At 66.8% G+C, this 54,815-nt stretch carries 64 protein-coding genes and 1 pseudogene (1 of these 65 running past the window's edge); 16 read left to right on the forward strand and 49 right to left on the reverse strand.

All coding sequences use genetic code 11. The features are described 5' to 3' along the window. On the reverse strand, nt 1-446 hold a 446-nt coding region (locus AC5Y4N_RS05365), incomplete at its 3' end, for a DUF222 domain-containing protein (RefSeq protein ID WP_499912156.1). Nucleotides 447-563: 117 nt separating this feature from the next. On the opposite strand from AC5Y4N_RS05365, the gene AC5Y4N_RS05370 reads away from it, so the two are divergent. The 7 genes from AC5Y4N_RS05370 (at nt 564) to AC5Y4N_RS05400 (ending at nt 7,815) form a co-directional block, all read left to right on the forward strand. Next, the gene (locus AC5Y4N_RS05370) at nt 564-1,406 is read left to right on the forward strand and encodes an LLM class F420-dependent oxidoreductase (protein ID WP_499912158.1); all 843 of its coding nucleotides are present in this window, start codon (nt 564-566) and stop codon (nt 1,404-1,406) included. Between the two features lie 11 nt (nt 1,407-1,417). After that, on the forward strand, nt 1,418-2,272 hold the full coding sequence (locus AC5Y4N_RS05375; RefSeq protein WP_499912161.1) for an LLM class F420-dependent oxidoreductase: 855 nt from the start codon (nt 1,418-1,420) through the stop codon (nt 2,270-2,272). A gap of 19 nt (nt 2,273-2,291) precedes the next feature. Further along, nucleotides 2,292-3,287 carry a dTDP-glucose 4,6-dehydratase gene (gene rfbB, locus AC5Y4N_RS05380; protein ID WP_499912163.1) on the forward strand — a complete coding sequence of 332 codons (996 nt, stop codon included), beginning with the start codon at nt 2,292-2,294 and terminating at the stop codon, nt 3,285-3,287. Then, nucleotides 3,284-3,895: a dTDP-4-dehydrorhamnose 3,5-epimerase gene (gene rfbC, locus AC5Y4N_RS05385; protein ID WP_499912166.1), complete on the forward strand. Its 612-nt coding sequence runs from the start codon at nt 3,284-3,286 to the stop codon at nt 3,893-3,895. The genes rfbB and rfbC overlap by 4 nt, the downstream gene beginning before the upstream one ends. 85 nt (nt 3,896-3,980) lie before the next feature. Beyond that, nucleotides 3,981-4,463 carry a MarR family winged helix-turn-helix transcriptional regulator gene (locus tag AC5Y4N_RS05390; protein ID WP_499912168.1) on the forward strand — a complete coding sequence of 161 codons (483 nt, stop codon included), beginning with the start codon at nt 3,981-3,983 and terminating at the stop codon, nt 4,461-4,463. A gap of 59 nt (nt 4,464-4,522) precedes the next feature. Continuing rightward, nucleotides 4,523-4,936, forward strand: coding sequence for an MmpS family transport accessory protein (locus AC5Y4N_RS05395; protein WP_499912343.1), 414 nt, complete (start codon nt 4,523-4,525; stop codon nt 4,934-4,936). Next, nucleotides 4,933-7,815, forward strand: a complete 2,883-nt coding sequence (locus tag AC5Y4N_RS05400; RefSeq protein WP_499912171.1) for an MMPL/RND family transporter — start codon at nt 4,933-4,935, stop codon at nt 7,813-7,815. Before AC5Y4N_RS05395 ends, AC5Y4N_RS05400 begins: the two co-directional genes overlap by 4 nt. A gap of 17 nt (nt 7,816-7,832) precedes the next feature. Here AC5Y4N_RS05400 and AC5Y4N_RS05405 read toward each other — a convergent pair whose 3' ends face one another. The 3 genes from AC5Y4N_RS05405 to AC5Y4N_RS05415 all read right to left on the reverse strand — a co-directional run bounded on the left by AC5Y4N_RS05405 (nt 7,833) and on the right by AC5Y4N_RS05415 (nt 9,460). Continuing rightward, nucleotides 7,833-8,111, reverse strand: a complete 279-nt coding sequence (locus AC5Y4N_RS05405; RefSeq protein WP_499912174.1) for a hypothetical protein — start codon at nt 8,109-8,111, stop codon at nt 7,833-7,835. 72 nt (nt 8,112-8,183) lie between these two features. Next, a complete protein-coding gene (locus AC5Y4N_RS05410) occupies nt 8,184-8,897 on the reverse strand; it encodes a Rieske (2Fe-2S) protein (RefSeq protein ID WP_499912176.1) in 714 nt (237 codons plus the stop codon). Continuing rightward, nucleotides 8,894-9,460, reverse strand: coding sequence for an RNA polymerase sigma factor (locus AC5Y4N_RS05415; RefSeq protein WP_499912179.1), 567 nt, complete (start codon nt 9,458-9,460; stop codon nt 8,894-8,896). The genes AC5Y4N_RS05410 and AC5Y4N_RS05415 overlap by 4 nt, the downstream gene beginning before the upstream one ends. Nucleotides 9,461-9,720: 260 nt before the next feature. Between AC5Y4N_RS05415 and AC5Y4N_RS05420 the strand changes: the two genes are divergently transcribed. The 4 genes from AC5Y4N_RS05420 (at nt 9,721) to mmsB (ending at nt 13,806) form a co-directional block, all read left to right on the forward strand. Continuing rightward, on the forward strand, nt 9,721-10,095 hold the full coding sequence (locus tag AC5Y4N_RS05420; RefSeq protein ID WP_499912181.1) for a heme-binding protein: 375 nt from the start codon (nt 9,721-9,723) through the stop codon (nt 10,093-10,095). Between the two features lie 141 nt (nt 10,096-10,236). Further along, nucleotides 10,237-11,757 (forward strand): CoA-acylating methylmalonate-semialdehyde dehydrogenase, encoded by a 1,521-nt coding sequence (locus AC5Y4N_RS05425; protein ID WP_499912183.1) that lies wholly within the window; start codon nt 10,237-10,239, stop codon nt 11,755-11,757. 4 nt (nt 11,758-11,761) lie between these two features. Continuing rightward, on the forward strand, nt 11,762-12,922 hold the full coding sequence (locus AC5Y4N_RS05430) for an acyl-CoA dehydrogenase family protein (protein ID WP_499912185.1): 1,161 nt from the start codon (nt 11,762-11,764) through the stop codon (nt 12,920-12,922). Beyond that, entirely contained in the window at nt 12,922-13,806 is an 885-nt protein-coding gene (mmsB, locus tag AC5Y4N_RS05435) for a 3-hydroxyisobutyrate dehydrogenase (RefSeq protein ID WP_499912188.1), read from the forward strand. The genes AC5Y4N_RS05430 and mmsB overlap by 1 nt, the downstream gene beginning before the upstream one ends. A 79-nt stretch (nt 13,807-13,885) precedes the next feature. On the opposite strand, the gene AC5Y4N_RS05440 is transcribed toward mmsB, so the two are convergent. Beyond that, complete coding sequence (locus AC5Y4N_RS05440) at nt 13,886-14,398, reverse strand: HAD family hydrolase (protein WP_499912192.1); 513 nt, start codon at nt 14,396-14,398, stop codon at nt 13,886-13,888. A gap of 92 nt (nt 14,399-14,490) precedes the next feature. On the opposite strand from AC5Y4N_RS05440, the gene AC5Y4N_RS05445 reads away from it, so the two are divergent. Both AC5Y4N_RS05445 and AC5Y4N_RS05450 read left to right on the forward strand, forming a co-directional pair. Further along, nucleotides 14,491-15,165, forward strand: a complete 675-nt coding sequence (locus tag AC5Y4N_RS05445) for a response regulator (protein WP_499912195.1) — start codon at nt 14,491-14,493, stop codon at nt 15,163-15,165. Further along, complete coding sequence (locus AC5Y4N_RS05450; RefSeq protein ID WP_499912198.1) at nt 15,162-16,379, forward strand: GAF domain-containing sensor histidine kinase; 1,218 nt, start codon at nt 15,162-15,164, stop codon at nt 16,377-16,379. The genes AC5Y4N_RS05445 and AC5Y4N_RS05450 overlap by 4 nt, the downstream gene beginning before the upstream one ends. Here AC5Y4N_RS05450 and AC5Y4N_RS05455 read toward each other — a convergent pair. From AC5Y4N_RS05455 to secY, 10 genes are all read right to left on the reverse strand, one after another. Next, nucleotides 16,376-16,873 (reverse strand): MarR family winged helix-turn-helix transcriptional regulator, encoded by a 498-nt coding sequence (locus AC5Y4N_RS05455; protein ID WP_499912200.1) that lies wholly within the window; start codon nt 16,871-16,873, stop codon nt 16,376-16,378. The genes AC5Y4N_RS05450 and AC5Y4N_RS05455 overlap by 4 nt on opposite strands. 66 nt (nt 16,874-16,939) lie before the next feature. Then, entirely contained in the window at nt 16,940-17,983 is a 1,044-nt protein-coding gene (locus tag AC5Y4N_RS05460; RefSeq protein ID WP_499912202.1) for a pyridoxal phosphate-dependent aminotransferase, read from the reverse strand. Beyond that, a complete protein-coding gene (locus tag AC5Y4N_RS05465; protein WP_499912204.1) occupies nt 17,983-19,002 on the reverse strand; it encodes a 3-oxoacyl-ACP synthase III family protein in 1,020 nt (339 codons plus the stop codon). The genes AC5Y4N_RS05460 and AC5Y4N_RS05465 overlap by 1 nt, the downstream gene beginning before the upstream one ends. Nucleotides 19,003-19,009: 7 nt before the next feature. Then, complete coding sequence (locus AC5Y4N_RS05470) at nt 19,010-19,705, reverse strand: SRPBCC family protein (protein WP_499912206.1); 696 nt, start codon at nt 19,703-19,705, stop codon at nt 19,010-19,012. Continuing rightward, on the reverse strand, nt 19,686-21,407 hold the full coding sequence (locus AC5Y4N_RS05475) for a thiamine pyrophosphate-binding protein (RefSeq protein ID WP_499912208.1): 1,722 nt from the start codon (nt 21,405-21,407) through the stop codon (nt 19,686-19,688). Before AC5Y4N_RS05475 ends, AC5Y4N_RS05470 begins: the two co-directional genes overlap by 20 nt. A 74-nt stretch (nt 21,408-21,481) precedes the next feature. After that, nucleotides 21,482-22,216 (reverse strand): anti-sigma factor family protein, encoded by a 735-nt coding sequence (locus AC5Y4N_RS05480; protein WP_499912210.1) that lies wholly within the window; start codon nt 22,214-22,216, stop codon nt 21,482-21,484. Beyond that, the gene (locus AC5Y4N_RS05485) at nt 22,213-22,728 is read right to left on the reverse strand and encodes a sigma-70 family RNA polymerase sigma factor (RefSeq protein ID WP_499912211.1); all 516 of its coding nucleotides are present in this window, start codon (nt 22,726-22,728) and stop codon (nt 22,213-22,215) included. The genes AC5Y4N_RS05480 and AC5Y4N_RS05485 overlap by 4 nt, the downstream gene beginning before the upstream one ends. 147 nt (nt 22,729-22,875) lie before the next feature. Continuing rightward, nucleotides 22,876-23,673, reverse strand: a complete 798-nt coding sequence (map, locus tag AC5Y4N_RS05490; protein WP_499912213.1) for a type I methionyl aminopeptidase — start codon at nt 23,671-23,673, stop codon at nt 22,876-22,878. Nucleotide 23,674: 1 nt separating this feature from the next. Further along, a complete protein-coding gene (locus AC5Y4N_RS05495) occupies nt 23,675-24,220 on the reverse strand; it encodes an adenylate kinase (protein WP_499912215.1) in 546 nt (181 codons plus the stop codon). Continuing rightward, on the reverse strand, nt 24,217-25,548 hold the full coding sequence (gene secY / locus AC5Y4N_RS05500) for a preprotein translocase subunit SecY (protein ID WP_499912217.1): 1,332 nt from the start codon (nt 25,546-25,548) through the stop codon (nt 24,217-24,219). Before secY ends, AC5Y4N_RS05495 begins: the two co-directional genes overlap by 4 nt. Before the next feature lie 229 nt (nt 25,549-25,777). On the opposite strand from secY, the gene AC5Y4N_RS05505 reads away from it, so the two are divergent. From AC5Y4N_RS05505 to AC5Y4N_RS05515, 3 genes are read left to right on the forward strand one after another with little or no spacing between them, the layout of a single operon-like run. Beyond that, on the forward strand, nt 25,778-26,695 hold the full coding sequence (locus AC5Y4N_RS05505; protein WP_499912219.1) for an SAM-dependent methyltransferase: 918 nt from the start codon (nt 25,778-25,780) through the stop codon (nt 26,693-26,695). Nucleotides 26,696-26,705: 10 nt separating this feature from the next. Further along, a complete protein-coding gene (locus AC5Y4N_RS05510) occupies nt 26,706-27,644 on the forward strand; it encodes an SAM-dependent methyltransferase (RefSeq protein ID WP_499912221.1) in 939 nt (312 codons plus the stop codon). A gap of 10 nt (nt 27,645-27,654) precedes the next feature. After that, complete coding sequence (locus AC5Y4N_RS05515; protein WP_499912223.1) at nt 27,655-28,554, forward strand: class I SAM-dependent methyltransferase; 900 nt, start codon at nt 27,655-27,657, stop codon at nt 28,552-28,554. 8 nt (nt 28,555-28,562) lie between these two features. On the opposite strand, the gene sppA is transcribed toward AC5Y4N_RS05515, so the two are convergent. The 34 genes and pseudogenes from sppA to AC5Y4N_RS05685 all read right to left on the reverse strand — a co-directional run. Continuing rightward, a complete protein-coding gene (sppA, locus tag AC5Y4N_RS05520; protein WP_499912224.1) occupies nt 28,563-30,332 on the reverse strand; it encodes a signal peptide peptidase SppA in 1,770 nt (589 codons plus the stop codon). A 41-nt stretch (nt 30,333-30,373) separates the two neighbouring features. Then, nucleotides 30,374-30,580, reverse strand: coding sequence for a hypothetical protein (locus tag AC5Y4N_RS05525; protein WP_499912227.1), 207 nt, complete (start codon nt 30,578-30,580; stop codon nt 30,374-30,376). Between the two features lie 119 nt (nt 30,581-30,699). Beyond that, complete coding sequence (gene rplO / locus AC5Y4N_RS05530) at nt 30,700-31,143, reverse strand: 50S ribosomal protein L15 (protein WP_499912230.1); 444 nt, start codon at nt 31,141-31,143, stop codon at nt 30,700-30,702. After that, nucleotides 31,140-31,331 carry a 50S ribosomal protein L30 gene (gene rpmD, locus AC5Y4N_RS05535; protein ID WP_499912232.1) on the reverse strand — a complete coding sequence of 64 codons (192 nt, stop codon included), beginning with the start codon at nt 31,329-31,331 and terminating at the stop codon, nt 31,140-31,142. Before rpmD ends, rplO begins: the two co-directional genes overlap by 4 nt. A 2-nt stretch (nt 31,332-31,333) precedes the next feature. Further along, nucleotides 31,334-32,002 carry a 30S ribosomal protein S5 gene (rpsE, locus tag AC5Y4N_RS05540; RefSeq protein ID WP_499912234.1) on the reverse strand — a complete coding sequence of 223 codons (669 nt, stop codon included), beginning with the start codon at nt 32,000-32,002 and terminating at the stop codon, nt 31,334-31,336. 31 nt (nt 32,003-32,033) lie between these two features. Continuing rightward, a complete protein-coding gene (rplR, locus tag AC5Y4N_RS05545; protein WP_499912236.1) occupies nt 32,034-32,432 on the reverse strand; it encodes a 50S ribosomal protein L18 in 399 nt (132 codons plus the stop codon). Continuing rightward, nucleotides 32,433-32,972 carry a 50S ribosomal protein L6 gene (gene rplF / locus AC5Y4N_RS05550; RefSeq protein WP_499912239.1) on the reverse strand — a complete coding sequence of 180 codons (540 nt, stop codon included), beginning with the start codon at nt 32,970-32,972 and terminating at the stop codon, nt 32,433-32,435. A 15-nt stretch (nt 32,973-32,987) separates the two neighbouring features. Continuing rightward, complete coding sequence (gene rpsH / locus AC5Y4N_RS05555) at nt 32,988-33,386, reverse strand: 30S ribosomal protein S8 (RefSeq protein ID WP_499912241.1); 399 nt, start codon at nt 33,384-33,386, stop codon at nt 32,988-32,990. 40 nt (nt 33,387-33,426) lie between these two features. Beyond that, nucleotides 33,427-33,612, reverse strand: coding sequence for a type Z 30S ribosomal protein S14 (locus AC5Y4N_RS05560; RefSeq protein ID WP_499912243.1), 186 nt, complete (start codon nt 33,610-33,612; stop codon nt 33,427-33,429). After that, a complete protein-coding gene (gene rplE, locus AC5Y4N_RS05565; protein WP_499912245.1) occupies nt 33,612-34,175 on the reverse strand; it encodes a 50S ribosomal protein L5 in 564 nt (187 codons plus the stop codon). Before rplE ends, AC5Y4N_RS05560 begins: the two co-directional genes overlap by 1 nt. Next, entirely contained in the window at nt 34,172-34,492 is a 321-nt protein-coding gene (rplX, locus tag AC5Y4N_RS05570) for a 50S ribosomal protein L24 (protein WP_499912247.1), read from the reverse strand. The genes rplE and rplX overlap by 4 nt, the downstream gene beginning before the upstream one ends. Beyond that, nucleotides 34,493-34,861 (reverse strand): 50S ribosomal protein L14, encoded by a 369-nt coding sequence (gene rplN / locus AC5Y4N_RS05575; RefSeq protein WP_499912249.1) that lies wholly within the window; start codon nt 34,859-34,861, stop codon nt 34,493-34,495. 242 nt (nt 34,862-35,103) lie between these two features. After that, the gene (locus AC5Y4N_RS05580) at nt 35,104-35,529 is read right to left on the reverse strand and encodes a DUF7144 family membrane protein (protein WP_499912251.1); all 426 of its coding nucleotides are present in this window, start codon (nt 35,527-35,529) and stop codon (nt 35,104-35,106) included. Nucleotides 35,530-35,567: 38 nt separating this feature from the next. Further along, a complete protein-coding gene (locus AC5Y4N_RS05585) occupies nt 35,568-36,446 on the reverse strand; it encodes a formylglycine-generating enzyme family protein (RefSeq protein ID WP_499912253.1) in 879 nt (292 codons plus the stop codon). A 117-nt stretch (nt 36,447-36,563) separates the two neighbouring features. Next, a pseudogene (locus AC5Y4N_RS05590) lies at nt 36,564-36,645 on the reverse strand (ribbon-helix-helix protein, CopG family); the annotation flags it as partial. 27 nt (nt 36,646-36,672) lie between these two features. Next, the gene (locus AC5Y4N_RS05595; RefSeq protein WP_499912255.1) at nt 36,673-39,024 is read right to left on the reverse strand and encodes an arylsulfatase; all 2,352 of its coding nucleotides are present in this window, start codon (nt 39,022-39,024) and stop codon (nt 36,673-36,675) included. A gap of 140 nt (nt 39,025-39,164) precedes the next feature. Beyond that, complete coding sequence (locus AC5Y4N_RS05600) at nt 39,165-40,850, reverse strand: glycosyltransferase family protein (protein WP_499912257.1); 1,686 nt, start codon at nt 40,848-40,850, stop codon at nt 39,165-39,167. Beyond that, nucleotides 40,847-42,319, reverse strand: coding sequence for a glycosyltransferase (locus tag AC5Y4N_RS05605; protein ID WP_499912259.1), 1,473 nt, complete (start codon nt 42,317-42,319; stop codon nt 40,847-40,849). Before AC5Y4N_RS05605 ends, AC5Y4N_RS05600 begins: the two co-directional genes overlap by 4 nt. Further along, on the reverse strand, nt 42,316-43,830 hold the full coding sequence (locus tag AC5Y4N_RS05610; protein ID WP_499912262.1) for a hypothetical protein: 1,515 nt from the start codon (nt 43,828-43,830) through the stop codon (nt 42,316-42,318). Before AC5Y4N_RS05610 ends, AC5Y4N_RS05605 begins: the two co-directional genes overlap by 4 nt. A gap of 1 nt (nt 43,831) precedes the next feature. Then, a complete protein-coding gene (locus AC5Y4N_RS05615; protein ID WP_499912265.1) occupies nt 43,832-45,772 on the reverse strand; it encodes a hypothetical protein in 1,941 nt (646 codons plus the stop codon). Nucleotides 45,773-45,897: 125 nt separating this feature from the next. Continuing rightward, entirely contained in the window at nt 45,898-47,253 is a 1,356-nt protein-coding gene (locus tag AC5Y4N_RS05620; RefSeq protein WP_499912270.1) for an alpha/beta hydrolase, read from the reverse strand. Nucleotides 47,254-47,308: 55 nt separating this feature from the next. Continuing rightward, entirely contained in the window at nt 47,309-48,517 is a 1,209-nt protein-coding gene (locus tag AC5Y4N_RS05625) for a lipase family protein (RefSeq protein ID WP_499912272.1), read from the reverse strand. Nucleotides 48,518-48,617: 100 nt separating this feature from the next. After that, on the reverse strand, nt 48,618-48,950 hold the full coding sequence (gene rpsQ / locus AC5Y4N_RS05630) for a 30S ribosomal protein S17 (RefSeq protein ID WP_499912276.1): 333 nt from the start codon (nt 48,948-48,950) through the stop codon (nt 48,618-48,620). Further along, a complete protein-coding gene (gene rpmC / locus AC5Y4N_RS05635) occupies nt 48,950-49,183 on the reverse strand; it encodes a 50S ribosomal protein L29 (RefSeq protein ID WP_499912278.1) in 234 nt (77 codons plus the stop codon). The genes rpsQ and rpmC overlap by 1 nt, the downstream gene beginning before the upstream one ends. After that, a complete protein-coding gene (gene rplP, locus AC5Y4N_RS05640) occupies nt 49,183-49,599 on the reverse strand; it encodes a 50S ribosomal protein L16 (RefSeq protein ID WP_499912280.1) in 417 nt (138 codons plus the stop codon). The genes rpmC and rplP overlap by 1 nt, the downstream gene beginning before the upstream one ends. Nucleotides 49,600-49,602: 3 nt before the next feature. Then, the gene (gene rpsC / locus AC5Y4N_RS05645; protein WP_499912282.1) at nt 49,603-50,463 is read right to left on the reverse strand and encodes a 30S ribosomal protein S3; all 861 of its coding nucleotides are present in this window, start codon (nt 50,461-50,463) and stop codon (nt 49,603-49,605) included. Further along, nucleotides 50,463-51,005 (reverse strand): 50S ribosomal protein L22, encoded by a 543-nt coding sequence (rplV, locus tag AC5Y4N_RS05650; protein ID WP_499912284.1) that lies wholly within the window; start codon nt 51,003-51,005, stop codon nt 50,463-50,465. Before rplV ends, rpsC begins: the two co-directional genes overlap by 1 nt. Continuing rightward, complete coding sequence (rpsS, locus tag AC5Y4N_RS05655) at nt 51,002-51,283, reverse strand: 30S ribosomal protein S19 (RefSeq protein WP_003925848.1); 282 nt, start codon at nt 51,281-51,283, stop codon at nt 51,002-51,004. The genes rplV and rpsS overlap by 4 nt, the downstream gene beginning before the upstream one ends. 12 nt (nt 51,284-51,295) lie before the next feature. Beyond that, nucleotides 51,296-52,138, reverse strand: a complete 843-nt coding sequence (gene rplB / locus AC5Y4N_RS05660) for a 50S ribosomal protein L2 (RefSeq protein ID WP_499912287.1) — start codon at nt 52,136-52,138, stop codon at nt 51,296-51,298. Between the two features lie 18 nt (nt 52,139-52,156). Beyond that, on the reverse strand, nt 52,157-52,459 hold the full coding sequence (gene rplW, locus AC5Y4N_RS05665) for a 50S ribosomal protein L23 (protein ID WP_499912291.1): 303 nt from the start codon (nt 52,457-52,459) through the stop codon (nt 52,157-52,159). Next, nucleotides 52,459-53,115 (reverse strand): 50S ribosomal protein L4, encoded by a 657-nt coding sequence (gene rplD / locus AC5Y4N_RS05670; protein WP_499912293.1) that lies wholly within the window; start codon nt 53,113-53,115, stop codon nt 52,459-52,461. Before rplD ends, rplW begins: the two co-directional genes overlap by 1 nt. Further along, on the reverse strand, nt 53,115-53,768 hold the full coding sequence (rplC, locus tag AC5Y4N_RS05675; protein ID WP_499912297.1) for a 50S ribosomal protein L3: 654 nt from the start codon (nt 53,766-53,768) through the stop codon (nt 53,115-53,117). The genes rplD and rplC overlap by 1 nt, the downstream gene beginning before the upstream one ends. Before the next feature lie 15 nt (nt 53,769-53,783). Beyond that, nucleotides 53,784-54,089 (reverse strand): 30S ribosomal protein S10, encoded by a 306-nt coding sequence (rpsJ, locus tag AC5Y4N_RS05680; protein WP_003883485.1) that lies wholly within the window; start codon nt 54,087-54,089, stop codon nt 53,784-53,786. A 362-nt stretch (nt 54,090-54,451) separates the two neighbouring features. Next, on the reverse strand, nt 54,452-54,815 hold the end of the coding sequence (locus AC5Y4N_RS05685; RefSeq protein WP_499912346.1) for a carboxylesterase/lipase family protein. The gene runs 1,151 nt beyond the window's last position; only the last 364 of its 1,515 coding nucleotides appear in the window; its start codon lies off the right edge, out of view; the stop codon is at nt 54,452-54,454.

A 54,815-nucleotide genomic window follows, 5' to 3' on the forward strand; every position in this document is an offset into this window, starting at 1 on the left:
GCAGGCTGCAGCTCGCGTTCGGGTCGCGGTTCGAGCTTGACCGCGGTACGTAACTGGTTGACCGTGGCCACGCTGGCCAGCTGCGCATAGTGCTCATCAGAGCCCTCGGCTGCGTGTGCGGCGATCACCCCGACCTGATCCAGCGACAGCCGGCCCTCGGCCAGACCCTGCACACACCGCGGAAACTGCTCACGCCGGCCCGCCACCGTGGTGATCGTGTGCGCATTGGCCGACGACACCCCCAGCTTCCAGGCCACCAACGCTGGCACCGACCGCGCACCCGTCGCGCCCCACAGCCCGTCGCGATCGATCTCAGCGACGATCTCCACGATGCGCCCATCAATCGCATTACGCTGACCGCTCAGCTCCGCCAACTCCTCGAACAGCGCCTCAAGACGCTGCGCAGGGCTCACCGCAACAGCGCCACCAGAAGCGGAAGAAGACATGACGCCAGCATCGCACCCACCACCGACAAAGTTCCGGCACCAATTTTCTGCCGGCGCCCCGGACCAGCCAAATGTCGACGTGGAATAGCGGCCGACCGAACCGGGGTTGGAGGTGTCATGACTGAGCTGAACCTTGGCAAGTTCGGATCGTTCGGACGCGGAGTGACCCCCGAACAAGCAGCGCAGATCGAGAAACTCGGCTATGGCGCCGTCTGGGTCGGCGGCTCTCCCCCGGCCGAGCTCGAGTGGGTGGAGCCGATCCTCGAGAAGACCACCACGCTGAAGGTGGCCACCGGAATCGTCAACATCTGGACCGCCGCGCCCGGGCCCGTCGCCGAATCGTTCCACCGCATCGAAAAGGCCTATCCCGGAAGGTTTTTGCTCGGCATCGGCGTCGGACACCCCGAGGCGCACACCGAGTACCGCAAACCCATCGACGCGCTCACCGAGTACCTGGACAAGCTCGACGAGTACGGCGTGCCCAAGCAGCGCCGAGTCATCGCCGCACTCGGCCCGAAGGTCCTGAAGCTGTCTGCCGAGCGCAGCGCCGGCGCCCATCCGTACCTCACGACGCCGGAACACACCGCCAAGGCGCGTGATCTGATCGGCCCACAGGCGTTCCTGGCGCCCGAGCACAAGGTGGTTCTGACCACCGACGCCGAGAAGGCGCGTGCCATCGGCCGCAAGGCCCTCGACATCTACCTCAACCTGACGAACTACGTGAGTAACTGGAAGCGGCTGGGCTTCACCGACGACGACGTGCGCCGCCCGCCCAGCGACAGACTCGTCGACGCGCTGGTTGCGTACGGAACGCCCGACGCGATCGCCAGGCGGCTGACACAACATCTCGACGCCGGCGCCAACCATGTGCCGATCCAAATTCTGGGTAACCAAGACCGACTGATTCCGACGCTTGCCGAACTGGCCGGTCCGCTCGGACTGACCACGCGAAGCACCTAGAAAGGGACGCCATGACCGAGCCATCACTGCTCAAGCCCGACGTCGGCCGCTACGGCGTCTGGACCGGCGGACCGGTGAAGCCTGAGCAGGCGGCCGAGATCGAAAAGCTCGGCTACGGCGCGATCTGGGTGGGCGGGTCACCGGCCGCCGAGCTGAAGTTCGCCGAACCGATCCTGGATGCTACGGAGTCGATCACGCTCGCGACGGGCATTGTCAACATCTGGTCGGCGCCCGCGGACGAGGTCGCGGAGTCGTATCACCGCATCGAGAAGGCTTACCCCGGGCGGTTTTTGCTCGGCATCGGCGTCGGGCATCCCGAACACAGTCAGGACTACAGCAAGCCCTACGACGCTTTGGTGGCCTACCTCGATCGCCTCGATGCGGCCGGCGTCCCGACCAGCCGACGGGTACTTGCGGCGCTAGGCCCGAAGGTGCTCGAGCTGGCCGCCCGTCGCAGCGCCGGCGCACACCCGTACCTGACCACCCCCGAGCACACCGCCCAAGCCCACGATCTCGTCGGACCGTCGGTGTTCTTGGCGCCCGAACACAAGGTGGTGCTGACGACGGACGCTGACGAGGCGCGCGAGATCGGCCGCAAGACGGTGGAGTTCTACCTTGGCCTGAGCAACTACGTGAGCAACTGGAAGCGGCTCGGCTTCACCGACTCCGACGTCACCAAACCGGGCAGCGACAAGCTGATCGACGCCGTCGTGGCCTACGGCACGCCGGAGCAGATCGCCGCACGGCTGGGCGAACACTTGCGAGCCGGGGCGGATCACGTCGCGATCCAGGTGTTGGGCGGCTCCGAGCGGCTGATCCCCACGCTCACCGAGCTCGCCGGACCGCTGGAGCTGAAAGGCGACTGACGACCGTTACTGTTTGCCCATGCGGGTGTTGGTGACGGGCGGCGCAGGCTTCATCGGCGCCAATTTCGTCCGCGCCACCGTGCGCGAACGCCCGGACGTGTCGCTGACGGTGCTGGACGCATTCACGTATGCGGGCAGCCGCGAGTCGCTGGCCGGCGTGGAGCACGCGGTCAAGGTGGTCGAGGGCGACGTCACCGACACCGGCCTGATCTCTGCGTTGGTCGCCGACGCCGACGTGGTGGTGCACTTCGCCGCCGAGACGCACGTCGACAACGCACTGGCCGACCCGGAGCCGTTCTTGCGCAGCAACGTCATTGGCACGTTCGCGGTGCTGGAAGCGGTGCGCCGGCATGGGGTCCGGCTGCACCACGTCTCCACCGACGAGGTGTACGGCGAGCTCGCACTGGACGATCCGCATCGGTTCACCGCCGACACGCCCTACAATCCGTCGAGCCCATATTCGTCGACCAAGGCGGCCGCCGACATGCTGGTACGGGCGTGGGTGCGCTCGTACGGCGTGCGAGCCACAATCTCCAACTGCTCCAACAACTATGGGCCGTATCAGCATGTGGAGAAGTTCATTCCGCGCCAAATCACCAACGTGCTGACGGGCCGACGTCCGAAGCTCTACGGCAACGGCGCCAACGTGCGGGACTGGATCCATGTCGACGACCACAACGCTGCGGTCTGGCGGATCCTCGAGGACGGTAGCATCGGGCGGACCTACCTGATCGGCGCCGACGGCGAACGCGACAACCTGTCAGTCATGCGGTTGATCCTGACCGAAATGGGCTGCGAGCCGGACGATTTCGACTACGTGCCGGATCGTGCCGGCCACGACCTGCGCTATGCGATCGATCCGACGCCACTGCGCTCTGAATTGGGTTGGACCCCAATACATGCCGACTTCACCGAAGGTCTGCGCACCACGATCGACTGGTATCGCGACAACGAGTCGTGGTGGCGGCCACTGAAGGACGGTGTCGAGGCGCGATACGCCGAGCGCGGCCAATGACGGCGCGCGAGTTGGCGATTGCGGGCGCGTGGGAAATCAGCCACCCGTTGTATCCCGACGACCGCGGGCTGTTCTTCGAATGGTTCACGCAGCGAGAGTTCAGTGGTTTTGCGGGGCACCGCTTCGATTTCCACCAGGCCAACTGTTCGGTGTCGGCGGCCGGCGTGCTGCGCGGTCTGCACTTTGCCCAGCTGCCGCCCAGTCAAGCGAAATACGTGACGTGCGTGCGGGGGGCGGTGTTCGACGTGATCGCCGACATCCGGGTCGGCTCACCGACTTTCGGCAAGTGGGATTCCGTACTGCTCGACGACCGGGATCGCCGATCGGTGTATCTGTCGGAAGGGCTGGCGCACGGATTCCTTGCCCTGCAAGATGATTCGACGGTCATGTATCTGTGCTCGGCGCCGTACAACCCCAGCCGTGAGCACACGATCTCGGCGACGGACCCCCAGCTCGCGATCGACTGGCCTGCGGTCGACGGTGCGCAGCCGCGAATGTCGGGACGCGACGCGGCGGCGCCCAGCCTCCAGGAGGTCCGAGATGCGGGTCTGCTGCCCACTTGGGACGACACTCGTGCCTTCGTCGAGCAGCTGCGGCGACTGCATTAGGCCCGTGATGCTTCCCACCCAGAATGGCAGGCCCGCTGCACCTATCCGTTGTCGATAAATAGGCACCGTGATATAAGTTCTGCTCGTGAATCCGTCGTCCCTGCCCCGGCACGGTAGCGACACCGTCGGGGAGGTGCTCGATCAGGCAACGGATCTGACGGTGCGGTACCTGAGCGACCGGTCGGGCTTGAGCGTGTCGGCCGGGTTCCTGCTCAACAGGGTGAGCCGCGACGGTCCGACCCGGCTCACCACACTGGCTGCCAAAGAGGGAGTCAGCCAGCCGTCGATGACTCAGCTGATCCAGCGGCTCGAACGCCACGGCATCGTGACCAGGCAGCCCGACCCCGACGACGGCCGCGTGTGCCTGGTCGCGATCACCGAAGCGGGCCAGGCGCTCCTCGATCAACGCACAGCCACCCGGCGCGACCGGCTGGCCGCATTGCTGACCACATTGTCTACCGAAGAGCAGTTCGCGCTGTGGCTTTCGGCGCAGGTGGCGCTGCCGCTGCTGAATCGACTCGTCGAGAACGCCCAGTCGCTGGATCTCAAATGCGGTAAGGAGGCCTGAGCTCACAGGTGAAGGGTCGGGAGCGGGTGCGGGCGGCGGCGAGAGCGGTCGGCCGCCTGATGAAGCGTGCGTGGATACCGTTGGTTCTCGTCGTGGTGCTTGCCGTCTCGGGATTGGTGGTGTCCCGGCTGCACAAGGTCTTCGCCTCACAAGACCTCAACGCGAACGCCAACGCCGGCATCGAGATCGTGCAGTTCCATCCAAAGATCTTGGTGTACGACGTATTCGGCGCCTCGGGCAGCACCGCCAAGGTCAACTACTTCGACGCCGAGGCCAACATCCACGAACTCGATGTGACGCTGCCGTGGTCGACGACGATATCCACCACCCTTCCGGCGGTCAGCGGCAACATCATCGCCCAGAGCGACGGCGGTGAAGTCGGTTGCCGGATCACTGTGGACGGCGTGGTACGCGACGAAAGGCACACAGATGGCGTCAACCCGCAAACCTTCTGCCTGGTGAAGTCCGCATGACAGACACCAAGCACGCAGCGCCGCAACCCAAGCGGCCGTTCTTCCCACACGCCATCCGCCTGCTGGCGGTCCCGATCATCCTGTTCTGGCTGGCGATCACCATCGCGCTGAACGTGTTCGTCCCGTCCTTGGAGAAGGTCGGCGAGGCGCACTCCGCGCCCATGGCGCCCAACGACGCGCCGTCGATGGTGGCGATGAAGCTGATGGGGCACAACTTCGACGAGTTCAGGTCGAACAGCACCGTGATGATCGTGCTCGAAGGCCAGGACAAGCTCGGCGACGACGCACATCATTACTACGACAACATCATTCATCAGCTGAACCAGGATCCGGCGCACATCCAGCACATCCAGGACTTCTGGGGAGATCCGCTGACCGCGGCGGGCGCGCAGAGTTCGGATGCGAAAGCCGCCTATGTGATGGTCTATCTCGCCGGTGACCAAGGCACCACGGAAGCCAACAACTCCGTGGAGGCGGTGCGCAAGGTCATCGACCACACCCAGCCGCCGCCGGGGGTGAAGGCCTACGTCACCGGGCCGGCGGCGCTGACCGACGATCTGCACGTCATCGGCAACGCGAGCCTCGCCAAGATCACGCTGTTCACGCTGGGTGTGATCGCGATCATGCTGCTGATCGTCTACCGCTCGATCGTCACCACGCTGGTTCAGCTGTTTCTGACGTTTATCGGGCTGGCCTCCGCACGCGGCGTGGTGGCACTCATGGGCAGCCTCAACGCTTTTGGGCTGACCACGTTCGCCTCCAACATCCTCACAATGCTCGGCATCGCGGCCGCCACCGACTACGGCATCTTCATGTTCGGCCGCTACAGCGAAGCCCGCGCCGCCGGCGAGGACCGAGAAGAGGCGTACTACACCACATTCCGGTCCGTCACACCCGTGATCGTGGGCTCGGGCTTGACCATCGCCGGGGCCACCTACTGCCTGAGTTTTGCTCGGCTGCCGTACTTTTCGACGATGGGCGTGCCGGTCGCAATCGGGATGCTGGTGGTAGTGGCGGCCGCCGTGACGCTCGGGCCGGCAGTGCTCTTCCTCGGCGGACTTGCGGGCCGCTTCGAATCCAAGCGCGCTCAAGGCAAACTGTGGCGGCGCGTGGGCACGGCCGTGGTGCGCTGGCCCGCACCGATCCTGGCTGCCAGTGCCGCTGCGGTACTGATTGGCATGGTCGCTGTGCCCGGCTACCACCCCTACTACAACGACCGGTTCTACCTGCCCACCAGTGCGCCGGCCAATCTGGGCTATGCGGCTTCGGACCGGCACTTCTCGCAGGCCCGGATGAACCCGGACATCCTCATGGTGGAGGCGGACCACGACATGCGCAATCCCGCCGACATGCTCGTGTTGGACCGCGTGGCGCGCAATGTGCTCAACATCCCGGGCATCGCGATGGTGCAGGACATCACCCGCCCGCTGGGCATTCCGATCCAGCACAGCTCGATTCCGTTCCTCAGCAGCATGCAGGGTCAGACCACCATGCAGCAGTATCCGTTTCAGCAGATCAACATCGCGAACATGCGCAAGATGGCCGACGACATGGGCGTCATGGCCGACACCATGGAGCACATGTATCACGTCATGCTGCAGGTCGTCGACGCCACACACGCCACCACCGCCGACACCAAGCAGCTGCAGGCCGACGTCGACGTATTGCGCGGCCACATAGCGGACTTCGACGACTTCTGGCGTCCGATCCGCAACTACTTCTACTGGGAACCGCACTGTTACGACATCCCGATCTGCTGGTCTCTGAGGTCGCTGTTCGACACGGTCGACGGGGTCGATGCCCTCACCGACGACACCGGCAAGCTCACCGCCGACATCGAGCGCCTCGACACGCTGATGCCGCAGATGGCCGCGCTGCTGCCGCCGACGATCGCCACCATGCGCATGACCCGCGGACTGATGTTGTCGACGTACAGCACCATGTCGGCGCTGCAGGCCCAGATGGCGGCGATGAACGACACCGCGATCGTCATGGGACAGAGCTTCGACGCCGCCAAGAACGGCGACCTGTTCTACCTGCCGCCCGAAGCGTTCCAGAACCCGGAGTTCCAGCGCGGACTCAAGATGTTCCTCTCCCCCGACGGCAAGTCGGCGCGCTATTTCATTACCCATCAAGGTGATCCGATGACCCCGGAGGGCATCGACCGGGTCAACGCGGAACGCACCGCCGCTCAGGAGGGGCTCAAGCAGTCGTCGCTGTCCAGCGCCAAGGTGTATCTGGGCGGCACGGCCGCCACCTACCGGGACATGGCCGACGGCGCCAAGTACGACCTGATGATCGCGGTCGTCTCCGCGCTCACGCTGATCTTCATGATCATGCTGATCATCACCCGCAGCTTGGTGGCGGCGCTGGTGATCGTCGGGACCGCAGCCAGCTCCATCGCGGCGTCGTTCGGGCTTTCGGTGCTGATCTGGCAAGACCTTCTGGGCATCCGCGTGCACTGGATCGTCATGTTGATGTGCGTGATCATCCTGCTGGCCGTCGGTTCCGACTACAACCTGCTGCTGGTCTCCCGGTTCAAAGAAGAAATCCAGGCGGGACTCAAAACCGGCTATCTGCGCGCGATGGCGGGTTCCGGTGGGGTGGTGACCGCGGCCGGGTTGGTGTTCGCGTTCACCATGGCCGCGATGCTGGGCAGCGAGCTACGGGTGCTCGCCCAGATGGGCTCGACGATCGCGATCGGCCTGTTGCTCGACACGTTGATCGTGCGATCGCTGCTCATGCCGTCGATAGCCACGCTGCTGGGGCGGTGGTTCTGGTGGCCGCAAGTCATCCATCCGCGCGGCGATTACGGGTTGCGTCGGATCAGGACGCCGGCTCCCGACACCGATACCGACGCGATCCCGGTACGGCCGTAACTCCAAGCGCCGCAGCGTCATTCGTCGTCCGGACAGTCGACGTCGACGTACACGGTGGTCAGCGGGGCGGGCCGGGCGGTGATGGGCAGCCCGTGCACGCCGGTCACCACACAGCGCGATAGTGGCACTTGGGCCGAACCGTTCACCTGGACGCTGTAGCCGGCGTCACCGAGTTGCTGGACCACGTCGGCGGCCGACCCGCCGACGTCGGTGGATGCAGCAGCGGCTGGGTTGGCAGCAAGCATCGAGGCGGCGGCCGCAAATGCGAGTTGTGCGGTGATTCTCGTGGTGATCATGAAAACTCCAGTGCCACTTACTGATTGAGGCGTATGCCTCACCAACAGATAGCGACTGGGGTTACAGGATCCTCAGGCCGGCTGTGCCGGCGGCGCCAACACTTCGACGAGGCCGTCGCGCTCCCTGACCTCCAGCTGCGGCAGCGGCTTCGGAGCGATCGGCAGCGCGTGGGTGATCACCTGGCCCGCCGGCGAGAACGACGTGGAATGGCACGGGCAACGTAAGCGGTCGGCGCCCTGGTCGAACCACAGTTTGCAGCCTTGGTGTGTGCACACCCCCGACACCGCTTGAACCACACCGTTGCGCCGATGCACAAATCCGTTGACCGATCCCAGGCTGAAGGGGTGAACCGACCCTTCGGGCACATCGGCGCTGTCCGCGACCACCTGCCAGGTGCCGTCACTGGGCACCAATCGCGAGGCGGTGTCGGCTTGACCGGGCGGCTGGTCTCGGGTGCCCAAGACCAGCCGATCGACCGACACCGCTGCCACCGCGGCGGTCGCCGCCGCCGCGCCGCCGACCATCACCTGTCGGCGCGTCGCGCTCACAGCTGGCGGCGGCGCAGACGTCCCGGCCTCCGGTGCCGGCCCTGACATCTGTTGTGCCAGGCGATGTTTCAACGTATCGACAAACTCGGCGCGCGGCTCGTCGTTGCCTGGCCGCGCGGCGCGCAGATCGATGGCGGTGCGGATCTGTGCGGCCTCGAAATCGTCGGGCGTGAACGGCTTCGGGCGCCGGCCGGCCAGCAGGTCGTCGAGGTACCGGCGCAGTTCCCGGCGGGTCATCGGGCACCTCCCTCGCTGCTCTGAGCCTCGTTCGTCTGGCTGTCATTCATCTGTGCGGCCAATCGCAGCGCGCGATGCTGCAACACCTTCGCGTTCGCGATGCTGACACCGAGGTCGCCGGCCGCGTCGCGCACCGACTTGCCTTGCAGGAAGCGCAACTCCAGAATCCGCCGGTATTGGACGGGCAGCCGGTCCAGCACCGCTGCCGCTCGCTGCGGGGCGGTGCTGGGTTGCGCGTCAGATGCGGTCTCGGGGGCCGCGACGTCGTCGAGCGTGGTGATTTCGCGCCCCATCGTGGCTCGCCAGTGTGCCGCCAGCACGGTACGCGCGGTGGCGCGCAGATACGCGCGCACCTCGGGCACACTGGCCGTCAACCGCAACGGCCGCATCGCGGTCAAGAACACCTCGGAGGTGAGGTCCTCGGCATCGGCGCGGTTGCCGACTCGCCCGAAGATGCTGCGGTACACCCACGTCACGTTGTCTTCGTAGACCGCTTCCCAGTTCGGGTAGCAGGCGGTGGAGACCAGCCGCAGATCCCGGCCCGACTCATGTGGCACCGGCACCGCGAATCTCCCTCACTCTGGCCGGACCACCGCCTGCGATGGCGGCGCTGTCCTCGAGGAGATAGGTCACCGGGTTACACGGCGGTCGTCCGCGCGAAGTTCTTCGACTGTAGCCCCGGCTCGGTGCGCAGACAGCCCAAAGGCACCGACATCCCCAGCGATCACCCAGGTCAAACCCGCCTCGACACCCAGCGCTGCGCGTTACGGTGAAAAGCCCTGTGCTCAGCGGTATGGAACCAACGCACGACGAAGGAGTCGCCATGAAGTCATCCACCTCCGGGCGCCACGCTGTCGCCGTCTCAGTCAGCGGGGCCGCCCTCGCCGCGACCATGCTGTGGAGTGCCGCGCCGGCGGTCGCAGATCCTCCGCCGGGCTGTAGTGCAGCCGACCGCGCGCAGGTGATGTCCGACGTCTCGTCGGCGACCGCCAACTATCTCCGCACCCACCCCGACGTCAACGCGTTCTTTTCTGGCCTGGCCGGCCAGCCGCACGACGCCATGCGCAACCAGATCCACGACTACATGAACGCCAACCCCACCGTGGCGTCCGACCTTCGCGGGATCCGGCAGCCCATGAAAGACATGAAGAACCGTTGCGGCCCGTTCTTCACCAAGCCGCAGGGCGCCCAGGGCTGAGTCTTCGAGCGTGGATCAGACGACGCGCGTTTCGCGCGTCGCCTAGCTGAGCGCGCCGTCGCCGACCCGGTATTGAAGCCGAGGCCTGCCGCTTACTAGGATGTCCTAGTAATCATCTTCGCCGATTCCACGGGGCATCTCATGACGACTCAGATTCCGCATTTCATCGACGGCCGGCGCACGCTGGGTCAGTCGCAGCGCATGGCCGACGTCTACAACCCCAATACGGGACAGGTGCAGGCCCAGGTGCCGATGGGAACGGCGGCCGATGTCGACGCTGCGGTCGCCATCGCGGTCGAGGCGCAGAAACAGTGGGCGGCGTGGAACCCTCAGCGCCGGGCCCGCGTGATGATGAAGTTCATCGACTTGGTCAACCAGAACGTCGACGAGCTCGCCGAGATCCTGTCGCTCGAGCACGGCAAGACGCTCGCCGACTCGCGCGGTGACATCCAGCGCGGCATCGAGGTCATTGAATTCACCGTCGGCATCCCGCATTTGCTGAAGGGCGAGTACACCGAGGGGGCGGGCACCGGCATCGACGTGTACTCGATCCGTCAGCCACTCGGCGTCGTCGCCGGCATCACCCCGTTCAACTTCCCTGCGATGATCCCGCTGTGGAAGGCGGGGCCGGCCCTGGCATGCGGAAATGCGTTCATTCTCAAGCCATCTGAGCGTGACCCCTCGGTGCCGGTGCGGCTCGCCGAGCTGTTCGAGCAAGCCGGCCTGCCCAAGGGCGTCTTCCAGGTGGTGCAGGGCGACAAGGAGGCCGTCGACGCGATCCTCGACCATCCCGACATCAAAGCCGTCGGGTTCGTCGGCAGCTCCGACATCGCGCAGTACATCTACGCCGGTGCAGCAGCACACGGCAAGCGCGCGCAGTGCTTCGGCGGCGCCAAGAACCACATGATCGTGATGCCCGACGCCGATCTCGACCAGGCCGTCGACGCGCTGATCGGCGCCGGCTACGGCAGTGCCGGCGAGCGGTGCATGGCGATCTCGGTCGCGGTGCCGGTGGGTGAGCAGACCGCAGCACGGTTGCGCGCCAGGCTGATCGACCGGATCAACAACCTGCGCGTGGGCCACAGCCTGGACCCCAAGGCCGACTACGGACCACTGGTGACCGAGGCCGCGCTCAATCGCGTGAAGGACTACATCCAGCAGGGGGTCGACGCGGGCGCCGAAGCGGTGATCGACGGCCGTGAACGCGCCAGCGACGACCTGCAATTCGGCGACGCGAACCTCGAGGGTGGCTACTTCATCGGGCCCACGCTGTTCGACCACGTCACCCCGGACATGTCGATCTACACCGACGAGATCTTCGGACCGGTGCTGTGCATCGTGCGCGCGCATGACTACGAGGAGGCACTGCGGCTGCCGAGCGAGCATGAATACGGCAACGGTGTCGCGGTTTTCACCCGCGACGGCGACACCGCGCGCGACTTCGTGTCCCGCGTGCAGGTGGGCATGGTGGGGGTCAACGTGCCGATCCCTGTTCCGGTGGCCTACCACACGTTCGGCGGCTGGAAGCGTTCAGGTTTCGGCGACCTGAACCAGCACGGTCCGGCGTCGATCCAGTTCTACACCAAGGTCAAGACCGTCACGTCGCGCTGGCCGTCGGGGATCAAGGACGGTGCCGAGTTCGTCATCCCCACCATGAAATAGCGCCGTGTTCCGCCTCGAGGACGACGAGCGCGTCATCATCCAGACGGCCGCGGCGTTCGCCGCCAAACGCCTTGCGCCGCATGCGCTGGAGTGGGACGCCACCGACCACTTCCCGCTCGCTGAACTGCGCGAAGCCGCCGAGCTGGGGATGGCGGCAATCTACTGCAGCGAGGACGTCGGCGGCAGCGCACTGCGCCGGCTGGACACGGTGCGGATCTTCGAACAACTGGCCATGGCCGACCCCACCACCGCTGCATTCCTGTCGATCCACAACATGTGCGCGTGGATGATCGACCGCTACGGCACTCGCGAACAACGCAAGACGTGGGTGCCGCGGCTGGCGTCGATGGAGGCCGTCGCCAGCTACTGCCTCACCGAGCCGTCGGCCGGGTCCGACGCCGCGGCGCTGCGCACCAAAGCCCGCCGCGACGGATCGGACTACGTTCTCGACGGCGTCAAGCAGTTCATCTCCGGAGGCGGCAGATCCGACGTCTACGTGGTGATGGCCCGCACCGGAGGTGAAGGCCCGCGCGGCATCTCGGCGTTCATCGTCGAAAACGGCACGCCCGGACTGAGTTTCGGTGCCCAGGAGCACAAGATGGGCTGGCACGCACAGCCGACGGCGCAAGTGATCATGGACGGAGTGCGGGTGCCGGCGGACGCGATGCTCGGCGGCGCCGACGGCGAGGGCACCGGCTTCGGGATCGCGATGAACGGGCTCAACGGTGGCCGGATCAACATCGCAGCGTGCTCGTTGGGCGGCGCGCAGGCCGCCTACGACAAGGCCGCCGCCTACGTGCGCGACCGCGAGGCGTTCGGCATCAGCCTGCTCGACGAGCCCACCATCCGGTTCACGCTGGCCGACATGGCCACTGCCCTGGAGTCGTCGCGAATGTTGTTGTGGCGTGCGGCAGCAGCGCTCGACGACGACGAGCCGGACAAGGTGGCACTGTGCGCGATGGCCAAGCGCTACGTCACCGACGCGTGCTACGAGGTGGCCGACCAGGCACTGCAACTGCACGGCGGGTACGGCTACCTGCGCGAGTACGGTCTCGAGAAGATCGTCCGCGACCTGCGTGTGCACCGCATCCTCGAAGGCACCAACGAAATCATGCGAGTGGTCATCGGGCGCGCTGAGGCCGCTCGGGTAAAGGGGCAGAACTGATGACGACGATTGCGTTCCTCGGCCTGGGCAACATGGGCGGCCCGATGGCGGCGAATCTGGTGGCGGCCGGGCATACCGTGCACGGCTTCGACCCGGTGCCCGCGCTGAAATCTGCCGCCGCCGACAAGGGCGCGCAGGTGTTCGACAACGGCGCCTCTGCCGTCGCCGACGCCGAGGTGGTGATCACCTCGCTGCCCAACGGTGAGGTCGTAAAGGCTTGCTACGCAGAGGTTCTTCCCGCCGCGAAGCCGGGTGCGCTGTTGATCGACACGTCGACGATCTCGGTCGACGACGCCCGCACGATTCATGCGCAAGCCGTCGAGCGCGGGTTCGCGCAACTGGACGCCCCGGTTTCGGGCGGGGTCAAGGGCGCGACGGCGGGCACGCTGGCGTTCATGGTCGGCGGCGAGGACGACGCTGTGGCACGCGCCCGGCCGGTGCTAGAGCCGTTGGCGGGCAAGATCATTCACTGCGGACCGTCCGGCACGGGCCAGGCCGCCAAGTTGTGCAACAACATGGTCCTGGCGGTGCAGCAAATCGCGATCGGCGAGGCGTTTGTGCTCGCAGAGAAGCTGGGGCTGTCGGCGCAGTCGCTGTTCGACGTGATCACCGGTGCCACCGGGAACTGCTGGGCGGTGCATACGAATTGCCCTGTGCCAGGCCCGGTTCCGACGTCGCCGGCCAACAACGACTTCAAGCCCGGATTCGCCACCGCGCTGATGAACAAGGACTTGGGTTTGGCGATGGCCGCGGTGCGCTCGACCGGCGCGTCTGCGCCGCTGGGTAGCCATGCCGCCGAGATCTACGCCGAGTTCATCAGGTCCGCCGAGTCCAACGCCGCCAAGGACTTCAGTGCGGTGATCGAAATGCTGCGGGGCACCTAGCCCCTCGCCGAGTGTGCAGTCTCGCACGCGACACGCCGATCAACGCGTACGAGGACGCACAGTCGCGGAGGCTGCCGAGTCAGGCGGCTCGCTTTTGCGTGGTCCAGCTGCGGCGGTGAACCCGTTTGCAAGCGGCCGCACTGTCGAGCTCGTCGAAATCCGTCGACACCGCGGCGAGGCCGGCGTCGGCGGCGGCGGCGCGGCCCGATGGAGCGACCACAGCCAGCGCACTTCCGGCCTCGATGCCGAACTCCCACAGCGCCGATGCGTAGAGAGCCGATTCGACGTCGTCCGCACTGGAGTCGATGTCGTCGATCGTGACGATCGTCTCGACGAGCCCGTCCCCGATCAGATCACGCACCAGCGGCTCCACCTCGGCCCGACGCTTCATGCTGACAACTCCGACCCACACGCCCGCGACGAACAGACTCATCACCAAGTCGATCAGACCAGGACGCGGCGCCAGTTCGCCGTCTGCACCGAGTTCGGCCATCGCATCGAGGTCGAAGATCACCGCGGCCAACGGATCCACGTCGACGTCGGTGGATCGGTCCCACCAAAACGACCTCGCTGCAAGAGTCTGGCCCGGCATGTCATCAGAATCTGACGGCCGGGCCGCCGCGACATCCCCCGCAAGGGGGATTGTGCAGGCGGTTGCCACTCCCCCGGCTCTATTGTTTTCGCATGCGTGACGGCACAGAGCCTTCGGGACCGGTGCGCATCGTCCTGGTCGACGATCACGAGATGGTGATCGAGGGCCTCAAGGCGATGCTGGCCGCGTTCGCCGACCGCGTCGCAGTCGTCGGCCAGGCCGTGGGCGCCGAGCGTGCGCTGCCCGTGATCGAAGAGCTCGGCCCGGATATCGTGCTGTGCGACGTGCGCATGCAGGGCTCCAGCGGGCTGGACCTGTGCCAGACGCTGCGTGCCAAGGACCCGGATCGTAAGGTCGTGATGCTGTCGGTCTATGACGACGAGCAATACCTCTTCCAGGCGCTGCGGGTTGGGGCGTCGGGTTACCTGCTGAAGAGCATCAGCAGCGACGAGCTCGTCCGCCAACTCGAATTCGTCCACAGAGGCGAAACCGCGATCGACCCCGGCATGGCCGCGCGCGCCGTCGACACCGCCGCACGCATGCAGCGTGACGAATTCTGGCCCGGCGCGCGCCACGGCTTGACCCAGCGTGAAAGCGAGATCCTGTCGTACGTCGTCAGCGGGTTGTCCAACCGCGGCATCGCCAACAAGCTGGTGATCGGTGACGAGACCGTCAAAAGTCATCTGCGGTCGATCTACCGCAAGCTCGGCGTCAGCGACCGCACCGGCGCGGTGGCGACCGCACTGCGCGAGGGCATCTACCAATGACGCGGCCCCGGGCGGTCCGCGACCTCGGCCAGTACAAGTTAGGGGCCGACCGTGAACTGGCTCTGCTGCGGGAATTGATCCAGGCGGCATCCAGCGGCCCGGGTGTGGAACCGCTGGCTGCGGCCGCGGCCCGGATGATCACCGCCGCCACCGGCACCGACGTGTGCTTCGTGCACGTGCTCGACGACACCAACCAGTCGTTGACGCTGACCGGCGCGACGCCGCCGTTCGACAGCCAGGTCGGCAAGATCAGGCTGCCGCTGGGCTCCGGTATCTCCGGATGGGTGGCCAGCCATCGCGAACCGGTGGTGATCACCGAGAACAAAGAATCCGATCCGCGCTACCTGCCGTTCCAGTCGCTGCGCGGCCGCGACTTCACGTCGATGGTCTCGGTGCCCATGGAGACCGACCCCGGCGGGCTGGTCGGCGTGTTGAACGTGCACACGGTCGCGCGGCGTGAGTTCACCGACCGCGACGTGCAGCTGCTGCTGGTGATCGGCCGGCTCATCGCGGGCGCGCTGCACCAGGCGCGGCTGCACCGCCAGCTGGTGGCCCGCGAACGCGCGCACGAGAACTTCGTCGAGCAGGTGATCGAGGCGCAGGAGCTGGAGCGTCGCCGGCTGGCCGCGGACATCCACGACGGAATCAGCCAGCGGCTGATCACGCTGTCGTACCGCCTCGACGCCGCGCAGCGCGCCGTCGGCAACGACGCCGACGCGGTCGCCGAGCAGCTGGAGAAGGCGCGGGAGCTCGCCGATCTGACGCTGCAGGAGGCCCGAGCGGCGATCGGAGGTCTGCGACCGCCGGTGCTCGACGATCTCGGGCTGGCCGGCGGGCTGGCCAGCCTGGCCCGGTCGATCCCTCAGATCGACCTCGACGTGCACCTGGACAACACCCGGCTGCCCGACCACATCGAGCTGGCGTTGTACCGCATCGCGCAGGAGTGCCTGCAGAACGTGGTCAAGCATGCCAAGGCCAGCACCGCCAGGCTGACGTTCGCCGTGGAGGACGGGATCGCGCGGCTGGAGATCGTCGACGACGGCGTCGGGTTCGACACGTTCGAGAATCCGCTGGGCAGCGACGAGATGGGCGGCTACGGGCTGCTGTCGATGGCCGAACGGGCCGAGATCGTCGGCGGCCGGCTCAACATCCGGTCACGGCCCGGCGCCGGAACCGCAGTCACCGCGACGATCCCGCTCCCGACACCCGCCTAGAAGTCGCCGGCGTGGCGGCGCAGCGTCTCGATCGACGCGGACAGCGCCTGCGACTCCGCAGGTGACATCCCGATGTCGGCGAACACCTCTTTGTTGAGCGTGACCGTCGCCTCCTCGACGGTCGAACGGCCCAGCGCAGTGATCTGGACCAGCGTGGTGCGCCCGTCGGTGGGATGCGGGACCCGCTCGACCAGCCCGGCTGCCTCCAGCCGCCGGATCGCATGGGTCACGCTGGTGACGTGCACCTGCAGCAGGTCTGATGCCTTGCCGATCGGCAGTGCGCCGGTGCGGCTGAACGCCAGCAGACGCAGCAGCTCGAACCGCGAGAAGCTCAGATCGTAGGGGCGCAACGCGTTCTCGACACGTGCCAGCAGAATCTGGTGCGCCCGCATCACCGACGTGACGGCCACCATCCCGTCGGCGACGTCACCCCACCCGGCGCGCTGCCAGTTGGCGCGCGCCTGGGCGATCGGGTCGCGCTTCTGCGAAGGCACGCCTCTTCATACCGCACACCGGCGGTCGTCGACACGTAGCCACGGTCGCTCTGCTCGTGCGTCGCGTCACGCGACGACGGCGGACACCGCGGCCAGCACCGCGCGCGTCGACGCACGCCCCCCGACCGTCACCCGCACTCCCCCGTCGGCGTAATGCCGGGCCCGCACGCCGGCCGGTTCGAACACCTCGCGCCAGCTGCGTCCGACGCGGGCGGGCAGGAATACGAAGTTCGCATGCGCGTCATAGCTGTAGACACCCAGCGCCCGAAGCCGCCGCTGCAGATAGCACCGCTCGGCGGAGATGAACCGGATGCGTTGGCACAGTTGATTTTCCGCATCATAGGACGCTGCCACCGCGACCGCGCTGGTGATGCCGACGCCGAACGGCAGCTGTAGCGTCCACAGCCGCTTGGCCAGCTCGGGTGCGCCGAACCCGTATCCGATGCGCAGTCCGGCGAGTCCATACGCCTTCGAAAAGGTCCGCAGCACAAACACATTCGGAAACCGCCGCACGAGCGCCGGTGCGTCGAGGCGGTGTTCGGGTGCGACGAACTCGACGTAGGCCTCGTCGAGCACTACCAGGGTGTCCGACGGCACGCGCCGCAGAAACCTCACCACGTCGGCTGCCGGCTCCAGGGTCCCCGACGGGTTGTGTGGCCGGCACAGCACGACCACCTTCGCGGTGCGCGCCGCGTCGGCGAGCGCGTCGAGGTCATGATGCCCGTGCGAATCCAGCGGCACGGTCACCGACACCAGCCCCGCGATCTGCGCGAAGATCGGGTAGCCGTCGAACGTCGGTGACGTCATCACGATCTTTTCACCGGGCCGCGTCACCGCCTGCAGCAGCTGCAACACCACGCCCGTCGCCCCCGCACCGAGCACTACCTGGTCCTCCCGGACGTGCACCCGGCCCGCGATCAGGCTGCGCAGCTGCAGCGGCAGAAACTCCGGATAGCGGTTCGCAACGTCGATTGCCTTCACGAGAGCGGCACGCACGGCGGGTAGCGGCGGGAACGGATTTTCGTTGAGCGACAACGCATATGGATCGACGGCGTCCGGCAGCGCCCCGACGACCTCGGCGACGGTGGTCTCGTGCTGGGGAAACGCCATCAGTGCCGGCCGCCCCACCGCACTGCCGCAGCGCCGGCGAAGTCACCGGCGTGCGCAAACCCCGACATCATCACCACGTCGCCTTTCGCGAGCCGGCCGTCAGAGATCGCCCGGTCCAGGTTCAGCGGAATCCCGGCACCGAAGAGGTTGCCGCACTGATCAAACGTGTCCACGTGCCGTTCTCGCGGCAGCTCGAGCGCTTCGCGCCAGTTGCGCAGGAACGCCCGGTTGGGCTGGTTCGTCACCAGCACGTCGATCTCTCTGGGCTGCAAGCCGATTCGGTCGCAGACGGCGTAGGACACCTCGGGCACCAGCCGGTTGCCCCGCGCCAGCACCTTGGTGATCTTGCCTTCCGTGAAGCCGACGCTGCCCTGTCCCGGACCGGCTTCCCACCACCGGCGCGGCACGTCGAAGGAGATCGTCATGTCGGCCGAATACTCGCCGTACGTGCGGCACTCGACGTCGAGCACGGGCGACGAATCCGACACCGTCACCAACGCGACCGCCGCGCCGTCTCCGGGAACCGCTGCCTGCGCCTTCGTGCGGACCCTGTCTTGGTCGAACACCTTTCCGGCCGAATTCTGCGCGATGCACAGCAGCGCGGATCGTCCTGCGCCCGAGGTCAGCAGCTGACGCGCGAGCTTGATCATCAGCACGAACACCGCACATCCGCCGTTGTGCAGGTCGAGGACCCACTCCGGGCGCATACCGAGGCGATCGGCGACGCCGCTGCCGCAGCCGAAGACGGGGATGTCGGGCAGCTGGGTGTGCGTCAGCAAGACGTCGGCGCCGGTGACTGCGTCTTCGCCGTGGCGGGCGATCAGTCCGGCGGCGGCCCGCTCGATCATGTCGGTCGCGGTCTCGTCCTTGCCGACGTGATGACGGAACTTGGGCGCCCGGAACATCACATTGTCGCGCAAGTCGTCCGATTCGGCGAACTGCGCGTAGTAGTCGGCGGGTATCGGCGCCCCGGGAAGGTACGTCGACACGTCGACCAGGCTGACGGGAATACTGCTCATCGAATCCTCATCTCATCCAGTCCGGGGTCACCGGCAGGCCGTTGTGATGGCGATATTCGGCAATCGCCTTGAGGTTCTTGAGCTCGAGCAAATGCCCGGGGCCGAACATGTCCCAGAAATCGCCCACCCACACCGGCCGCTTCGGCGGCGCGGTCTCCGGATAGGGATTCTTGTCGTAGAACGGGTGATGGCAGTTGGTCCACAACACCACCGAGCCTGGTTTGTCGAACACCAGCTGCGCGTCGACAATGCGCATAAGGTAGATCATCCACAGGTGCTTGCCCTGGTCCCACGCGCAGTGATAGTCGACGGTGCGCGCTTGCGCGTTGGCCACGGTGCGAGTGAAAATCGCACTGCCAGGCTGTGATTCGGTGCCCGCTCCGAGTTTGTCGTGCGCGATCCACAGGCCCGGTTCCTCCGTCGGGGCGAAGCCGCGCAAGCTGTAGGTCCACTCTTCGAGGCTGCGGGTGTCGGCCATGTAGTCGAACAACTCGCCGGGCGGGCAGTCGATGTAGTCGTTGACGGTGCAGTATTGGCCGAACACCACGTCGTGCGGGTAGACCGACCGCATCTGTTCCATGATCAGCGGGGTGGCCTTCTCTTTGGGAGTGGTCTCGATCCGGATCAGGCCCTCGATCGGGCCAGCGGCACCGGTTTCGGCAAGGTGATGGGAGGTGATGTCCTCAAGTGCTGGCAACGACATCGCGTGGGTTCTCCTTCGGAATCGAATGATTGTTGACGCCTTGGGTTTTGGATGCGGCGGCGGTGAGGAACGGCGCGAACGGCGGCATCTCGTCGGCGGCGCATTCCACGCTCACCACCGACGGCCCGTCGACGCTCAGCGCGGCGCGCACAGCATCGGCGAAGTGGGCGGTGTCGGCCACGTCGACGGAAGGCAACTCGGGAAACATCGCGGCCAGCCCGGCGCCGAGGTTGGCCGGCCGAAACCTGTTGTAGCTGTAGAGGTCGTCGTAGAACAGCTGTTCGCGGGTCACGCACATCGCGTGCGCATTGTTGTTGAACAACACCAGCGTCACCGGCAGCCCGTATTGCAGGGCGGTGTGAATCTCCATGCCGTGCATGAAGAACGAGCCGTCGCCGGCGATCACCACGGTCCGGCGGCGTCGAGCGAACGCCATGCCGATACCCGCGCCGAAGCTGTAGCCCATGCCGCCCATGCCCAGCGCCACCAGGAACCGGCCGTCGCGACGGACCGGCAGATAGTGGATCGCCGCCGCACCGGTGTTGCCGGCGTCGACGACCACGTCGACGCCGGCAGGCAATGCCTTGTCCAGGACGGCCATCGCGTCGCGGTACCGAATACCGGGTCCGTCATATGGGGGCGGCGAGAGTTGGCTGCGCCCAACGGAATCGGGCACGCGGATTCCCACCGGCCTGCCGGAGCCGGCGAGCGCCAAGGTGAGCAGCGTCAGCGAGCCGCGCAAGTCGTCGGTGTGCACGTGCGTGCACGGCAGGTATGGCGGCGCCGAGCCCAGCGAGACCGTGGGAACCGACGCCAGCACGTCGTCGAGTCCCGCGCGGGAGGTGACCGACAGCCTGGTGCCCACCAGCAGGCACAGCCCGCTGCGCGCCACCGCGTCGGCGACACCCGGATGCCCCATCACGCCGGTCACCCCGAGAGCTGACGACGAGCCGAGCCCGGGAACGCCCGCCGTGTCTTTGGCGTCGGGCACCGTGGCGACCCGCGCGCGCAGCACCGCGCGCAGCTGTTCGAGTTCGGCGCGGGCGTCGTCGCGGGCCACCTGCTCGCCGGCGATGATCGTCACCGGCCCGACCGCACGGCGCAACGCGCGCGCGATCGGATGCGGATCGCCGATCTGGTGCTGCGAGCCCGGGTCGCCCGGCGGTGTGCAGTTGATCTTGGCCTGCTGAATGTCTTTGGGCAGCAACAGAACTGCCGGGCCGCCGGTGCGGGCTGCGGCGATCGCACGGGTCAACGCGGGCATGATGGCCGCGGGCGTGGTGACCCGTTCGCAGTACACCGACACCGCCGAGAACAGAGCGTGTGCGTCCAAGGCGCCGTTGCGGCCGCTGGTGTCCTGGAAGCTGCCGCGGCCGTCGAGCGCCGTGGGCGGCTGGCCGATCAGGGCCAGCACAGGAACCCGGCTGGCCAGCGCCTCTCCCAGGCCGGGCACCACGTTCAGCGAGCCGCCGCCGGAGGTGGCCGCCACCACGCCCAAGCCTGCGCCGCTGCGGCTGTAGCCGTCGGCCATGGTGGCTGCCGAGAACTCGTGCTTGGCCAGCACCGCGGTGATGTCCGGCCGGAAATGCGCGGCGTCGTAGAGGTCTTCGATGTTCGCGCCGTCGACGCCGAAGAGGTGGGTGAGCCCGATGGCGGCGAGATGTTCGACGATGTGGTCGACCACCCGGTACTGCCTTGCCATGAACCCACCTGCCTTGCGTAGCGCCTGACAAGTACACGACCCGTCATGGCGATGGGTTCACGCAGTGAACGGGATCACAGCCGGCTTTCGAGTAGAACGCGATCGTTGTCGGCCGAAACCAGTTGCACCGCAGCGATTTCGTCCTTCGGCAGCGGAGTGTTGGCACTCGGCAGCGCCGTCGCGCCGGAGAGCCCGAGCCATGTCGCGACCTGTGTGCGACTGCCGTCGCGGCCCACGACGACCATCCCCAGAGTCTGCGGCTGGGTGCTGCCGCTGTTGCCCCAGTCGCCGTAGGAGCAGGCCATGTCGATGCGGGTGCCCCAGCTGAACGAGGTCATCGTGATGCTGGCGTTGATCGTCGTGTCGGACACATGCTTCATCTCCAGGCCCTGGGCGGTGGTCTGCGGAGAGTCGTTCTGCGATCCCACCGTTTCGGGCCGGATCGCGATCATCACCGCCACCGCGAGCAGCGCGGCCGCCAGCCCCACCGCCGCGGAGGTGAGCCAGCGCGAACGCCTGCGCCGCCAGCGCACCTTGTCCAGCACCGAGTCGAGGACCTCGGGCCGCAGCGGCGGCTCGGGCTGCGCGTCGTCGAGCGCGCGGACGTCTTCGAGATCCAGCTTGGCCAGCAGAGCCGGAATGCCGCTGATTTCCGCGACGGCGGCGCGACAGCGCGCGCAGGTTTCCAGGTGCGCCTCGTATTCACGACGGTCGTTGCTGGACAGCGAACCAAGGACGTAGGCGGCATCCCACGTCACGTAGCGGTCGCCGTCGGCTACGTCGCCCTGAGGAAAACCGAATTGCGTCACCGTGTCACCCCCATTTCCTGCAGACTGAGCCGCAACGCCCGCACGGCGTAGTGAAGGCGGGATTTCACGGTGCCCTCCGCTATCTGTAAGTCCGTTGCGATCTGGGCAGTGCTCCAGCCCTGGTAATAGGCCCGCCGGATCACCGCGCGATGTTCGTCGGTGAGCTGACTCAACGCGGTGGCCAAAAGCAGCCGGTCCAGCGCGGAGTCCACCTCGTCGGGCCCGGCACGGTCGGGCAGGTTCTGGATGTCGGGGCTGCTCGACTCGCTGCGGTACCGCGCGCTGCGCCGCTCGTCGATGACGAGATTGCGCGCGACCGTGAACAGCCATGCCCGCGCCGATCGCTCGGCGTCTCCCGTCACCTCGGGATGACGCCACGCGCGCAGCAGCGTCTCTTGCACCACATCCTCCGCACGAGCCCTGTCCCCAGTAAGCCGCAAGGCGTAACGCCACAGCGCCGCGGCGTGCTCGTCGTAGAGCGCCCGCATCATGGCGGCTTCTGGGTCGTCCATTACCAACCTCCGTCTGTGACACGACGTTGGCGGTATTCCGGTTCATTCTCAGGCCCACGAACGCGCAGCTCGTAGGGTTTTCAGCGATTCGGCTCGGGGCAGCTGGTGGACGCTGCTACAGCGTGCTACAGCGCTGCTACAGCGCTGCTACAGCGTCAGGATCCGCGGCCCGTCGTCGGTGGCGGCCACGGTGTGCTCCCAGTGCGCCGCACGCGAGCCGTCGGCGGTCACGACGGTCCACTGGTCGTCGAGGATGACGGTCTTCGTGGTGCCCAGAGTCAGCATCGGCTCGATCGCCAGCACCGACCCGGACGCCAGGTACGGCCCGCGGCCGGGTGCGCCCTCGTTGGGCAGGAACGGATCCATGTGCATGCGCCGCCCGATGCCGTGGCCGCCGTACCCCTCGACGATGCCGAACGCGCGGTCGTAGCGCGCCTCGGCGGCGTGGGTGGCCTGCTCGACGGCATGCGACACGTCGGTGAGCCGGTTGCCGGGCACCATCGCGGCGATCCCCGCTTCCAGCGACTCCCGGGTGGCCTGTGAGAGCGCGGCGTCGACGGCAGTCAGCTCGCCCACGCCGAACGTCACGGCGGCGTCGCCGTGCCAGCCGTCGACGATCGCACCGCAGTCGATCGAGACCAGGTCGCCCGCGGCCAGGATCTCGGTCGGCGACGGAATGCCGTGCACCACGCGGTCGTTCACCGACGAGCAGATGGTGGCCGGATAGCCGTGGTAGCCGAGGAACGACGGGATGCCGCCGCCGTCGCGGATCACCGCTTCGGCGACCTGGTCGAGGTCGTGCGTCGACACTCCCGGCTCGGCGGCCGCCTGCACGGCACGAAGTGCGGCAGCCACCAGCGACCCGGCAGCGGCCATCGCGTCGAGTTCACCCGCGCTGCGGTGCGGGACGACCTTGCGGTTGCGCAGTCCCGGCAGCGCGATCACGTCACTTACCGAGGGCGCGCAACGCCCTGGCGAAGACCTCGTCCATGGTGCCGACCGCGTCGACGGCCTTCACGGTTCCGTCGTAGTACTCCAGCAGCGGTGCGGTCTCGTCGCGGTACACCTTCATCCGGTTGTGGATGATCTCTTCGGTGTCGTCGGCGCGGCCGCGGTCCTTGAGCCGCTTGAGCAGCTCCTCCTCGCAGACCCGGAATTCCAGCACCGCGTCCAGCTTGGTGCCGCGGTCGGCCAGCATCCGGGTGAGCGCCTCCGCCTGCTCGACGGAGCGCGGGTAGCCGTCCAGGATGAACCCCTCGGCGGCGTCGGGTTCGTCGATGCGCTTTTCCACGAGGGCGTTGGTCAGCTCCGAGGGCACCAAGTCGCCGGCGTCGAGGTACCGTTTGGCCTCCAGCCCGAGCTCGGTGCCCTCGCTGATGTTGCTGCGGAACAGGTCGCCCGTGGAGATCTGCGGGATCCCGAACTTCTCGGCCAGCTTGGCCGCCTGCGTCCCTTTACCGGCGCCCGGCGGGCCGAGCAGAACGAGTCTCACTTCAGGAATCCTTCGTAGTTGCGCTGCATCAGTTGGCTTTCGATCTGTTTGACCGTATCCAACCCGACGCCGATCAAGATCAGAACCGCAGTCCCGCCGAACGGCAGGTTCTGCGCGCCGCCGCTGTTGCCGATCTCCAGGAACAGATTGGGCAGGACCGCGATGACGCCCAGGTAGATCGATCCGGGCAGCGTGATCCGGTTGAGCACGTAGCGCAGGTAATCGGCGGTCGGACGGCCGGGTCGGATGCCGGGGATGAAGCCGCCGAACTTCTTCATCTCGTCGGCTCGCTCATCCGGGTTGAACGTGATCGACACGTAGAAGTACGTGAAGAACACGATCAGGCCGAAGTAGATCGCGATGTAGGCGGGGTTGCTGGGGTCGGCGAGATAGCTGCCGACGAACTTCTCCCACCAGCTGGTGCCCGGTGTGGCGCTGCGACTGCGCACGATCTGGGTGACCAGGTGCGGGATGTAGATCAGCGACGACGCGAAGATCACCGGGATGACGCCGGCCTGGTTGACCTTCAGCGGCAGATAGGTGGAGGTGCCGCCGTACATGCGCCGCCCGACCATGCGCTTGGCGTACTGCACCGGGATGCGGCGCTGGCCCTGCTCGACGAACACCACGCCGATGATGATCACCAGCGCGGCCACGCACACCGCGGCGAAGATGCCGGGCCCGCGCGAGTCGAGGATGCTCTTGCCTTCGGCCGGGATGCGCGCCGCGATGCCGGCGAAGATCAGCAGCGACATGCCGTTGCCGATGCCACGTTCGGTGATCAGCTCGCCCATCCACATCACCAGCGCGGCGCCGGCCGTGATCACCAGCGTGATCACCACCAGCGTGAAGATCGACTGGTCGGCGATGATCTCGTGGCCCACCGAGCAGCCTTGCAGCAGGTTGCCGCTGCCCGCGAAGGCGACGATGCCACCGGCCTGGAGCATGGCCAGCGCGATCGCCAGGTAGCGCGTGTACTGCGTCATCTTCGTCTGGCCGGACTGGCCCTCTTTGCGCAGCTCCTCGAACCGCGGAATCACCACGGTGAGCAGCTGCACGATGATGCTGGCGGTGATGTAAGGCATCACGCCCACCGCGAACACCGACAGCTGCAGCAGCGCACCGCCGGAGAACAGGTTGATCAGCGAGTAGATCTGGGCGTTGTCGCCGCCGGCCAGCTCGTTGATGCACTTGTCGACGTTTTGGTAGTTGACTCCCGGCGACGGCAGCGACGCGCCGAGCCGGTAGAGCAGCAAGATTCCCAGCGTGAACAGGATCTTGTTTCGCAGGTCGGCTGTCCGCAGTGACGAGATGAAAGCCGAAAGCACTCTTCCTCCTGCGCAGCCGAGCGTCGGCGGCATGCAATGAGCTGGTGGTCACCAGCGTCGGGTTGGTCGGGTCTGTCAGGTTTTGCGGGTCGCGCCGATTCCCACCCCAGGCGGATACCAGGCGACAAACAGTCTACGAGACTAACAGTTGCGCACTGCCTTCAGTGCGCTGAAGAGGGCGCTCAGAAAAGCGGCGTACAGTTACATCAGCTAAGTAATGAGGAGCCCGATGCCACGCACCGAGAACGACACTTGGGACCTTGCGTCCAGCGTGGGCGTCACCGCCACGATGGTCGCCGCGGCCCGTGCCGCGGCGGGCCGGGCCGAGCACCCGCTGATCAGCGACCCGTTTGCGGAGCCGTTGGTGTCCGCAGTCGGCGTCGACGTCTTCACCAAGCTGGCCACCGGCGAGGTCACATTCGCCGAGGTCGACGACGACGCGGAGACGGGCGCGCGGCGCTTCGTCGAAGGGATCGCGGTGCGCACCAAGTTCTTCGACGATTTCTTCCTTCAGGCCGGCGACGCCGGCATCCGCCAGGCCGTCATCCTCGCCTCCGGTCTGGACTCGCGCGCCTACCGGCTGCCGTGGCCGGCGGCCACCGTCGTGTTCGAGATCGACCAGCCCGCAGTCGTCGACTTCAAGACCCGCACGCTCGCCGGGCTCGGCGCCGAGCCGACGGCCGATCGCCGCGCCCTCGCGGTCGACCTGCGCAGCGACTGGCCGGGCGCGCTGCGCGACGCCGGGTTCGACCCGGACCGGCCGGCGGCCTGGATCGCCGAGGGACTGCTGGGCTACCTACCACCCGACGCGCAGAACCGGCTGCTCGACGACGTCACCGCACTCAGCGCTTCAGGCAGCCGGTTCGCCACCGAGACGGCGGCCAACCCCGGCGCCCTGGACCGAGCCGAGATCGAGGAGCGGATGCGAACGGCGTCGGAACGTTGGCAGCGGCACGGCTTCGACATCAACCTGGCCGATCTGGTGTACATCGGCGAGCGCACCCCGGCGCCGGCGTATCTGGCCGCACACGGCTGGGAGACGACGGCCGCGACCGCCTCGGAGCTGTTCGTGCGCTACGGGCTGCCGCCCAACGACTATGTACCGAGTTTTGGTGAACTGCTCTACGTCGACGCCACCCTGAAGTAGAGGACACGCAATGGCACGCACCGACAACGACACCTGGGACCTGGCGTCCAGCGTGGGCGCGACCGCGACGATGGTCGCCGCGGCGCGGGCGATGGCGAGCCGGGCGCCCGATCCGCTGATCACCGACCCGTTCGCCGAGCCGCTGGTGCGGGCGGTCGGCATCGATTTCTTCGTCAAGGCCCTCGACGGCGAGATCTCGTTGGCCGACGACCCGGATGAGCCGCAGGACACCCTGCCGATCATCGAGATGATGGCGGTGCGAACGAAGTTCTTCGACGACTTCTTCGTCGGAGCCGTTTCGGCGGCGACATCACGCCCCGACTCCGGCGACGCCGGCATCCGGCAGGCCGTGATCCTGGCCTCCGGTCTGGATTCCCGCGCCTACCGGCTGCCGTGGCCGGCTGGCACCGTCGTGTTCGAAATCGACCAGCCCGCGGTCATCGACTTCAAGACCCGCACACTGGCCGACCTGGGCGCCGAGCCGCCCATCGAGCACCGGCCCGTCGCCGTCGACCTGCGCGACGACTGGCCGGCGGCATTGCGGGCCAACGGTTTTGACCAAAATCGCCCGACGGCGTGGAGCGCCGAGGGGTTGCTGGCCTACCTGCCGCCTGACGCGCAGGACCGGCTGTTCGACAACATCACCGCGTTGAGCGCCGCAGGTAGCCGGCTGGCCACCGAGTACCACCCGGACGGCCCGTCGGCGATCGCCGAGCGGCAGAAGGAGATGGCGCGCAGATTTCGCGAGCGCGGCTTCGACCTCGACCTCTCGGAGCTGATGTATCACGAGGACCGCACCCCGGCCACCGACTACCTCGCCGGGCTGGGCTGGCGGGTGTCGACCGAAACGCGGGCCGAGGTGTTCGCCAAGTACGGCCGCCAGATGTCCACCGACGACTCGACCGCGCCTATGCGAAACAGCGTTGCCGTCACGGCGATTCGCGACTGAAGGAGCAGCCATGGCCAGAACGGACAACGACACGTGGGATTTGACCACGAGCGTGGGCGCGACCGCGACGATGGTCGCGACGCAGCGTGCGCTGGGCACCCGTGAGCGCCTGATCGACGACCCGTTCGCCGAGCCGCTGGTGCGGGCGGTCGGCCATCGCTACTTCAACCAGGTGCTCGACGGCGAGATCGACCTGTCGGAAGTGGACCCGCAGTTCAGCGTCCGGCGCTCCGCCGAGGGTATCGCCGTGCGCACGCGATTCTTCGACAACGTGTTCATGGACGCCGGCGCCGCGGGTGTGCGCCAGGCCGTGATCCTGGCCGCCGGGCTGGATGCGCGTGCATACCGGCTGCCGTGGCCGGACGGCACGGTGGTCTACGAGGTGGACCAGCCAGAGGTCATCGACTTCAAGACCAGGACGCTGGCGCAATTGGGCGCCCAGCCCACGGCCGGCCACCGCCCCGTCGCCATCGACCTGCGAGACGACTGGCGAAAAGCGTTGCTGGACAATGGCTTCGACGCCGGCACACCCACGGCGTGGAGCGCAGAGGGTCTGCTGATCTACCTGCCGCCGGACGCGCAGGACAAACTGTTCGACACGATCACCGAGCTGAGCGTGCCGGGCAGTCGGGTGGCCACCGAGCACATCCCGGACACCAACGTGTTCTCCGACGAACGCTCGCAGCGCATCAAGGAGCGGATGAAGAAGTACGGCCCGGACTTCGACTTCTCCGAGCTGATCTACGACGGCGAACGCAGCCACGTCATCGAATACCTCACGTCGCTGGGGTGGCAGGTGTCCGCCCAGACGATGCGAGAAGCCTACGCGGCCAATGGGTTCGAGTTCCCCGAAGACGAGGCGATGACGCCGTTCGCGGATCTGAGCTACGTCAGCGCGGTGCTGACGTAGCCCAACGCTCAGAAGCGGTGCTCCCCCAGCCACAGCACCTGGGCGCCGCTGACGGCGCGCCCGGCCTGGTCGACCAGCCCGGCGACCGATCGGCCCAGCACCACGGCTACGGCTTCGGGTAGCGACGCGGCGGCCGGCTGCGACGACGGCCGGGGCCGCATGAAGTCCAGCCACGAAGCGCCGGGATAACTGACGATGTGGACGTCTTCGTCGGCGTCCAAGCCGGCCAGGATCTTCGCACGCCGGATCGCTGTGCGCAGGCCGCCGAGTTCGTCGACCAGGCCGCGGTCGAGGGCATCTGCGCCTGTCCACTCCCGGCCGCGAGCCACCTTGTCGACGTCGTCGACAGAAAGGTTGCGACCGTCGGCGACTCGCTTGACGAAGTCCTCGTAAATAAGGTCGGCCTCTGCTTCGACCTGGGCGCGCTGCTCGTCGGTGAAAGGGGCGTCGATGGACCAGGCGTTGGCATTTGCGTTGGTGTGCACGGCATCTGAGCGCACCCCGAGCTTGTCGTTGAGCTCGCGGGCGACGAATTTGCCGGTGACCACACCGATCGAGCCGGTGATGGTGCCCGGGTTGGCGACGATCACGTCGGCGGCCATCGACACGTAGTACCCACCGGAGGCAGCGACCGAGCCCATCGACGCGACCACCGGCTTGCCTTGGCCGCGAAGGCGGTTGACCTCACGCCAGATGGTCTCCGAGCCGGTGACCGACCCACCCGGGCTGTCGACGCGCAGCACCACCGCGGCGACGTCGTCGGCGGCACCGGCCTCACGCAGGCCCGCGCCGATGGTGTCGCCGCCAGCGCTGTTCGATCCGAACGGCAGTGCCCGCGGGCCGCCGCGGCCACTGACGATTGCACCTGCCACCGTGACGACGGCGATGGACGGCTTGCCTTTGCGCCCAGGCACTTTCGGCGTGGGCAAGCTCGGGCGCTGCGTCCGGGCGTAGCGGGCGAGATACAGCCGCGGCGGTTCCTTCTCGGGATCGGTGGTGTCGGCGCCGACCAGCTCGGCGATGCGGGCGTATGCCTCGTCGCGGAAGCCGATCCGGTCCACCAGCCCGCCGGCGAGCGCGTCGTCACGCAGCAGGGGCGCACGGTCGGCGAGCGCGTCGACGTCGGCGACATCGAGCTTGCGCGACTCTGCGATCGCTTGCCACACCTGGCTGTGCAGGCTCTCCACCAGCCGGGTGTCGGCTTCGCGGTGCGCGTCGGTGTAGCTGTCTTCGGTGAAAAGGTTTGCCGCAGACTTGTATTCGCCGCGCGCGACGAATTGCGCGTCGATGCCGGCCTTGTCCAGTGCGCCCTTGAGGAACAGCGCGTGGGCGGCGAATCCCACCAGCCCGACGGTGCCTGAGGGCTGCATCCACACCTCGCGAAACGCCGACGCGAGGTAGTAAGCCAGTGTGCCGGGGTACGTTTCGGCCCAGGCCAGCGACGGTTTGGCCGCGCTGAACGCCGCGATCGCGTCGCGCAGTTCCTGTATCGGCCCCGCAGGTGCGGCCGGGATCTGCACGCGCGCGATCAGCCCGCTGACCCGGTTGTCCTCTGCGGCCCGATGAATAGCTGCGACGGCCTCTCGCAACAGCAACGGGCGTCCGCCGGCGGTGATCACCGCCAACGGATCGAAGCCTCCGGTCTCCGGCGGTACCGCCTGCAGATCGAGTTCCAGCACGCAGCCCTTCGGGATGCCGTGATGACGGGCCGTGTCGACCTTGCGGCTCAGGGATCTCAGGTCGTCGAGGTCGGGTACGCCGGGCAGGAAGCTGAACATACCGTCACCCTATGCGCTGGCGAGCAGGCGCAACGGGGTGGCTAGCCGCCGTACGGTGTGGCCTTCACGGCAGGCGCGGCCGACGGGGTCTCCGGAACGCTCGGCGGCGTCGACTGGGTGATCGTTGTGCCGGCGCCGCCGAACTTGTTGTCGGCGCGCGCTTGATGGCCGCTGCCGAACACGACGGTCAGAACCGTCATCGCCGCAATCCCTGCCGTGCCGAGTGCCACCAGGACCGTTTTCGTCACAGTTGCTCACCTCGCTTTCGCATCGGCAGGCACGCTAACTTCTGCAGATTGCCGTGAGGAAACGCTTCGTTACCACGACGTTTCGTCACCGCCGCGCGGGCATGCTCGGCGCGATGGGGCTAGGACAGCTCGGTGACGGATCCGCCTGCGGCGGTGATCTTCTCGCGTGCGCTGCCACTGAACTTGTGCGCGCTCACCGCAACCTTCACCGAGATCTTGCCGTCGCCCAGAACCTTCACCAGCGTGTTCTTGCGCACCGCACCCTTGGCCACCAGCTCGTCGACGCCGACGTCGCCGCCCTCGGGGAACAGCCGGTTGATGTCGCCGACGTTGACGACGGCGTACTCGGTGCGGAAGCGGTTACGGAAGCCCTTGAGCTTCGGCAGCCGCATGTGGATCGGCATCTGGCCACCCTCGAACGTCACCGGCACGTTCTTGCGTGCCTTGGTGCCCTTGGTGCCGCGGCCGGCGGTCTTGCCCTTCGAGCCTTCACCGCGGCCGACGCGGGTGCGCTTGGTTTTCGACCCGGGTGCGGGCTTGAGGTCGTGCAGCTTGATCGTCATTTGTTCGCCTCGACTGCTTCTACTTCCACGAGGTGGCGCACTACCGCGATCAGGCCACGGGTCTGCGGATTGTCCTCACGCACCACGGAATGACGGATGCGCCGCAGGCCCAATGTCCGCAGGCTCTCCCGCTGCTTCCAGCGGGCGCCGATGGTGCTGCGCACCTGGGTGATTCGAACGTCTGCCATGGTCACGCCGTTCCTTCACGCGCCGCCGACGCCGCCAGCGCTGCGTTCTCGCGCCGAGCGCGCAACATGCCGGCCGGCGCGACATCCTCGATCGGCAGGCCGCGGCGGGCCGCCACTTCCTCCGGACGCTGCAGCAGCTTCAGCGCGGCCACCGTCGCATGCACCACGTTGATCGCGTTGTCGCTGCCCAGCGACTTGGCCAAAATGTCATGCACGCCAGCACATTCCAGCACCGCCCGCGCGGCGCCGCCGGCGATCACGCCGGTACCCGGGCTGGCCGGGCGCAGCAGCACCACGCCTGCGGCGGCTTCACCCTGCACGGGATGGGTGATCGTGCCGCCGATCAGCGGCACCCGGAAGAAGTTCTTGCGCGCTTCCTCCACGCCCTTGGCGATCGCGGCCGGCACCTCTTTGGCCTTGCCGTAGCCGACACCGACCATCCCGTTGCCGTCGCCGACGATCACCAGCGCGGTGAAGCTGAACCGGCGGCCACCCTTGACCACCTTGGACACGCGGTTGATCGCGACGACGCGTTCGAGGTAGTTGCTCTTCTCGCCGCCGTCGCGGCCACGGCCCTCGCGGCGGCCGCGCCCCTCGCGGGGTCCGTCGCGCTGGTCGCGAGTTTCGGTGCGGCCCTCGGATACCGGCGGGCCACCCGCCTGCTCGGCCATCATGCTGTCCCTTCGTCGAAAGTCAAAGTCATCAGAACTTCAGCCCGCCTTCTCGTGCCGCATCGGCCAGCGCGGCGATCCGTCCGCCATAGGTGTAGCCGCCGCGGTCGAACACCACGGTGTCGATGCCAGCAGCCTTGGCGCGCTCGGCGATCAACTGCCCCACCCGCACGCTGTGGGCCTTCTTGTCGCCCTGCACTGCCCGGACATCGGCCTCGATGGACGACGCGGCGGCCAGCGTGGTGCCGGTGAGGTCGTTCACCAGCTGCACGTGAATGTGCCGCGACGACCGGTGCACCACCAAGCGGGGACGTTCGGCCGTTCCCGACAGCTTCTTGCGCAGCCTGGCGTGGCGGCGCAGCCGCCCGGCACGCCGCACAGCGGACACACTCTGGCCGACCGGCTTGTGCTTGTTTTCGGTACTCGTCATTTACTTGCCCGTCTTTCCGACCTTGCGGCGGATCTGCTCGCCCTCGTAGCGCACGCCCTTGCCCTTGTACGGGTCGGGACGGCGCAACCGGCGGATGTTCGCCGAAACCTGGCCGACCTTCTGCTTGTCGATGCCCGAGATCGAGAACTTCGTCGGGCTCTCCACCGCGAACGTGATGCCCTCAGGCGCCTCGATCACCACGGGATGGCTGTAGCCGAGCGCGAATTCGAGGTTGTTGCCCTTCAGCTGCACGCGGTAGCCGACGCCGTGGATCTCCATCTTTGTGGTGTAGCCCTGCGTCACACCGGTGACCAGGTTGCTCACCAGCGTGCGCGACAGCCCGTGCAGCGAGCGGTTGCGCCGCTCGTCGTTCGGCCGGCTGACGATGATCTCCCCGTTGTCGTTGCGTGACACGGTGATCGGCTCGGCAACCTGCAACGCGAGCTCGCCCTTGGGTCCCTTCACCGAGACGTTCTGGCCGTCGATCGTGACGTCGACGCCCGCCGGAACGGGAATCGGCTGCTTACCAATACGCGACATCTGTTCCGTTCCCCCTCACCACACGTACGCGAGGACTTCGCCACCGACGCCCTCGCGGGCCGCCTGACGGTCGGTCTTCAGACCCGACGAGGTGGAGATGATGGCCACACCGAGGCCGCCGAGCACCCGCGGCAGGTTGGTGGACTTGGCGTACACCCGCAAACCTGGCTTCGACACGCGGCGCAGTCCCGCGATGCTTCGTTCCCGGCTGGGGCCGTACTTCAGTTGCACCACAAGCGATTTGCCGACGCGGGCATCTTCGGTGCGGTAGTCCGCGATGTAGCCCTCGTTCTTGAGAATCTCGGCGATGTTGGCCTTGATCTTGCTGTGCGGCAACCGAACTTCGTCGTGGTACGCCGAATTGGCGTTGCGCAGACGCGTCAGAAAGTCTGCGATGGGATCCGTCATCGTCATCGGGCTACCTCAATGCTCTTCGCGCAAGCGCTCATCGACCTCACCAACTAGCCTTCTGCACGCCCGGCAACTGGCCGGCGTGCGCCAATTCCCGCAGGCAGATTCGGCACAACCCGAACTTGCGATACACCGCGTGCGGACGGCCACACCGGCTGCACCGCGTGTACGCGCGCACCTTGAACTTCGGCTTGCGCTGTTGCTTGTTGACCAAGGCCTTCTTCGCCATCAGTTCTCCTTGAACGGAAAGCCGAGTGCCCGCAACAGCGCCCGTCCTTCCTCGTCGGTCGTCGCCGAGGTGACGACGGTGATGTCCATGCCGCGCGGCCGGTCGATCTTGTCCACGTCGATCTCGTGGAACACCGACTGCTCGGTGAGCCCGAAGGTGTAGTTGCCGGTGCCGTCGAACTGTTTGGGGCTCAACCCGCGGAAGTCGCGGATACGCGGCAGCGCGATCGTGATCAACCGGTCCAAGAACTCCCACATCCGGTCGCCGCGCAGCGTCACTCGCGCACCGATCGGCATGCCTTCGCGCAGCTTGAACTGCGCGATCGACTTGCGGGCCCGCCGGATCTCGGGCTTCTGGCCGGTGATCAGCGCCAGGTCGTTGACTGCGCCGTTGATGAGCTTGCCGTCGCGGGCGGCGTCGCCGACGCCCATGTTGACGACGACCTTGACGATGCCCGGGATCTGCATCACGTTCGCGTAGCCGAACTGCTGCTGCAGCGCGCCACGGATCTCTTCGCGATAGCGAAGTTTGAGGCGGGGCTGGATCTTTTCGACCGTCGTCATGGGATGTCCTTGCCGTTGCGCTTGGAGACGCGGACCTTCTTGCCGGTCTCTTCGTCGATGCGGTAGCCGACGCGGGTGGGCTTGCCGTCGGAGTCGACGATCATCACGTTGCTCACGTGAATCGGCGCTTCCTGCGTGACGATGCCGCCCGAGCGGGCGCCGCGCTGGTTGGTGGAGACGGCGGTGTGCTTCTTGATCCGGTTGACGCCCTCGACGAGCACTTTGTTGTCTTTCGGGAACGCCTTGAGCACCTTGCCTTTGGCGCCCTTGTCTTTACCGGAGATGACGAGCACGGTGTCGCCCTTGTGGATTTTCATCTACAACACCTCCGGGGCCAGCGAGACGATCTTCATGAACCGCTTTTCGCGCAGCTCGCGGCCGACGGGCCCGAAGATGCGCGTGCCGCGCGGATCGTTGTCGGCCTTGATGATCACGGCCGCGTTCTCGTCGAACTTGATGTAGCTGCCGTCCGCACGCCTGCGCTCCTTGGCGGTGCGCACCACCACGGCGCGCACCACGTCACCGCGCTTGACGTTGGCGCCAGGGATGGCCTCCTTCACGGTCGCGACGATCACGTCGCCGATGCCGGCGTAGCGTCGCGACGAGCCGCCGAGCACCCGGATGCACAAGATCTCCTTGGCGCCCGTGTTGTCGGCGACCTTGAGCCGCGATTCCTGCTGGATCACAAGATCTCCTCGACAGTGGTATGTGCACGCCGAGGGAAAGCCCGAACGTGCGCGGTCTTGGCGTCACCGAAGGGCACGCGGGGCCAACCAGCGCGAACGCGGCCAGCCGAGGTCTGCCCAAGGCAACCCCTAGATTCTAGGGGACGACCCGCGAGCAGCCAAATTGCCCGCCTCACCCCGCGAGCGGGCGTGTTTGCACAGCGACACGCCGCCTCCACCCGGACGACGGCGCACGCTCGCGCTCATCTGAGCGTGCTGTCCACGCCCCTGTCCCACGTCGCGACAGCCCAGATCACGATCACGTCCAGTGCGATCACCACCAGCGACCACACCGGGTAGTAGGGCAGCCACAAGAACATCACCACGATCGACACCGACGCGATCACGATGGCCCCGACGCGCGCCCAGTCCCGGCCGGTGATGAGGCCGATGGCGATCGCCGACAGCACGACGCCCAGCACGATGTGGATCCAGCCCCACACCGTGGTGTTGAACTTGTACACGTAGTCGGCGGTGACCACCAGCAACTCGTCGTTGACCACCGCCGAGACGCCCTGGAAGAAGGTCAGCAGTCCGGTGACCAAGAGTAATGCGCCGGCGGCGATCGACGTTCCGGCTGCGACGACGTTGCGGACACGGTGGTTCTCTGTGGGGTTGCTGTGCGTCATGTGCACTTCTTTGCCCGTTGGCGGAATCGGCTAAACGGTCAGCCTGCGACGCACCGAAATCCGATGTGCGTGGTGGCGGTGTCGCGCGCCTGCGGAGACCGGGCGGCGGGGCGGTACCGGTGGCAGTACTCGGGTGCGCACAGATGCGAGCCGCCTTTCAGCGTCTGGTTGACGCTCGGATCCGCCGACGGGATGGTGTTCGACGGTGCACAGCACGCGCCGCCGACGCGGTGGTGCGGCGAGTATTCGGTGGTGGTCCACTCCCAGACATTGCCGATCATGTCGACGAGCCCGAAGCCGTTGGGGGCAAACGTGCCGACCGGTGACGTCCCCACCCAGCCGTCGGCGCCGTCGTTGCGGTAGGGGAAGCGGCCCTGCCACGTGTTGGCCATCAGCCGGCCACCGGGACGCGGCTCGTCCCCCCAGGGATATACCGACGTCGAGCCGGCCCGGGCTGCGTACTCCCACTCGGCCTCGGTGGGCAGTCGCCGGCCCGCCCATTGCGCGTACGCCCACGCGTCCGGGTAGGCGATCTGTACGACGGGGTGGTCGGGCTTGTCGACGACGTCGCTGTCGGGCCCGAACGGGTGGCGCCAGCTCGCCCCGGGCGCCCAGTCCCACCACTGCCGCCAGTCGCGCAGATCGACGGGGCCGGCGCTGGGTTTGAACACCATTGCGCCGGGCACCAGGTCGGTGACGGCCGCCCCCGGATACAGCGCAGGATCAAGCGGCTGCTCGGCGACCGTCAAATGCCCTGTGGCGCAGACGAATTCGGCGAACTGCTGATTCGTCACCGGATGCCGCTCGATCGCGAATCCCGCGACAGTGGCGGTGTGGACGGGCGCCTCTTCGGGGTAGAAGCTCGTCGACCCCATGCGGAACGACCCGCCGGGCAATTCGACCAGCTCCGTCAGCATGTGCCCAGAGTAAGGCGTGCATCCGCCGCTGACGCCCGACGCTCACGCCATCGTGAACGGTGGATGTAGTTCGGCCAACACCGGAAATGCCGGACGTTCAACGTCGCCCGCTCGAGGCCGTGAGACCCCTTCTTGTTCGGCGAGCCGGTCCAGCGTTGCTGTTCGCTCTCGCGTCGAGATAGATGTTGGTGCGCTTCATACACACAAATAGATCGCCGACAGTTTTCTAGTCCTTCGCGAACGCCAGCGCCAACTCCTTCTCGAGGTCCTCGTAGGGCTGCCCGGAGATGTCGACGACCACCTGGTCGATCGTTCCGCCTGTAAACGCATACGGCGCCTTATAGGCAGCCGAGACCGCCGACCCGCTGTTACGCCCGACCGACAGGCTCGCTCCCGCCAGGCCGAAGGTGCCCGGGTGGGCCTTGACTTCCGCCCGGGCCGCCACCGCCTGCTCGTCGACGTAAAGCGTGGCTTCTCCTACAGGTGTGTGACTGCCCTCGACGATGCCCGCTCGGCCATAGCGGACACCGAAGACGTGCCTGCCCAGCGGCACCGGGCCCGGTGCCGAGACCTTCTGTTCTTCGTCGCCCATGAAGTTGTAGACGTAGTGCAGCCTGCCGTCCTGAATGAACAGCACATGCCCGCCGTGCGCACCGCCCTGCTTGAACAGCACACCTTCGGCGCCGGTGGTGTCGACGGACACTTCGGCCAGCACGGAAAACGACTGCCCCCGAATCTCCACCGCCGCACCGATTCCCACTTCGGCGGTGTCGGGGTAGTACGTGAAGCTTTTCCTGTCGCCGGCGAGATACGGCCGCCACCGGGTCATGGTTTCAAGAAGGTTCAAGTCGGCCAACGGCAGTCCGTTGTACTTGGCCGCTTCGGCGAACCAAAGCTGTTTCATCTCCTCGAGCTTGTCCGGCTCCCGCGACGCCAAGTCGTGGCATTGGCTGCGGTCGACGTCGATGTGAAACAGCTCCCAGCGGTCCTGCTCGAAGTGCGACCAGCCCGACGGCGTGGCAGCGTGCACGGTGTCGGCGAACCAGCCTCGATGCCAAATGCCGCGGGTGCCCAGCATCGTGTAGAACTGCGTGTCCTTACCGGTGTTTGCAGACGGATCGTCAAGGGCCGCTTTGAAACTGATGCCGTCGAGTGGCTTCTGCGCAATACCTTTGACGGTGTCCGGCGGCGTGACGCCTAGAAGGTCGTACACCGTAGGTGTGATGTCGCAGACGTTGATGTAGTTGTCCCGCACCTCGCCACGCGCCCGAATACCCCTGGGCCAGCTGATGATTGCGGTATCGGCGATACCGCCCTCGTGGGAGGCGTAGCGCTTGAACAGCTTGTACGGCGTGTTGAACGCCATCGCCCACCCGATCGGATAGTGGTTGTAGGTGTCCGGCCCGCCGAGGTTGTCGTAGAACCGCAGGCTTTCCTCGACCGTGTCGATGTACCCGTTGAAGAACTTCACCTCGTTCACCGAACCGTTCGGGCCGCCCTCGCCACTGGCGCCGTTGTCGGAGATCACCACGATGATCGTGTTGTCGAGCTGGCCGGACTCTTCGAGGTAGTCCAGGATGCGGCCGAGCTGGGCGTCGGTGTATGACAGGAAACCGGCGAACACCTCCGCCATCCGGCAGAACAGCTTCTTTTCTTCGTCGGCCAGGCTGTCCCAGGGCCGCACGGTGTCCTGCAGCGGCCACGGTTCGCCGTTGGGCCCCTTGACATCTGAGTACGGGTTGAGCGGCGACAGCTCGGTGTCGGGCGGGACGATGCCCAGCCTTTTCTGGTTTTCCAGGACGATGTCGCGATAACGCTCGTAACCCATATCGAAGGTGCCCGCGTACTTGTCGGCCCATTCCTTGAACACGTGGTGCGGCGCATGACCGGCGCCCGGGCAGACGTAGGAGAACCATGGCTTGTCCACAGCGATCGTCTTCGCGTCGCGGATGAACTCGATTGTCTTGTCGGCCAGGTCTTTCGACAGGTGGTAGCCCTCCTCGGGCGTGGCCGGCGGGGCGACGGGATGGTTGTCGTAGACGAGGTCGGGATACCACTGGTCGGTTTCCCCGCCCATGAAACCGTAGAACCGCTCGAAGCCGCGTGACAACGGCCAGTGGCGTTTGGTGGCAGCCAGGTTCGATTCCTCGAGCGGGGTCAGGTGCCACTTGCCCAGACAGTAGGTGTTCCAGCCGCGCTCGGCGAGCACCTCGGAGATCAGTGCGGTGTCGAACGGAATGCGTCCGTTGCTATTCGGGAATCCGTCGGTGAACTCCTCGATGGTTGCCATGCCGACGGTGGTCGCGTTGCGTCCGGTCAACAGTGACGCACGCGTCGGCGAACACAGTGCCGTGGTGTGAAACTGCGAAAGCCGCACGCCCTGTGCGGCGATACGGCTCATGGTGGGCATCTCGACGAGTCCGCCGAAACAGTCCCACGTGGCGATGCCGTTGTCGTCCCAGACGATGTAGAGAATGTTGGGTGCCCCCGCAGGGGCGGTCGGCGCCGCGTACGGCCCCCAGTCCGGCTCGGAATCTCGAATATCCAGCTCGATCTTGCCCGCAAACTCAGCCGCCATCATCGGCTCCGTCCTGCTGTTTCTGATCCCGACGTGGCCCGGACACTACACCGGCAACGTCGACGTCAGCTGAGAAATCGACGAGCCGCCCACCGACGGCATCGGAGTTCCAGACCACCCGAAACAGGCTGCGGTGAGCCTCAACTCGCGGGCACAGGCTTGTTCACCCGGTAGAGCCGCCAGGTCGGCTGGCTGTCGCCGTTGTTGGGAACCTCCAGTTCCAGCGTGGCGACGTCGGCGCCGGTGTCGTACAGCGTCGGGTAACGCAGGTTCAACGCATCCGAGGCGCCGCGGCCGGTCGGCGGAACGACCAGCATGTACTGGATATTGCCGCCGACCGGATCGTTGAGCAGCGCGACGAAGTCGGGATCGGACGGCACGACGAAGGTCTTGGGCCGCTGCGATGCGGCGACGATCGCGAATCCGTAGACGGTGTCGGTGAGAATCGAGCTGTCCGGCAGGTTGAGCCGGTCCAGGTATGCCGCGATCTGGCGCTCGGTGGAGAACGACGCGGCGATGCGATGCTCGATGGCTTTGCGGGTCGTCACGCTGTCCGGTTGTGGAGACAGCACAGCGCCCAGCGCGTATTCCTGCGGCGCGTATCTCGGTTGGCTCATCCCCCATGCGGTCACCGGGATGCTGACGGCCAAGGCCGCCACCACGCCGGCTGACGCCCACCGCAACCGCCGGGTGACTGGCACGGGCGGCGGCTGGGCCGGTGCATACCGCCCACGCCGCTTCGCGGGCATCACCACACCTTCGGGTGCGGCCAGCAGTGCCAGTGTGGCCGCGAACGGCACCGCCACGATGTAGAACCGCAGGAATCCGAACGTGGAGCCGGTCGCGTAGCTCAGCGCCTGAAAGCTCAGCGCCGCACCGTACATCACCAGCGGCACCAGCAACACCGGCCAGTTGCGCCACCGCCATCGCGCGACGCCGGCCCAGACCGCGATCGGCACCAAGGTCGGCGCCAGCAGCGCGGTGCAGACAAGCGCGAACCGCAGTCCACCGGTCACATCATCCGTCGCACCGCCCGACTGCTGCAGAATCGCGGAATTGCCGTATTGCGAACTGAATTGGGCGAACGCCTGGCCGGTGATCAGCCAGCTGGTCACCGCCCATCCGACGAATGCGGCGAAGCCGGGTCCGCTGACCAGGATCGTGTCCAGCAAGGCACGGCGAATTCGCGGCGCAGGGCGCGCACGCAGATACGTGGTGACACCCACCAGCAGACCGGTCGCAGCGATGCACGCGACCGCGTCGTAGCGGGTGAGGTAAGCCAGTCCCATCGCGACACCGCCGGCGGCAACGAGGTGGTGCACGTCGTCGTCGGTCATCCACATGATCAACCGGCGCACCGCCCACACCAGGAAGAAAAGGAACGGGGCTTCGCTCATGCCGTTGGACCCGTAGAAGACGATCATCGGGTTGAGCGCAAACAGCGCAGCGATGGCCAGCGAGTACCGTCGCGGTAGGCCGCGGTCCAGCCCGATCGACAGGATCTGAATCACGGCACCCGCCATGAAGATCGACGACATGATCGTCCCCGAGAAGGCCCGTTCGGTCATCGCCGGCCACAACGGGCTGAGCAAGATTGCGGGCAGCTGCACCATCGCAGTCAGCGGCGTGAAGATGAAGCCGATCGCCGCCAAGTGCGGTTCACGGCTGAAGAGCACGCTCTGCGCCGCCGAGACCCGCGACAGCGCGTCGCCGAGGATGAACCCGTGGCACACCTGCAGCCAGTAGCCCACCGTCAGATAAGTCACGGAAGCGGCAGAGAAGACGACGATCTTGAGCCGGCGGCCGGAAAGCCAGCCGATTCTCACTGTTGCGCGTCCTCGTCGTCGCGGCGATCGAGCCCGTGAAAAGTCTTCTCCCAGTAGGAGGGATTGCGGATCAACTGGTACAGGCCCTTGGCGGCGGCGACGCTCATCATCAACCAGAACAGGGGGACCGTCAGCGCGGGCACGATCAGGTCAGCGCGATCGTCTTCGCGCAGCGCGATGAAGTTCATGTACAACGTGGCTGCGTTGCCCAGCACCAACGCACACAACGCAGGGAAGTAGATGTATGCGGGAAAGACGGCGCCGACGGCCGCGGGCTGGCCCAAGAACCACAACACCGTGATCAACCAGAAGGCGAGGTTGAGCACCGCGACAATGGGGGTGCCGCCGACCACGAGATTGAACCGGATGAAACTGCGCCAGCCGATGGTCCGCAGCAACTCCCTAGGCTGGCGCATGTGCACCAGCCAGGTCTGCAAATAGCCCTTGTACCAACGGGATCGCTGCCTTACCCAGTTGATGGGGTCGCTGTTGGCCTCTTCCAGGGTGACCGAGTCGACGACGGCCGTCTGGTAACCGGAGGCCGCGATGCGCAGCCCCAGGTCCGCGTCTTCGGTGACGTTGAACGGGTCCCATGCACCGATCTTGTCGAGCACCGGTGACAGGATGTGGTTGGACGTACCCCCCAGCGGGATAGGGGAATTCGTTCGCATGAGGCCCGGCAGCAAGTACCCGAACCACAGCCCGTATTCGGCGGTGAACCAGCCGGTCAGCAGATTCTGGTGGCCGTTGTGATAAGCCAGCTTCGCCTGCACACACGCGACGTTGTCCGGTAGAGCGTTGTAGGCGGCCACCACCCGTCGCAACTGCAGCGGCTCGGGATGGTCCTCGGCGTCGTAGATCGTGACGATCTCACCTGTCGCGAAGTGCAGCCCGTAGTTGCATGCCTTCGGCTTGGTGCGCGGCTCGGCGGGTGGCACGAGGATGATCGTGATCGCTTGGGATTCACCGCAATCCTTTGCCGCCGCGATCGTGACGTGGTCGTCGGCTTCCAGCAGCAGCAGCACTTGCAGCTTCTCGCGCGGATACTCCAGTGCCCCGATCGCCCCGATCAGGTTGCCCACCACTTCGGGTTCGTTGTAGGCCGGCACCAGGATCGTGTAGGGCGGCAGGTCCGCGTCCGGGATGGCCCGCGCCTCTTCGTCGGTCACCACGATGGGCCGTGACGCCAAGCCGCGCCGGAAAATCGCAACCCGGTCGACCATCGTGCACACATAGGCCAACGTGCACAGCCCCACCACAACGACCGCGGTCTGCATCGGTTTCCAGACCACGCAACCGATGACGGTCACCAGAAGGATGATGAGGGCCGGCCGCTGCCACCCTGAAATCGCCTCGGCGGCCGAATGGATCGGGTCGTCTTCGCGCAGCCCGTTGATCGCCCGGTGCAGCGCGTGTTCCCGCTCGGCACTGGAGAAGGTGTCGTAATGGCTATGAGAATCGACGGTCATAAGGTTTGGGCTCGCAGCTTGTCTTTCACCAGCGCCCGACCGAACGCGGTCAGCATGTCAGCGTCCTTGAACACGGGGTTGCGGTCACTGACCGCCGAGTTGCCGCGGAACAGAATCGTGAACATCGAGTTCAACGTCGAGGCGGTTCCGCCGGTGGGAGTGGGAAACGGCGCGTCGGGCTCGTGGTTGTCCACTGACAGCACGACGATGCGCTGCGCTTCACGGGGATTACGCCATGTCCACGACAACGAGTTCCAGCTCACCAAGAGTTTGTCGTCGACAACCGACACCAGCTGCCCGGTGACGCCGTAGCCGAGATCCACGGTGTGCGGCGGACTGAGCCGGGTGTCGGTGAGGTCGTAGAGCAAGGTGGTGGGGTACACCTCGAACGACATCGGGCGCCGGGTCACGACGCTGTCCACCACGACCGTCCGGGGTCGTCCGAACTTGTCCCACTTCGGATTTCCCGAGGTGGCCTGCATCCACTGCCGGGTGACGTTCGCCGACTTGCCGTACAGCCGCCGAATCCAGGTGAAGTGCTCCTGCTCGGTGAGCTTCCATCCGGTGGGCACGAGCGGGGCGTTGGCGAACGTCATCGAGCTGATCTCGGTGGTCGGGGGCGCCGGTGAGGTGGGCAACTTCATGGTGGACACCGCCAGCGCCACCGCGAACAGCACCGGCAGGCCGACCCACACCTGACCCGCTGCCAGGGGTTCGATTTTGCGCTCCAAGAAGCGCTTCTCTTTGCCGCGCCGGCGATGCAGGAACAGCACCACGCCGACGAGCGAGATCGCCGTCACCACCGGAATCAGTTGGTACGCAAGTAATGGCGCGTCGGGGAAGAACACCGCCATGACGATGAGCACCGCGAAGCCCACACCCCATGCAAGGGTCGAGCCGATCACCGCTCGCCGAACGGTGCGGCCGACCCCGATCGCGGTGGCGAACGCGGCGATGATCAGCGTCGCGGCTCCGCCGGCGACATGAGAGCCGCCCAGCACGATGACGGTCAAATAGTAGGGCAGCGGGAAGATCATCAGCAGCAGCAGCCACACCCACACGAACCGCGTCACCGGACGAAGGCCGAACAGCACCACCGCCGAGCTCACCAAGAACAGCCACAACGCCACCAGGTCTAGCCGCAGCAGGTGGAAATAAAGCGCATAGCGCGCCAGCAGCACGCCTTGGATCATCATGGCGAGCACCAAACCCATTGTCCCGACGATGATGTCGGTTTGGCGGTCATGGATCGGCAGCTCGGTGCGATCGCGCCGCGCGACGCTGACGGCGGCGAGGATTGCCGCGAGTGGAACTGTCCATACGTAGCCGCCCATGCCGCCGTCGAACGTGACCTCGACGACGTTCGCCAGCGACCTGTGGAACGCCATGACCGTCACCGCACCGATGTAGAGCCACCGCAACGCAACCCGGAACGCCGGATGCAACAGGTGCATCCAGGGTGTTCGCTTGGATGCGGTATCCGCCGGACTCGGCTGCAGCGTCGTCGTCACGTCAGCCGCCCGGTTCTCGACGCCTCTTTCGCAGGACGGCCCAGCCCGCGCCGACTGCACCCGCCGCAACCGCCACGCCGGCCGCCCACCACACCCACGCCCTGTCGTCTCCCGACGACGCCTGGGCGGCGGCCGGCGCCGGCGGCACTTGGACCGGATCGCGCCCCTCCGGCTGCAGAACCGCTTCGCCGGACAGCCGCTCCCATCGGCGCACGTCGGCGTCCAGCCAGCCGAGCAACGTATCCAGTTGCGCGGGAACGGCAGCCGAGGTCGCAATGATCAGAGGGCGGTTGCCGTCGTATACGGTCTGCAACGAAGCGAATCGCAGAGACGGATCGAGCGTGAGGGTCGTGGCACCTCCTGTACCGTCCAGTCCGGCCACGCCGATCTCGTTGCCTTTGCCCGCGCTGACGGGCAGCTTGAGGTGTTCGTCGTCCCAACCGTTGGCGGTTACCAGCAGCGCCGGCAGAGCGGAGTTGCGGGCTTCGGACAGCGACGTCACGTGCGTGTCCATCGGCAGCGAGCTCAGCCGTTGCAGCCCTTCGACGATCTGCGCCGCACGCACCGTGTCGGCGAACGAATCGTCACCGATGCCGATTTCCACCCGCGGCAGCAGTGCCTGCGGCAGTGACTGGAAGCCGCGCGGAGCCGGCGGCACCGCGGCCTGAGTGGTCACCGTCGTCGCGCCGTCGATGGTCAGGGTGATCGGCTGGAACTCACCGCAGCGGCCGGTGTTTCCGGCGATGTCGATCGCCACGCCCAGATTCGTGTAGCGCAGCAGCAGGTTGTCGGGGACGTTCACCCAGCGGTCGATCACGCCCTTGGCCTCGGCGGGCCACCGATCGATCGTCTGGCCGCCGATCGCCACGATGATGCTGCCGGCCACGCTCGAAGGCAACGGAGTGTACGAACCCTGAAGGTGCACACGGACATTGCGCACCGAACGGCCGAGCCGGGTCTGGTCGAGCGCAATGGAGACTTGCGGCGCCAGTGCCGTGCTGTTGACGCCGGGTTGGCCAAGATCCCGGATCGTCACCGAGTCGGGCGGCAGCTGCGGGCTCGAACGAAGCGGTCCGACAACGGCTTTCGACGACAGCGCCAACCGGGAGATGTCTCGGGACAGCAGCCTGGTCTGGTTGGTCAGCTCGTTGGCCGGGCCCGAGATCAACAACGACGGCACGCCGGTGCCGCCCTGGAGGCTCAGCCCACTGGTCGGGTCCTCCTTGATCACCACTTGACGCTCCAGCGGCTGCGACGGTGCGGGCGGCCTCGGGGCGTCCCCCGGCAACGGCAGCACACTGACATCGGTGGGCTGCTTGCCGTAGTGGGCCACAGTGGCGGCGGTCAATCGCACCGCGGCGTCGGACTCGGCTCGGGTGGGCTTGGCCGGTAAGAAGATCGTGAGCTTCTGCAGCACCGGAGGCAAGAAGTCGGCGACGGTCGCCGGCGCGGCCTCCACCCCGGCGTAGGTCAACGACAGGTCGACGAGCCGCAGCGGAATCGTCGGGTCGTAGAGGCAGAACCCTTCGACGGGAAACAATGTGCTGCGCAGGACCACGGTGACCGCGTTGTCGACGATCTCCGCACCGGCGAGCGGAATCACAATCGGCGCCCGGTCGGTGTTCGGCACGTCGACCCGCGAGATCGTGCGGTCGTCCTGCGACACGGTGATCGTGCCGCTACGCAGGTTCGGCGGCAGCTCGACCGTCGCGTTCACCGACGCGGGCACCAACCCCCGCGGAACCGGAACGGTCAGGTTCTGGGTGCCCTGGGTTCCGTAGAACGACAGGCTCGGGTCCAGTCCCAGCGTCCGGTACGCGAGAGTCGGCGAATCAGCGGGAAGCCCGTCGTCAGCTGACGCGATCACCGGCGGCCAGCCGGCGGCCAACCCGAGCGTCATCAACCATGCGGCACCCAGCAACCACCTCTTAGCTGATTTCATTAGCGCTGATGGTAACCAGCCGAATGCTTCGCCAGTGCCGATCAGCGCAAAAGTTATCAACGGGGGCGTTACTGATTGCTGTCAGTTTGTTCAGCCGAACCCCGGCTGATGCCGTAGCGGATGCGTCAGCCGGCGCCCGGCAAACCGATCCTGGGCACGTTGGGTGTGCCGAGCTTGCCGGCCAGCCACGGCAGCGCCGCGGCGAATCCGGTACCGGCGGATTGGAAATCGTGCCCACCCCGATAGCCGACGACCGCGCATTCGACTCCATGTGCGCTGAGCAACGCGCACATCTTGTTCGCGTTGTCGGCGTGCCGTTCCGAGTACGGGTCCCAGCCCGCCGTCGCCTGCTCAGGAACAGGTCCGCTCCCCGCCGGCCGGTGTACGGTCGGGACCTGGCCGGAGACGCCGAGCCATGCCGACATGTTGGCGTACGAGCCGCGTCTTTCGATCACGGTCTTCGGGTCGAAGGCAGCCCACGCGTCGCTGTCACCCCCGAACAGCCGGGCAATCGTCTGCCGCTGTGTGCCGGCGTTGGGACCCAGTTGACCATCGAGGTCGACGAAGGCGCTGAACAACTCGGGATGCATCACCGCGGTCATCAACGCGCAGGTGCCGCCTGACGACCAGCCGACCAGTCCCCAGTTCGACGGATCGGCTCTCACGCCGAACCGCGACACCATGAACGGGACAACGTCTTTGGTCAGATGATCGGCCGCGTTACCGCGGGGGCCATTCACACATTCGGTGTCGTTGTCGAACGTGCCGGTCGAGTCCGGAAACACCACGACAGGGGCGTAACCGCCATGCTGCGCGGCGAACTTCGGCAAAATGGCCGCGGCGCCTGCGGATTGCGGCCAATCCGACGGGTGGCTGAACTCCGCGCCGACCATCATGACGGCCGGTAACCGCGGCGGCGGATTGGACCGGAACCATGCCGCGGGCAGGTAGACCAGCTCGGTGCGGTGGCGGAATCCTGAACTCTGCGAGGGGATCTCGACCCATACGAATGCTCCTGCCGCGGGTTTCGCTCCGCTGCGCACCATCGCGGCCAGAGTGGGCTGGTCGATCCAGTCGGCCGGGTGGCTTCCGCTCACGCGTTGCCACAGGGACTCAACGGTCGGGAAGTAACCCGTAGCGGTGTTGAGCGCGGACGCCGCGCAGACCACACACAGCGGAACCGCCGCGACCGCGGCCACCCGCCGCCGCCAGCCGGCGCCGCGCCAACCTAGCACCAGAATTGTGACGGCGAAACCAACCATGGCCACCCAAAACACGGTCGCCCATGACGGAAGCTTCCCGGTCCAGCCCTGGTATCTGACGAACAACTGGACAACCGCCGCCACCGCGACCCCAACCATGACGGCGGCCAGCAGGTGCAGTGCCGTGCGGCGCGAATACCGCCAGCCGAGCGAGACCGCCAGCACCGCGACGGTCACAACCTGGATCGCGATGGGCAGCCAGCCGCTGGTCAGCGTCATCGTCGCTCACGAAATGAGAAGGCGCGCTGAATGTTTCGCGTCACCACGGACCTGGTCATGGGTTTCCGGCGCTCGGGGTGGATTGCAGGACCGACTGACAGTCGTCTGGCGCCGGCCGGCCTCGGAAGCGGTCGTCGATCCATGCCAGTGCATCGCCGGTCGCCGCATCTTCACCGCCGCGCCGGATCGTTATCACGTCACCCATCGCGCACGCCCCCTGCAGTGCGCGCTTCGTCCAGACTGCCGGCGTCGAAGGATCCTGGTCGCTGTACACCACCAGCATCGGCGCCTGGGCAGGCCCCTGAGGAAGATTGGTCTTCCGGAGGTAGCCGCGCAGGGTCTCGGCGGCCGCCGTGTCGTCAGGCCGCAGCTCCTCAGGCCCCACCTGCGCCAGTTTCGGCGGCCGGCCCGACGCCGGGTCGGTGCAGCCGAGCGCGTCGTCCCACAGCTGCACGGCCTGACCGCGTCGGTAACTGTCGAGCTTGACGTCGTGGGGGAACTCCGCCTTCAGCGCGGCGAGGTAGCGGATCAGCGTCAGCTTCTGGAGGTCGCTAAGCTGCCCCGCCTGGGCGGCGTCGACGAGTCCCATCACATCGGCGATCGGCGAGATACTCGCTGTACCAACGAGTTTCAGGCCATACCCGTAGTTTTCGGCCAGCTCGTTGGCGGCCCATGCGGCCTGTCCGCCTTCCTCCATTCCCACCGCGGCCCACGACGCCGAGGTGTGCGCGACCACGTTGCGCACGGCCCGGACCGCGTCGATCAGGTTGTATCCGGCCGTCGTGGAATCGAGATACGGGTGGTACACGTGCTCGTCGACCGCGGGCTTGCCCAGGCCTTGGTAGTCGGAGACGGTGACGACGTACCCCTGACCCAACAACGCCTGCACGACTGCGGCCGAGCCCTGCAGATCGGCGGACAGCGACGGCGCGCACTCGGGCTTGGTGCCGGCGGTGGCATGACCGAGTGCGACGATCGGGAACCCGCCTGGCGGTGCGTCGCCTCTGGGCACGAAGATCGATGCGCTGACGCGGGTAGTCGAGTCGTTGACCCCCGACCGTGACGTGTAGGTGACCAGGCGTGCCGAGGCCGCCGCGTCCCGCAGACCCGAGTCGAGATTCGTCAGCGGGCTGTCCGCGACCACACCGCCGGGTTGATCGGCCTTCGCCTGTGGGCCCGTGGTTGGCGACGGATCCGAGCGCGATCCGCTGCAGCCGGTCAGGGCGACGACGACGGCCGCCATCACTGCGAGAGTTCGGACCATGGACCTACCCGGCTTGCGTCATCCGCTACGGCGAAGCGGCGGCCCCGATCATACAAATGAGGACCGCACGCAGCGCGTCATCGGCACGCCGCGGGTGGGACTACTTGGCGCGCTCCAACACCTCGACGAGCCGCCAGCGCTTGGTTGCGGACAGCGGACGCGTTTCCATCAGCGAAACGCGGTCACCGATGCCGGCGTCGCCGTTCTCGTCGTGCGCCTTGACCTTCTTGGTGGTGCGGATGATCTTGCCGTACAGCGGGTGCTTCACCCGGTCTTCCAGCTCGACGACGATGGTCTTTTGCATCTTGTCCGACACCACATAACCGATCGCGGTCTTACGACGACCGCGCGGCTTCTCCTTGCGCGGAGTGTACTTGGGGCCCTTCGGCTTTGCGGTTCCAGTGCCGCCCGTGGCGGAAGCCTGCTCTGCCATTACGATTCCTCACTGCCGGGGCCGGAGGCCAGCCCCAACTCACGTTCACGCAATATCGTGTACACGCGTGCGATTTCGCGGCGCACAGTGCGCAGCCGACGGTTGTTGGACAGCTGGCCGGTGGCCGACTGGAAACGAAGGTTGAACAGCTCTTCCTTCGACTCCCGCAGCCGCTCGACCAACTCCTCGTCGGTGAGCTCGCGCAGTTCGCCAGCGGAGGTTCCCACTGCCATCAGAACTGCTCCTCTCGGGTCACGATGCGTGCCTTGATCGGCAACTTGTGGATCGCCCGGGTCAGCGCGGCCCTGGCGGTCTCCTCGTTGGGGTAGCTCAGCTCGAACAGAATGCGGCCGGGCTTGACGTTGGCGACCCACCATTCCGGCGAGCCCTTGCCCGAACCCATGCGGGTTTCGGCCGGCTTCTTGGTCAGCGGGCGGTCCGGGAAGATGTTGATCCACACCTTGCCGCCACGCTTGATGTGCCGGTTGATCGCGATACGCGCCGACTCGATCTGTCGGTTGGTGATGTACGCGTGTTCCAAGGCCTGGATGCCGTAGTCGCCGAAGCTGACCGTGGTGCCGCCGCTGGCCATGCCGCGCTGACGCGGGTGATGTTGCTTGCGGTGCTTGACCTTACGGGGAATCAACATGGCTCAGCTCCCTGACTCATTCGAGGTGCCACTCGTCTGAACATCGGGCGCAGAACCGGTTTCGACTGCCGCCGCAGCCTCCTGCGCCGGCGAGCCCTCCTCCGCAGCGGCTCGGCTCACGTCGGTGCCGGTCGCGGTGGTGCCCGACGCGCCGCTGCGGCGCGGCCGGGTGCCCGACGGACGCTCCCGGCGCGGACGGTCCGCCGCTGGTGCCGCGGCCGCGAGTTCGCGCTTGCCGCCGACGATGTCGCCCTTGTAGATCCACACCTTCACGCCGATCCGGCCGAACGTCGTCTTCGCCTCGTAGAGGCCGTAGTCGATGTCGGCGCGCAGCGTGTGCAACGGAACGCGGCCCTCGCGGTAGAACTCCGAGCGGCTCATCTCTGCGCCGCCGAGCCGGCCTGAGCACTGCACCCGGATGCCCTTGACGTTGGGCTGACGCATCGCCGATTGGATTGCCTTGCGCATCGCGCGGCGGAACGCCACCCGGTTCGACAGCTGCTCGGCGACGCCCTGTGCGACCAACTGTGCTTGCGACTCAGGGTTTTTCACCTCGAGGATGTTCAGCTGCACCTGCTTGCCGGTGAGCTTTTCCAGGTCTGCGCGGATACGGTCAGCCTCGGTGCCGCGCCGGCCGATCACGATGCCGGGACGTGCGGTGTGAATGTCGACGCGGACGCGGTCGCGGGTGCGCTCGATCTCCACGTCGGCGATGCCGGCGCGCTCCAGACCGGTGGCCAGCAGCCGCCGGATCGCCACATCCTCTTTGATGTAGTCGGCGTACTGCTTGTCGGCATACCAGCGGGACTTCCAGTCGGTGGTGATACCGAGCCGGAAGCCGTGCGGGTTGATCTTCTGGCCCACTACTGCGAGCCTCCCTTCGCTTCCTGTGAAGCCTCTTGCGCCTTCGCCGTCGCCTTCTTCGCGGGCTCCGCCTTCTTCGCGGGCGCCTTCTTCGCGGGCGCCTGCTTCGCGGGCGCCGCCTTCGCGGCTGCCTTGCTGGCCTCGGCCCGCTTCGCGCGCGTCGACCGCCCCGATCGTTCGTCGCGGCGCGGACGGCTCTCCACCACCGCGGTGATATGGCTTGTGCGCCTGCGGATCCGGAACGCACGGCCCTGAGCGCGCGGACGGATGCGCTTGGCGGTCGGACCCTCGTCGGCGGTCAGCGTGGCGACGACGAGCGTCGACGGGTCCAGCCCGTTGTTGTTCTGCGCGTTGGCCGCCGCACTGGCGATCACCTTCGCCACCGGGCCGCTGGCCTGCTGCGGAGCCCAGCGCAGGATGTCCAGCGCCTCCGCGACCGGCTTGCCGCGCACCAGGTCGATCACGCGGCGGGCCTTGGTCGCCGACACTCGCACGAAGCGCGCCTTGGCTGTCGCACTCGGGTACGTCTCAACAGAAGTCATCGCCTCTTGCTCTTCCGGTCGTCCTTGATGTGGCCCTTGAACGTCCGGGTCGGCGCAAACTCACCGAGTTTGTGGCCCACCATCGCCTCGGTGACGAACACCGGGACGTGCTTGCGGCCGTCGTGCACCGCAAACGTGTGCCCGATGAAGTCGGGGATGATCGTGGACCGGCGCGACCAGGTCTTGATGACCTGCTTCGTGTTCTTCTCGTTCTGCGCGTCGACCTTCTTGAGCAGATGGTCGTCGACGAACGGGCCCTTCTTGAGGCTGCGTGGCATTACCTATCGCTCCTACCGGTGATGCTTCTTGCCGGTGCGCCGGCGTCGGACGATGAGCTTGTTGCTCGCCTTGTTCGGTTTGCGGGTGCGGCCCTCGGGCTTGCCCCACGGGCTGACCGGGTGGCGGCCACCGGAGGTCTTCCCCTCGCCGCCGCCGTGCGGGTGGTCCACCGGGTTCATCACGACACCACGGACCGTGGGGCGCTTGCCTTTCCAGCGCATGCGGCCGGCCTTGCCCCAGTTGATGTTGGCCTGCTCGGCGTTGCCTACCTCGCCGACCGTGGCGCGGCACCGCACGTCGACGCGCCGGATCTCGCCGGACGGCATGCGCAGCGACGCGTAGCTGCCTTCCTTGCCGAGCAGCTGGATGCTCGACCCAGCCGAGCGGGCCAGCTTCGCACCGCCGCCGGGACGCAGCTCCACCGCGTGGATCAGGGTGCCGGCCGGGATGTTGCGCAGCGGCAGGTTATTGCCGGGCTTGATGTCTGCGTTCGGGCCGGACTCCACCACATCGCCCTGCGAAAGACCCTGCGGCGCAATGATGTAGCGCTTCTCGCCGTCCAAGTAGTGCAGCAACGCAATGCGGGCGGTGCGGTTCGGGTCGTATTCGATGTGGGCGACCTTCGCGTTCACGCCGTCTTTGTCGTTGCGGCGGAAGTCGATGACGCGATACGCACGCTTGTGGCCGCCGCCCTTGTGCCGGGTGGTGATGCGCCCGTGTGAGTTTCGCCCGCCATGCCCGTGCAGCGGACGCACCAGCGACTTCTCCGGGGTGGAGCGGGTGATCTCAGCGAAATCGGAGACGCTGGCACCGCGACGGCCGGGCGTCGTGGGCTTGTACTTGCGAATTGCCATCTCTGCTAACTCTTTCCCTTACGCGGGCGCGCCGAACAGGTCGATCGGCTTGCTGCCGGGGGCCAGGGTCACGATCGCGCGCTTGGTGTCCTTGCGCTTGCCGAATCCGGTGCGGGTGCGCTTACGCTTGCCCGGCCGGTTGGCGGTGTTCACCGACGCCACCTTGACGTTGAAGATCTTCTCGATCGCGATCTTGATCTGCGTCTTGTTGGAGTCGGGGTGCACGATGAACGTGTACACATTGTCCTCGGTCAGCCCATAGGACTTCTCTGAGATCACCGGGGACAAGATGATGTCGCGGGGGTCGGTCACGGTCGCCATCAGGCCGACACCTCCTGAGTCTTCGCATTCGCCGCGATGAATGCATTCAGCGCCTCTACCGAGAACACCACGTCGTCGGACAGCAGCACGTCGTAGGTGTTCAGTTGATCCGGCGAAAGCACATGCACCCCAGGCAGATTGCGAACGCTCTTGGCGCCGGTCTCGTCGGTACGGCCGATGACCACCAGCACGCGCTTGCGGTCGGTGAGCTCGGCGAGGAACGACTTGGCGCTCTTCGTCGACGGGGTCTGGCCTGAGACGATCTCGGTGACCGCGTGGATCCGCCCGTTGCGGGCACGGTCCGACAATGCGCCACGCAGTGCCGCGGCGATCATCTTCTTCGGGGTGCGCTGGCTGTAGTCCCGGGGCTTCGGACCGTGCACGGTGCCACCGCCGGTGAACTGCGGCGCACGCGTCGAACCCTGGCGGGCGCGGCCAGTGCCCTTCTGACGGTACGGCTTGCGGCCGCCGCCGCTGACCTCGCCGCGGGTCTTCGTGGAGTGCGTGCCCTGGCGGGCCGCCGCACGCTGGGCCGTCACCACCTGGTGCATCAGCGCGATGTTGGCCGGGGCGTCGAACAGCTCGGCGGGCAGCTCGACGGTGCCGTCGGTCTTGCCGCCCGGGCTGCGGACGTCGATCTTGAGGGTGTCAGCCATTACTTCTCACCTCGTTTGACGGCGCTGCGCACCATGACCAGCCCTCCGCGGCGGCCGGGGATCGCGCCTTTGATCAACAGCACGCCGTTTTCGGCATCGACCTTGTGCACCAACAGGTTCTGGGTGGTGACGCGCTCGTTGCCCATCCGCCCGGCCATCCGGGTGCCCTTGAATACGCGAGCCGGAGTGGCACAGCCGCCGATCGAGCCCGGCCGCCGGTGCACGGCCTGCGCACCGTGGCTGGCACCCTGGCCCCGGAAGCCATGGCGCTTCATGGTGCCCGCGGTGCCCTTGCCCTTGGAGGTGCCGGTCACGTCGACATAGCTGCCGTCGGTGAAGATGTCGGCGGTCACTTCCTGGCCGACCTCGTACTCCGCGACAGCCGCCGGATCGTCGAGCCGCAGCTCGGCCAGATGCCGGCGCGGGTTCACGCCGGCGGCCGCGTACTGCCCGCCTAGCGGCTTGTTCACCTTGCGCGGGCTGATCTCGCCGTAGGCCAGCTGCACAGCGCTGTAGCCGTCGCGCTCCGGCGTGCGGATGCGGGTGACCACGTTCGGTCCCGCTTTGACGACCGTCACCGGGACCACGCGGTTGTTCTCGTCGAACACCTGCGTCATGCCCAGCTTGGTGCCCAGAATGCCCTTCCTAGCCATGGTGTCTGCCAGCTCCTACTGAATGTTCACGTCGACGCTGGCCGGCAGGTCGATACGCATCAGCGCGTCGACCGTTTTCGGCGTGGGGTCGAGGATGTCGATGAGCCGCTTGTGGGTGCGCATCTCGAAGTGCTCCCGGCTGTCCTTGTACTTGTGCGGAGAGCGGATGACGCAATAGACGTTCTTCTCGGTAGGCAGCGGCACCGGGCCGACCACGCTGGCGCCCGTGCGGGTGACCGTCTCGACGATCTTGCGCGCCGAGGCGTCGATCGCCTCGTGGTCGTAGGCCTTGAGCCTGATGCGGATCTTCTGTCCCGCCACGCTTCTTCCTCACTCCTGTCGCGCCGCCACTGTCGCGGTGCCGCCACTGTTCACCTGTCCTGGTGCACCGGCCCCCGCGGTCGGGTGTGTCGCCCGCACGCAGCCTCAGACGCGGCCGGAAATCCGTCGCGATCGAGGGTGGGACCGGACGCGCCCGTGTGGGCGCCGGTCGTATGCCCTGGCCGGGCAGTCCGCGAAGGCACCGCCCCTGCGCAAGGCAACCTGAACAGTATGCCCTACATCGGGTGCGCCGCCAAATTCCCCCGGGAGCTGACGCCGAGCCCCGCGAACGTGAACCAGCTGCGGCGACACGCCGACTCAGCGCGCACTGAGTTCACGTTCGCGGCCGTTGCGTCACGCGCTCAGTGCACCGTCGCCCAGAACCCGCACTGGTGCTCGTCGTTGAACGAGGTGAACGTGCGCACCTCCGGCGTCTGCAGAGACATCCACGGGCCCTGCTCGCCCTGAAGCGCCGGCCATTCCGGTGCCCCGTCGGCGCGCGGTGTGCCCGTGGCCACGAAGCTGCTCCAGTATCGGATCATTTGGTCTGACAGCTTCTGTTGGGCCGGGGTCAATGACGGCGCTCCCCCGACGTCGAAGAGGTAGCGCAGCTCCAGGGAGTGGCTGGCCCCGACCGGAAACGGCAGCGTCCGCAGTAGATCCGGCGCGGGTGCGTCACGGTCGTTGAATTCGTAACCGTACACCTTCGCGCTGCGCTGCAATCCG

This window comes from Mycobacterium sp. NGS19 (assembly GCF_059813155.1).

Excerpts from the sequence above, each read along its gene's own strand:
- AC5Y4N_RS05465 (WP_499912204.1), bottom strand. The coding sequence starts at position 19,002 with ATGAGCAGTATTCCCGTCAGCCTGGTCGACGTGTCGACGTACCTTCCC.
- rplO (WP_499912230.1), bottom strand. The coding sequence starts at position 31,143 with ATGACGATCAAGCTGCACGACCTCAAGCCCGCACCCGGGTCGAAAACC.
- AC5Y4N_RS05615 (WP_499912265.1), bottom strand. The coding sequence starts at position 45,772 with ATGAAATCAGCTAAGAGGTGGTTGCTGGGTGCCGCATGGTTGATGACG.
- AC5Y4N_RS05375 (WP_499912161.1), top strand. The coding sequence starts at position 1,418 with ATGACCGAGCCATCACTGCTCAAGCCCGACGTCGGCCGCTACGGCGTC.
- AC5Y4N_RS05420 (WP_499912181.1), top strand. The coding sequence starts at position 9,721 with ATGAAGTCATCCACCTCCGGGCGCCACGCTGTCGCCGTCTCAGTCAGC.
- rpsQ (WP_499912276.1), bottom strand. The coding sequence starts at position 48,950 with ATGGCAGAGCAGGCTTCCGCCACGGGCGGCACTGGAACCGCAAAGCCG.
- AC5Y4N_RS05440 (WP_499912192.1), bottom strand. The coding sequence starts at position 14,398 with ATGCCGGGCCAGACTCTTGCAGCGAGGTCGTTTTGGTGGGACCGATCC.
- rplF (WP_499912239.1), bottom strand. The coding sequence starts at position 32,972 with ATGTCGCGTATTGGTAAGCAGCCGATTCCCGTTCCGGCGGGCGTCGAC.
- AC5Y4N_RS05515 (WP_499912223.1), top strand. The coding sequence starts at position 27,655 with ATGGCCAGAACGGACAACGACACGTGGGATTTGACCACGAGCGTGGGC.
- rplC (WP_499912297.1), bottom strand. The coding sequence starts at position 53,768 with ATGGCTAGGAAGGGCATTCTGGGCACCAAGCTGGGCATGACGCAGGTG.
- rplE (WP_499912245.1), bottom strand. The coding sequence starts at position 34,175 with ATGACGACGGTCGAAAAGATCCAGCCCCGCCTCAAACTTCGCTATCGC.
- AC5Y4N_RS05510 (WP_499912221.1), top strand. The coding sequence starts at position 26,706 with ATGGCACGCACCGACAACGACACCTGGGACCTGGCGTCCAGCGTGGGC.
- rplW (WP_499912291.1), bottom strand. The coding sequence starts at position 52,459 with ATGGCGACCGTGACCGACCCCCGCGACATCATCTTGTCCCCGGTGATC.
- AC5Y4N_RS05460 (WP_499912202.1), bottom strand. The coding sequence starts at position 17,983 with ATGGCGTTTCCCCAGCACGAGACCACCGTCGCCGAGGTCGTCGGGGCG.
- rpsE (WP_499912234.1), bottom strand. The coding sequence starts at position 32,002 with ATGGCCGAGCAGGCGGGTGGCCCGCCGGTATCCGAGGGCCGCACCGAA.
- rplR (WP_499912236.1), bottom strand. The coding sequence starts at position 32,432 with ATGACGAGTACCGAAAACAAGCACAAGCCGGTCGGCCAGAGTGTGTCC.
- rpsH (WP_499912241.1), bottom strand. The coding sequence starts at position 33,386 with ATGACGATGACGGATCCCATCGCAGACTTTCTGACGCGTCTGCGCAAC.
- rpmD (WP_499912232.1), bottom strand. The coding sequence starts at position 31,331 with ATGGCAGACGTTCGAATCACCCAGGTGCGCAGCACCATCGGCGCCCGC.
- AC5Y4N_RS05505 (WP_499912219.1), top strand. The coding sequence starts at position 25,778 with ATGCCACGCACCGAGAACGACACTTGGGACCTTGCGTCCAGCGTGGGC.
- AC5Y4N_RS05445 (WP_499912195.1), top strand. The coding sequence starts at position 14,491 with ATGCGTGACGGCACAGAGCCTTCGGGACCGGTGCGCATCGTCCTGGTC.
- rplV (WP_499912284.1), bottom strand. The coding sequence starts at position 51,005 with ATGACTTCTGTTGAGACGTACCCGAGTGCGACAGCCAAGGCGCGCTTC.
- AC5Y4N_RS05400 (WP_499912171.1), top strand. The coding sequence starts at position 4,933 with ATGACAGACACCAAGCACGCAGCGCCGCAACCCAAGCGGCCGTTCTTC.
- AC5Y4N_RS05605 (WP_499912259.1), bottom strand. The coding sequence starts at position 42,319 with ATGACCGTCGATTCTCATAGCCATTACGACACCTTCTCCAGTGCCGAG.
- AC5Y4N_RS05410 (WP_499912176.1), bottom strand. The coding sequence starts at position 8,897 with ATGACCCGCCGGGAACTGCGCCGGTACCTCGACGACCTGCTGGCCGGC.
- AC5Y4N_RS05595 (WP_499912255.1), bottom strand. The coding sequence starts at position 39,024 with ATGGCGGCTGAGTTTGCGGGCAAGATCGAGCTGGATATTCGAGATTCC.
- rpmC (WP_499912278.1), bottom strand. The coding sequence starts at position 49,183 with ATGGCAGTGGGAACCTCCGCTGGCGAACTGCGCGAGCTCACCGACGAG.
- AC5Y4N_RS05370 (WP_499912158.1), top strand. The coding sequence starts at position 564 with ATGACTGAGCTGAACCTTGGCAAGTTCGGATCGTTCGGACGCGGAGTG.
- rplD (WP_499912293.1), bottom strand. The coding sequence starts at position 53,115 with ATGGCTGACACCCTCAAGATCGACGTCCGCAGCCCGGGCGGCAAGACC.
- rfbC (WP_499912166.1), top strand. The coding sequence starts at position 3,284 with ATGACGGCGCGCGAGTTGGCGATTGCGGGCGCGTGGGAAATCAGCCAC.
- AC5Y4N_RS05475 (WP_499912208.1), bottom strand. The coding sequence starts at position 21,407 with ATGGCAAGGCAGTACCGGGTGGTCGACCACATCGTCGAACATCTCGCC.
- AC5Y4N_RS05470 (WP_499912206.1), bottom strand. The coding sequence starts at position 19,705 with ATGTCGTTGCCAGCACTTGAGGACATCACCTCCCATCACCTTGCCGAA.
- rfbB (WP_499912163.1), top strand. The coding sequence starts at position 2,292 with ATGCGGGTGTTGGTGACGGGCGGCGCAGGCTTCATCGGCGCCAATTTC.
- rplP (WP_499912280.1), bottom strand. The coding sequence starts at position 49,599 with ATGTTGATTCCCCGTAAGGTCAAGCACCGCAAGCAACATCACCCGCGT.
- AC5Y4N_RS05625 (WP_499912272.1), bottom strand. The coding sequence starts at position 48,517 with ATGGTCCGAACTCTCGCAGTGATGGCGGCCGTCGTCGTCGCCCTGACC.
- mmsB (WP_499912188.1), top strand. The coding sequence starts at position 12,922 with ATGACGACGATTGCGTTCCTCGGCCTGGGCAACATGGGCGGCCCGATG.
- AC5Y4N_RS05425 (WP_499912183.1), top strand. The coding sequence starts at position 10,237 with ATGACGACTCAGATTCCGCATTTCATCGACGGCCGGCGCACGCTGGGT.
- rpsS (WP_003925848.1), bottom strand. The coding sequence starts at position 51,283 with ATGCCACGCAGCCTCAAGAAGGGCCCGTTCGTCGACGACCATCTGCTC.
- sppA (WP_499912224.1), bottom strand. The coding sequence starts at position 30,332 with ATGTTCAGCTTCCTGCCCGGCGTACCCGACCTCGACGACCTGAGATCC.
- AC5Y4N_RS05485 (WP_499912211.1), bottom strand. The coding sequence starts at position 22,728 with ATGGACGACCCAGAAGCCGCCATGATGCGGGCGCTCTACGACGAGCAC.
- AC5Y4N_RS05580 (WP_499912251.1), bottom strand. The coding sequence starts at position 35,529 with ATGACGCACAGCAACCCCACAGAGAACCACCGTGTCCGCAACGTCGTC.
- rplB (WP_499912287.1), bottom strand. The coding sequence starts at position 52,138 with ATGGCAATTCGCAAGTACAAGCCCACGACGCCCGGCCGTCGCGGTGCC.
- AC5Y4N_RS05585 (WP_499912253.1), bottom strand. The coding sequence starts at position 36,446 with ATGCTGACGGAGCTGGTCGAATTGCCCGGCGGGTCGTTCCGCATGGGG.
- AC5Y4N_RS05620 (WP_499912270.1), bottom strand. The coding sequence starts at position 47,253 with ATGACGCTGACCAGCGGCTGGCTGCCCATCGCGATCCAGGTTGTGACC.
- AC5Y4N_RS05405 (WP_499912174.1), bottom strand. The coding sequence starts at position 8,111 with ATGATCACCACGAGAATCACCGCACAACTCGCATTTGCGGCCGCCGCC.
- AC5Y4N_RS05395 (WP_499912343.1), top strand. The coding sequence starts at position 4,523 with ATGAAGCGTGCGTGGATACCGTTGGTTCTCGTCGTGGTGCTTGCCGTC.
- rplX (WP_499912247.1), bottom strand. The coding sequence starts at position 34,492 with ATGAAAATCCACAAGGGCGACACCGTGCTCGTCATCTCCGGTAAAGAC.
- AC5Y4N_RS05560 (WP_499912243.1), bottom strand. The coding sequence starts at position 33,612 with ATGGCGAAGAAGGCCTTGGTCAACAAGCAACAGCGCAAGCCGAAGTTC.
- AC5Y4N_RS05450 (WP_499912198.1), top strand. The coding sequence starts at position 15,162 with ATGACGCGGCCCCGGGCGGTCCGCGACCTCGGCCAGTACAAGTTAGGG.